The organism is Caulobacter sp. CCNWLW153 (assembly GCF_036889365.1).
GTDB classification, from domain to species: domain Bacteria; phylum Pseudomonadota; class Alphaproteobacteria; order Caulobacterales; family Caulobacteraceae; genus Caulobacter; species Caulobacter radicis.
Genome location: NZ_JBAKFV010000006.1, coordinates 57,672 through 113,579, shown reverse-complemented (window position 1 = coordinate 113,579; position 55,908 = coordinate 57,672). Strand labels below are relative to the sequence as shown.

General features: G+C 67.9%; 52 protein-coding genes and 1 pseudogene (1 of these 53 cut by a window edge). 22 read left to right on the top strand and 31 right to left on the bottom strand.

Going from position 1 to position 55,908, the window contains the following annotated elements; genetic code table 11:
* From V6S85_RS11380 to V6S85_RS11355, 6 genes are all read right to left on the bottom strand, one after another.
* A protein-coding gene (locus V6S85_RS11380) for a GAF domain-containing sensor histidine kinase (RefSeq protein WP_207780751.1) crosses the window boundary here: on the bottom strand, positions 1-568 show its 5' end (the start). The gene continues 605 nt to the left of window position 1, outside the view; the window shows 568 of its 1,173 coding nt (coding positions 1-568); it begins with the start codon at positions 566-568; its stop codon lies off the left edge, out of view.
* Positions 569-1,509: 941 nt separating this feature from the next.
* Complete coding sequence (locus V6S85_RS11375) at positions 1,510-2,439, bottom strand: SDR family NAD(P)-dependent oxidoreductase (RefSeq protein ID WP_207780750.1); 930 nt, start codon at positions 2,437-2,439, stop codon at positions 1,510-1,512.
* 106 nt (positions 2,440-2,545) lie between these two features.
* Positions 2,546-2,992, bottom strand: coding sequence for a carboxymuconolactone decarboxylase family protein (locus tag V6S85_RS11370; RefSeq protein ID WP_116491597.1), 447 nt, complete (start codon positions 2,990-2,992; stop codon positions 2,546-2,548).
* 125 nt (positions 2,993-3,117) lie between these two features.
* The gene (ada, locus tag V6S85_RS11365; RefSeq protein WP_116491598.1) at positions 3,118-4,200 is read right to left on the bottom strand and encodes a bifunctional DNA-binding transcriptional regulator/O6-methylguanine-DNA methyltransferase Ada; all 1,083 of its coding nucleotides are present in this window, start codon (positions 4,198-4,200) and stop codon (positions 3,118-3,120) included.
* Positions 4,200-4,604 (bottom strand): YybH family protein, encoded by a 405-nt coding sequence (locus tag V6S85_RS11360; RefSeq protein ID WP_207780749.1) that lies wholly within the window; start codon positions 4,602-4,604, stop codon positions 4,200-4,202. Before V6S85_RS11360 ends, ada begins: the two co-directional genes overlap by 1 nt.
* A gap of 350 nt (positions 4,605-4,954) precedes the next feature.
* Positions 4,955-5,410, bottom strand: coding sequence for a carboxymuconolactone decarboxylase family protein (locus V6S85_RS11355; RefSeq protein ID WP_116491600.1), 456 nt, complete (start codon positions 5,408-5,410; stop codon positions 4,955-4,957).
* A gap of 154 nt (positions 5,411-5,564) precedes the next feature.
* Here V6S85_RS11355 and V6S85_RS11350 point away from each other — a divergent pair, with 154 nt between their 5' ends.
* The 3 genes and pseudogenes from V6S85_RS11350 to V6S85_RS11340 all read left to right on the top strand — a co-directional run bounded on the left by V6S85_RS11350 (position 5,565) and on the right by V6S85_RS11340 (position 8,408).
* The gene (locus V6S85_RS11350; protein WP_116491601.1) at positions 5,565-6,431 is read left to right on the top strand and encodes a sigma-70 family RNA polymerase sigma factor; all 867 of its coding nucleotides are present in this window, start codon (positions 5,565-5,567) and stop codon (positions 6,429-6,431) included.
* A gap of 121 nt (positions 6,432-6,552) precedes the next feature.
* Positions 6,553-7,913: pseudogene (locus V6S85_RS11345) on the top strand (transposase).
* Between the two features lie 357 nt (positions 7,914-8,270).
* Positions 8,271-8,408: a hypothetical protein gene (locus V6S85_RS11340; RefSeq protein WP_165828891.1), complete on the top strand. Its 138-nt coding sequence runs from the start codon at positions 8,271-8,273 to the stop codon at positions 8,406-8,408.
* Positions 8,409-8,421: 13 nt separating this feature from the next.
* Here the strand turns inward: V6S85_RS11340 and V6S85_RS11335 are convergent, their stop codons facing one another.
* Together V6S85_RS11335 and V6S85_RS11330 are read right to left on the bottom strand one after the other, a co-directional pair.
* The gene (locus tag V6S85_RS11335; protein WP_116491602.1) at positions 8,422-9,270 is read right to left on the bottom strand and encodes an RES family NAD+ phosphorylase; all 849 of its coding nucleotides are present in this window, start codon (positions 9,268-9,270) and stop codon (positions 8,422-8,424) included.
* A gap of 67 nt (positions 9,271-9,337) precedes the next feature.
* Positions 9,338-10,024 carry a hypothetical protein gene (locus V6S85_RS11330; RefSeq protein ID WP_116491603.1) on the bottom strand — a complete coding sequence of 229 codons (687 nt, stop codon included), beginning with the start codon at positions 10,022-10,024 and terminating at the stop codon, positions 9,338-9,340.
* Between the two features lie 234 nt (positions 10,025-10,258).
* Here V6S85_RS11330 and V6S85_RS11325 point away from each other — a divergent pair, with 234 nt between their 5' ends.
* Both V6S85_RS11325 and V6S85_RS11320 read left to right on the top strand, forming a co-directional pair.
* Positions 10,259-11,521, top strand: a complete 1,263-nt coding sequence (locus V6S85_RS11325) for a TIR domain-containing protein (protein ID WP_116491604.1) — start codon at positions 10,259-10,261, stop codon at positions 11,519-11,521.
* 404 nt (positions 11,522-11,925) lie between these two features.
* Positions 11,926-12,423, top strand: coding sequence for a ParB N-terminal domain-containing protein (locus V6S85_RS11320; RefSeq protein ID WP_243410578.1), 498 nt, complete (start codon positions 11,926-11,928; stop codon positions 12,421-12,423).
* A 548-nt stretch (positions 12,424-12,971) separates the two neighbouring features.
* On the opposite strand, the gene V6S85_RS11315 is transcribed toward V6S85_RS11320, so the two are convergent.
* Entirely contained in the window at positions 12,972-15,776 is a 2,805-nt protein-coding gene (locus tag V6S85_RS11315) for a TonB-dependent siderophore receptor (RefSeq protein WP_165828889.1), read from the bottom strand.
* Between the two features lie 355 nt (positions 15,777-16,131).
* Between V6S85_RS11315 and V6S85_RS11310 the strand changes: the two genes are divergently transcribed.
* From V6S85_RS11310 to V6S85_RS11270, 10 genes are all read left to right on the top strand, one after another.
* The gene (locus V6S85_RS11310) at positions 16,132-17,262 is read left to right on the top strand and encodes an ROK family transcriptional regulator (RefSeq protein WP_116491606.1); all 1,131 of its coding nucleotides are present in this window, start codon (positions 16,132-16,134) and stop codon (positions 17,260-17,262) included.
* A 313-nt stretch (positions 17,263-17,575) separates the two neighbouring features.
* Complete coding sequence (locus tag V6S85_RS11305) at positions 17,576-18,544, top strand: ROK family protein (RefSeq protein ID WP_116491607.1); 969 nt, start codon at positions 17,576-17,578, stop codon at positions 18,542-18,544.
* A gap of 2 nt (positions 18,545-18,546) precedes the next feature.
* Entirely contained in the window at positions 18,547-19,914 is a 1,368-nt protein-coding gene (locus tag V6S85_RS11300; RefSeq protein WP_116491608.1) for a sugar porter family MFS transporter, read from the top strand.
* A complete protein-coding gene (locus tag V6S85_RS11295; RefSeq protein WP_116491609.1) occupies positions 19,914-21,434 on the top strand; it encodes a glycoside hydrolase family 32 protein in 1,521 nt (506 codons plus the stop codon). Before V6S85_RS11300 ends, V6S85_RS11295 begins: the two co-directional genes overlap by 1 nt.
* Positions 21,435-21,785 carry a GntR family transcriptional regulator gene (locus V6S85_RS26580; RefSeq protein ID WP_116491610.1) on the top strand — a complete coding sequence of 117 codons (351 nt, stop codon included), beginning with the start codon at positions 21,435-21,437 and terminating at the stop codon, positions 21,783-21,785.
* 144 nt (positions 21,786-21,929) lie between these two features.
* A complete protein-coding gene (locus V6S85_RS11290; RefSeq protein ID WP_116491611.1) occupies positions 21,930-22,268 on the top strand; it encodes an MmcQ/YjbR family DNA-binding protein in 339 nt (112 codons plus the stop codon).
* Positions 22,269-22,614: 346 nt separating this feature from the next.
* Complete coding sequence (locus tag V6S85_RS11285; RefSeq protein WP_116491612.1) at positions 22,615-23,157, top strand: RNA polymerase sigma factor; 543 nt, start codon at positions 22,615-22,617, stop codon at positions 23,155-23,157.
* Positions 23,158-23,166: 9 nt separating this feature from the next.
* Positions 23,167-24,132, top strand: a complete 966-nt coding sequence (locus V6S85_RS11280) for a FecR family protein (protein WP_116491613.1) — start codon at positions 23,167-23,169, stop codon at positions 24,130-24,132.
* A 102-nt stretch (positions 24,133-24,234) separates the two neighbouring features.
* The gene (locus V6S85_RS11275) at positions 24,235-27,195 is read left to right on the top strand and encodes a TonB-dependent receptor (RefSeq protein ID WP_334348995.1); all 2,961 of its coding nucleotides are present in this window, start codon (positions 24,235-24,237) and stop codon (positions 27,193-27,195) included.
* Entirely contained in the window at positions 27,192-29,183 is a 1,992-nt protein-coding gene (locus V6S85_RS11270) for an Atxe2 family lasso peptide isopeptidase (protein ID WP_165828885.1), read from the top strand. Before V6S85_RS11275 ends, V6S85_RS11270 begins: the two co-directional genes overlap by 4 nt.
* A 23-nt stretch (positions 29,184-29,206) precedes the next feature.
* On the opposite strand, the gene V6S85_RS11265 is transcribed toward V6S85_RS11270, so the two are convergent.
* The 7 genes from V6S85_RS11265 to V6S85_RS11235 all read right to left on the bottom strand — a co-directional run bounded on the left by V6S85_RS11265 (position 29,207) and on the right by V6S85_RS11235 (position 34,647).
* Positions 29,207-30,934, bottom strand: coding sequence for an asparagine synthase-related protein (locus tag V6S85_RS11265; protein ID WP_116491615.1), 1,728 nt, complete (start codon positions 30,932-30,934; stop codon positions 29,207-29,209).
* Positions 30,934-31,602: a lasso peptide biosynthesis B2 protein gene (locus tag V6S85_RS11260; protein WP_116491616.1), complete on the bottom strand. Its 669-nt coding sequence runs from the start codon at positions 31,600-31,602 to the stop codon at positions 30,934-30,936. Before V6S85_RS11260 ends, V6S85_RS11265 begins: the two co-directional genes overlap by 1 nt.
* Positions 31,603-31,650: 48 nt before the next feature.
* Positions 31,651-31,785, bottom strand: coding sequence for a hypothetical protein (locus V6S85_RS11255; protein WP_279325494.1), 135 nt, complete (start codon positions 31,783-31,785; stop codon positions 31,651-31,653).
* 80 nt (positions 31,786-31,865) lie between these two features.
* Positions 31,866-32,000, bottom strand: coding sequence for a benenodin family lasso peptide (locus V6S85_RS11250; protein ID WP_116491617.1), 135 nt, complete (start codon positions 31,998-32,000; stop codon positions 31,866-31,868).
* Positions 32,001-32,094: 94 nt separating this feature from the next.
* Complete coding sequence (locus V6S85_RS11245) at positions 32,095-32,730, bottom strand: GntR family transcriptional regulator (RefSeq protein WP_116491618.1); 636 nt, start codon at positions 32,728-32,730, stop codon at positions 32,095-32,097.
* 187 nt (positions 32,731-32,917) lie between these two features.
* Positions 32,918-33,688: a JAB domain-containing protein gene (locus tag V6S85_RS11240; protein ID WP_116491619.1), complete on the bottom strand. Its 771-nt coding sequence runs from the start codon at positions 33,686-33,688 to the stop codon at positions 32,918-32,920.
* A gap of 77 nt (positions 33,689-33,765) precedes the next feature.
* Entirely contained in the window at positions 33,766-34,647 is an 882-nt protein-coding gene (locus tag V6S85_RS11235; RefSeq protein WP_116491620.1) for a DUF7146 domain-containing protein, read from the bottom strand.
* Positions 34,648-34,900: 253 nt separating this feature from the next.
* Between V6S85_RS11235 and V6S85_RS11230 the strand changes: the two genes are divergently transcribed.
* Both V6S85_RS11230 and V6S85_RS11225 read left to right on the top strand, forming a co-directional pair.
* Positions 34,901-35,149, top strand: a complete 249-nt coding sequence (locus V6S85_RS11230; RefSeq protein ID WP_243410577.1) for a helix-turn-helix transcriptional regulator — start codon at positions 34,901-34,903, stop codon at positions 35,147-35,149.
* Entirely contained in the window at positions 35,149-36,483 is a 1,335-nt protein-coding gene (locus tag V6S85_RS11225) for a type II toxin-antitoxin system HipA family toxin (protein ID WP_116491622.1), read from the top strand. Before V6S85_RS11230 ends, V6S85_RS11225 begins: the two co-directional genes overlap by 1 nt.
* 91 nt (positions 36,484-36,574) lie before the next feature.
* Here V6S85_RS11225 and repC read toward each other — a convergent pair whose 3' ends face one another.
* From repC to V6S85_RS11165, 12 genes are all read right to left on the bottom strand, one after another.
* A complete protein-coding gene (gene repC / locus V6S85_RS11220; RefSeq protein ID WP_116491623.1) occupies positions 36,575-37,837 on the bottom strand; it encodes a plasmid replication protein RepC in 1,263 nt (420 codons plus the stop codon).
* 184 nt (positions 37,838-38,021) lie between these two features.
* Positions 38,022-38,258, bottom strand: coding sequence for a transcriptional regulator (locus V6S85_RS11215; protein ID WP_116491645.1), 237 nt, complete (start codon positions 38,256-38,258; stop codon positions 38,022-38,024).
* Positions 38,259-38,385: 127 nt separating this feature from the next.
* The gene (locus V6S85_RS11210) at positions 38,386-39,603 is read right to left on the bottom strand and encodes a TrbI/VirB10 family protein (RefSeq protein ID WP_334348994.1); all 1,218 of its coding nucleotides are present in this window, start codon (positions 39,601-39,603) and stop codon (positions 38,386-38,388) included.
* Positions 39,600-40,694 (bottom strand): P-type conjugative transfer protein TrbG, encoded by a 1,095-nt coding sequence (gene trbG, locus V6S85_RS11205; protein ID WP_334348993.1) that lies wholly within the window; start codon positions 40,692-40,694, stop codon positions 39,600-39,602. Before trbG ends, V6S85_RS11210 begins: the two co-directional genes overlap by 4 nt.
* Entirely contained in the window at positions 40,691-41,380 is a 690-nt protein-coding gene (trbF, locus tag V6S85_RS11200) for a conjugal transfer protein TrbF (protein ID WP_243410695.1), read from the bottom strand. Before trbF ends, trbG begins: the two co-directional genes overlap by 4 nt.
* A gap of 11 nt (positions 41,381-41,391) precedes the next feature.
* Positions 41,392-42,636, bottom strand: coding sequence for a P-type conjugative transfer protein TrbL (gene trbL / locus V6S85_RS11195; protein ID WP_116570170.1), 1,245 nt, complete (start codon positions 42,634-42,636; stop codon positions 41,392-41,394).
* Between the two features lie 8 nt (positions 42,637-42,644).
* Positions 42,645-42,908 carry a hypothetical protein gene (locus V6S85_RS11190; protein ID WP_133244851.1) on the bottom strand — a complete coding sequence of 88 codons (264 nt, stop codon included), beginning with the start codon at positions 42,906-42,908 and terminating at the stop codon, positions 42,645-42,647.
* Positions 42,905-43,630, bottom strand: coding sequence for a conjugal transfer protein TrbJ (locus V6S85_RS11185; RefSeq protein WP_116570172.1), 726 nt, complete (start codon positions 43,628-43,630; stop codon positions 42,905-42,907). Before V6S85_RS11185 ends, V6S85_RS11190 begins: the two co-directional genes overlap by 4 nt.
* Positions 43,627-43,899, bottom strand: coding sequence for a hypothetical protein (locus V6S85_RS11180; RefSeq protein WP_116491629.1), 273 nt, complete (start codon positions 43,897-43,899; stop codon positions 43,627-43,629). Before V6S85_RS11180 ends, V6S85_RS11185 begins: the two co-directional genes overlap by 4 nt.
* The gene (trbE, locus tag V6S85_RS11175; protein ID WP_116570173.1) at positions 43,889-46,345 is read right to left on the bottom strand and encodes a conjugal transfer protein TrbE; all 2,457 of its coding nucleotides are present in this window, start codon (positions 46,343-46,345) and stop codon (positions 43,889-43,891) included. Before trbE ends, V6S85_RS11180 begins: the two co-directional genes overlap by 11 nt.
* Positions 46,346-46,353: 8 nt before the next feature.
* A complete protein-coding gene (locus tag V6S85_RS11170) occupies positions 46,354-46,614 on the bottom strand; it encodes a VirB3 family type IV secretion system protein (protein WP_116570174.1) in 261 nt (86 codons plus the stop codon).
* A gap of 1 nt (position 46,615) precedes the next feature.
* Positions 46,616-46,963: a TrbC/VirB2 family protein gene (locus V6S85_RS11165; RefSeq protein WP_116491646.1), complete on the bottom strand. Its 348-nt coding sequence runs from the start codon at positions 46,961-46,963 to the stop codon at positions 46,616-46,618.
* A gap of 381 nt (positions 46,964-47,344) precedes the next feature.
* Between V6S85_RS11165 and V6S85_RS11160 the strand changes: the two genes are divergently transcribed.
* Both V6S85_RS11160 and V6S85_RS11155 read left to right on the top strand, forming a co-directional pair.
* Positions 47,345-48,151, top strand: coding sequence for an AraC family transcriptional regulator (locus tag V6S85_RS11160; protein ID WP_116570175.1), 807 nt, complete (start codon positions 47,345-47,347; stop codon positions 48,149-48,151).
* Positions 48,152-48,577: 426 nt separating this feature from the next.
* Positions 48,578-49,510, top strand: coding sequence for a CPBP family intramembrane glutamic endopeptidase (locus tag V6S85_RS11155; RefSeq protein ID WP_116570176.1), 933 nt, complete (start codon positions 48,578-48,580; stop codon positions 49,508-49,510).
* 533 nt (positions 49,511-50,043) lie between these two features.
* On the opposite strand, the gene V6S85_RS11150 is transcribed toward V6S85_RS11155, so the two are convergent.
* A complete protein-coding gene (locus V6S85_RS11150) occupies positions 50,044-50,247 on the bottom strand; it encodes a helix-turn-helix domain-containing protein (RefSeq protein ID WP_116491634.1) in 204 nt (67 codons plus the stop codon).
* Positions 50,248-50,643: 396 nt separating this feature from the next.
* On the opposite strand from V6S85_RS11150, the gene V6S85_RS11145 reads away from it, so the two are divergent.
* Together V6S85_RS11145 and V6S85_RS11140 are read left to right on the top strand one after the other, a co-directional pair.
* Complete coding sequence (locus tag V6S85_RS11145) at positions 50,644-52,167, top strand: replicative DNA helicase (RefSeq protein ID WP_116491635.1); 1,524 nt, start codon at positions 50,644-50,646, stop codon at positions 52,165-52,167.
* 61 nt (positions 52,168-52,228) lie between these two features.
* Entirely contained in the window at positions 52,229-52,531 is a 303-nt protein-coding gene (locus V6S85_RS11140; protein WP_116491636.1) for a hypothetical protein, read from the top strand.
* 28 nt (positions 52,532-52,559) lie between these two features.
* On the opposite strand, the gene V6S85_RS11135 is transcribed toward V6S85_RS11140, so the two are convergent.
* Both V6S85_RS11135 and V6S85_RS11130 read right to left on the bottom strand, forming a co-directional pair.
* Positions 52,560-53,438, bottom strand: coding sequence for an endonuclease/exonuclease/phosphatase family protein (locus tag V6S85_RS11135; RefSeq protein ID WP_116570177.1), 879 nt, complete (start codon positions 53,436-53,438; stop codon positions 52,560-52,562).
* A gap of 543 nt (positions 53,439-53,981) precedes the next feature.
* Positions 53,982-55,004 carry a zinc-binding alcohol dehydrogenase family protein gene (locus V6S85_RS11130; RefSeq protein ID WP_116570178.1) on the bottom strand — a complete coding sequence of 341 codons (1,023 nt, stop codon included), beginning with the start codon at positions 55,002-55,004 and terminating at the stop codon, positions 53,982-53,984.
* A 97-nt stretch (positions 55,005-55,101) separates the two neighbouring features.
* Between V6S85_RS11130 and V6S85_RS11125 the strand changes: the two genes are divergently transcribed.
* Complete coding sequence (locus V6S85_RS11125; RefSeq protein WP_116491638.1) at positions 55,102-55,506, top strand: winged helix-turn-helix transcriptional regulator; 405 nt, start codon at positions 55,102-55,104, stop codon at positions 55,504-55,506.
* Positions 55,507-55,908 lie beyond the last annotated feature (402 nt).

Sequence of the window (55,908 nt, the reverse complement as noted above, 5' to 3'; positions counted from 1 at the left end):
TGGCGGCCAACGGGTTGCGCAGGTCGTGGCCGAGCACGGCGATGAACTGTTCCCGGAGTTCAGAGCCGGCTCGTTCATCTGACAGCGCCGCCTGGCTCACCGCGAGCTGGTGCTGATCCGCTAGCTTCTCACCAATCAATTCCGCGAAGATCTCAAAGGTCTCCTGCGCATCGCGATCCGTCAGCGGGGCCGGCTCCGGATCGATTGCGCACAGGGTCCCAAAGAACTCGCCGCGGCAGAAAATGGGGACGGCAATGTAGCTTTGCAGTCCGTACATCGCAGGTGTGGGATGATTGCTATAGATCGGGTCGGCCGCGACGTGGTCGATCACGACTGATTGGTGATGGTCGCGAACTTCGCTGCAAAGCGTCGTTTCGACCTTCAACTCGCCGCCAACCGGCAAGCCAAAGTTGATGTCGTCAGCCACCGCGCAGGCGACCCAACGATCGGCCGTGACCCGAGCGACGACCGCGTACCCCATCCCGGTTAGGCGACATATGTTCTGCAGGATTCTGGGAACGAGACCGATCGAGGCGATCGCCGCAATATCGTCAGCGATTTCCGTCACGCCCAGGTCCACCTCAAAGAATGGCGCGACGATGCTTGGCCTTTACGTGGAAGGCAAGACGCAACGCAGTCTCCTTGAAGATCGGTTCTGCCGCGACGACGGCGACTTCAAGGTCCACTTGCCGGAGCTGGGCCTAAGTCAGCTCCTGGCGCAGAGCGCTATGAATGAACATCGGTCCGCCACTTGAAGCGTGGCCTTAGCTGCTCCATGTTCATGCTTTGATCCGGAGGTGCGCTGTGGCCAACCGAGAGCAGTCTAGCAAGGCAGCCGCGAGCAAGGCGGCCAAGGTATTGCGGGATCCGCACGCGACCGCGGCCGCGAAAAGTGCTGCAGGCTCCACGCTCACCCAACGCGCGACCCAACTTGAGCAAACGAGCCGTTCAGCCGCGAGCGCAGCTTCTAGTGTCCTGCGTGATCCCAAATCGACAGCGGCGGAAAAGAGCGCGGCGGCTTCGGCGCTCACCCAACGAGCGAACCGGAAGTCCTAAGGATGTGGATGGAAACCGCTTCGCAGGCCCTCCGGTCCGGCAAGGTTCTGGAGCTAAGGTATGACGGTTGGAGCCGCTGTGTGGAGGTTCATGCGGTGGGCTACTCGCGCGACGGAAACCCCTTGATGCGAGTCTGGCAGGTCAGCGGCGGCAGCAACAGCAATGAACCGCGCGGTTGGAAGCTCATGCGGTGTGATGAGGCTTTCACCGCGCATGTGAGCGAGAGCGCATCGCAAGCTCCGAGACCTGGTTATCGACGCGGAGACCGAGCGATGAGCCGGATTGTTTCCGAGCTCTAGAGATTTGGTCAGCCGAGTTCCGCTGCGCTGAACGTCCCGTTTCTGGAGCGACGCCAAGTTCCGCTTCTGGCGCATTGGGGATCTGGCTGTGCAACTCTGCTTGGTCACCGCAATGCTTCAGGGACCTAGTTCGGTCCGCGGCATGTCCTGGCGGCTAATCTCGATGTCGTTCGACTAGCTCGACGGCCATACTCCAGAGCCTCTCGGCGTTGCCTTCGTCTATCGAATAGCACGCCACGCCTTGAGGTGCGTCGGCGGGACGCTGTTGTTGCACGATACCCTCATTGCAATCATCGAAGTAGCGACCGCTAATCTGCGCGACGAGTGGCGACGCCGCGAGAAGGACTGACGTTGCTGCGCCTTGCTGTGGGCTCTTCCGAAGGAGCTCCGGCGTTTTGAGGCCGCCGGTGTGTCGCTGCAGATTGGTCGCGATGGCGCCCGGGTTCAGCGCGTTAGCGCAGATGCCGTCGCTGGCCCATCGCGACGCCATGGCGACGGCGGCCAGGACGCAGGCCGTCTTCGACTGACCGTAAGCCAGTAGAGGGTCGTAAGGGATGAAGAGGAAGTGCGGATCATCCCAGAAGACCGGCGCGAAGAGATTGCCGGTAGAACTCACCCAAACCACACGCGCGCCATCAGCGGCGGCGAGGTGCGCTCGCAAGCCCAATGTCAGGGCGAAATGACCGAGGAAATTGGTCGCGAACTGCATCTCGCAGCCTTCAGGCGTTCGCTCCAGGCTCGGCAGCGCCATGATCCCGGCGTTGTTGACCAGAGCGTGGATCGGGCCGCTCCACGCCTCGACGAAGGCGCCAACGGACCGCAGGTCGGCGAGGTCGAGAGCGCTGACCAGAATGCGGTCATTCCCCGTCTCGCTTCTCAGGCGCACCGCGACAGCCTCCGCCGCGTCGGGATTGCGGGCTGCAATGGTGACCGTCGCGCCCGCCCTGGCAAGGCTGCGGACCGTTTCGGCTCCGATGCCGCCCGCCCCGCCAGTGACGATCATGTTCCTGCCAGACAGATCGATGCCGTCGACAACGTCGTCCGCCGTCGAGGCGAAGCTGAAGGGGGTCTTGAAAGTCGACAAGAGGTTATCCCGCGCGGTGATTGAGGATCGTGGAGGGACAGTTCTGGCTGCCATCGCAGCTTGGCTGCGCGCGCTCTCCACCATCAGAGAGCGCCTCCAGGCCAGTCTAGGCCTGGGCCGCGACCGGAAGGCGGAACGGCGCGCCAAGCCGGTTGAAGGCGTTCATTGCGGCGATGGTAATCGTCAGCTCTACCAGTTCCTTGGGCTCGAACATGGCCGAGACGGCCGCATAGGCCTCGTCCGAGGCGTGGGTCTCGCTCACCCGAGTGACCTCTTCGGCCCACGCCAGCGCCGCGCGCTCGCGCTCCGAGAACAGGTGCGGGACTTCCTCCCACACCGGAAGCAGCATGATCTTGTCCACCGACATCGTCTTTCGCAGGTCCCGGCTGTGAAGGTCGATACAGTGGGCGCAGCCGTTGATCTGCGAGACCCTGAGGAAGACCAGGTGGATCAGCTCTTCGGGCAGGCTGGTGTTCTTGGTGACATAATGATGGACCCCGAAGAGGGCCTTCGCACCCTCGGGGGCGACCTCGTACCAAGTCAGACGCGTCATGGGATTTCCTTGTGGCTGGACGTTCGATGGAAATGACGACGAAGCCGCGCCGGATGTGACATGCCGCGCGCGATTTTCTGCGGCCACGTAGGTTGCGCGCCGGGAGCAGAGAGGTCGGACTGCGATCAGTCGGCGACGGACGCGGACTGGGTTTCGGCGCCCTCGCGAAGCAGCAGCGCCCGTTTCCGATCAAGGCCCCAGGTGTAGCCCCAGTACCCGCCGTCGCTCTTGACCACCCGATGGCAAGGGATGGCCACCGCCAGCGGGTTGCTGGCGCAGGCGCTGGCCACGGCGCCGATGGCGCGGGGCCGACCAACGCGTCGGGCGATCTCGTCATAGGAGATCACCGACCCTGGCGGCACGGCCTGAAGCACTCGCCAGACGCGGCGCTGGAAAGCCGTGCCGCGCACGTCTAGCGGCAAGACCTGCGCGGTCGCGGGCTCCTCCACCAGCCCGACGACCTGGGCGACCAAGGCTTCATAGGCCTCATCACCGCCGATCAGGGTGGCGTGGACAAAGCGCTCCTGTAGATCCTGGAGCAAGGACTCTGCGTCGTCGCCCAGCAGGATGGCCGCGACACCAGCGTCGCTGGACGCCACGACGATCGCGCCGAGTGAGGTTTGCCCCACCGCGAACCTCAACGTCTCCCCCGCGCCGCCGGCCTGGTACTGTGTCGGCGTCATGCCCAGGGACTTGCGGGTCACGGCATAGAAGCGGCCGCTTGACCCGTATCCAGTCTCATAGATCGTCTCGGTGATCCGCCGCCCCAGCGCGAGGCTGCTCCGCATTCGCTGCGCGCGTTTTTCCTGGCCGTACGCCCTGGGGGTAAGGCCGGTCCGGGCGCGGAAGAGACGATGCAGATGACCCTCGCTGACGCCCAGCGCGTGCGCCAGGGCCGAGACGGACGGCACGCCTTCGTCGGCTTCAATCAACCGGCACGCTTCAGCGACCAGCTCGACGTTGCGGGTCGCTGGCGTGCCATCATCGGGCCGGCAACGCCGGCAAGGGCGAAAGCCGGCGGCCTCGGCCTCTTCCTGTTGGTCGAAGAACCGTACGTTCTCCCGCTTGGGTCTTCGCGTGCCGCAGGTCGGACGACAATAGATTCCGGTCGTTGTCACGCCGCGCCAGAAGGCGCCGTCCGCCGTCGGATCACGCGCCGCCATGCGCGCCCATCGGGCGTCATCCGCGTTGTCGGCGGCGGCCGTCATCAAGCGACATCCCGGCGGGCGGCGCCGAACGGATTGTCGATCAGATAGCGCCAGCAGCCGTCGTCGCCCCGGCGGGCGATGTCGGTGGCGGTCGCGACCATGTTCACCTCCGTCCCGTCCCGAGCAACCCCGACATACGACCAATCTAGGATAAGCGAGGCGATGTCGTCGGCCACGAAAAGGTGGCGCTGGGTGATCGACATCTGGAGTCCGAGGCTGAAATATTTCGCCAGTTCGGCGCCGATCGCCTCTCGCCCGATATGAGGCTTGCCCGTCGCATCGACGATCATGCCAGCCGGATCGTAGAAGCCGAGCATGGTGTCGACGTCGAGCGAGTTTAGGTGCTTGAGCAGCGCGGGAACAATGCCTTCTGGCGTGGTCGGCAGGGCGAACTTGGCAGTCATGGGCATTCCGTCTCGAAAGCGCCCGCCATCCGCGAGCGCCCCCTCAGTGCCAAGTTTCAGAACGCCGCGAACTCCGCTTTCTGATCTCAGATTCTGTTAGTGAGTGCTCTGCCTGAGATCGGTCGAACGTCGCCTTCCTGGAAACATGCCAATGTCTGGTGATGGCGCAGCGCCGCCGGCGAGGCGGACCTTTGGATCGGCCGTGGAGGGTGGGACGCGGACGTTCATCGACCTTCACCTTGCAGACGTTCGCGAACTCCGATTTCTGATCTCAGATTTCAAAGAATGGCGAGCCGATAGACGGCACAGCACCCGCACGCCCGCTATGGATGGAGCGGGTGAGTTCTAGCCTAGGGCTTTGCCTTCACCGGCAGCCGGAACGGCGCTCCCAACCGGTTGAATGCGTTCATCGCGGCGATTGTGATCGAAAGGTCGACGAAGTCTTTCGGGTTAAAGGCCGCCGCTGCCGCCGCATAGGCTTCATCGGACGCATGGGTTTCGCTGACGTTGGTGACCTCTTCGGCCCAGGCCAGGGCGGCTCGGTACTGGTCAGAAAAGAGATGAGGCACCTCATGCCAGACCGGGACCAGCACAACCTTGTCGATCGGCATGGTTTTCAGCAGGTCGCGGGTATGCAGGTCGATGCAGTGTGCACATCCATTGATCTGTGACACGCGAAGGAAGACGAGGTGAATCAGCTCTTCAGGCAGGTTGGTGCTGTGCGTCACGTAGTGATGAACGCCAAACAGCGCCTTCGCGCCGTCGGGCGCGACCTCGTGCCAGGTCAGTCGAGTGAGGTTGCTCATTATGTGGCTCCGTCGTTGTGATGCCGATCATCGGCAATCACGGGTCTGACGAGGCGCGCGTCCCGGCTGTGACATGCTGCGAGCAGAAATTTCGCCATGTCACACTGACGGGCGCAATGTCGTCATGACAGCGAACTTGCCAAAGGAGGCCGGCATGTCGCCCGATCAACGGATCGCTGATTTTGAGCCCGAACGGCTACGTCTGAAGCGACTCGCCTACCGTATGCTCGGATCGCTGAGCGAGGCCGATGATGTCGTACAGGACGCATGGATCCGCTGGGCGGGGGTGCAAGAGGGCGTCGACGTCCCCGGCGCCTATCTCACTCGTATCGTGACGCGCCTTTGCCTCGACCGCTTAAAGTCGGCTCGGGCCAGACGTGAAACCTATATCGGCCCGTGGCTCCCCGAGCCGTTGCTGAACTCGGCTGATCCGTATGATGACATCGCCGACGACGTCACGGTCACGCTGATGCTGGCCATGGAGCGGCTTTCGCCGCTCGAGCGGGCTGCATTCCTTCTGCACGATGTCTTCGACGTGCCGCTCACGGAAGTCGCTATGACGCTTGATCGCGACCCTGCCGCCGTTCGCCAGCTTGCTTCGCGAGCGCGTAAGAACGTCAGGAAGGAGCGCGTCCGCTACAGGCTCGATGCCTCCGAGGCCGACAGCATCGCCCGAGCCTTTTTCACCGCCGCCCGCGATGGCGACACCACGGCGCTCGCCAACATGCTGGCGGATGACGTTGAAATCCATGCTGACGGCGGCGGCAAGGTTATGGCGTTCCGCAACATCGTGCGCGGGATCACCAATGTGCTGAAGCTGTTCGCCAACGTCCGGCGCAAGAACCTGCCGCCACAGACGCTAGTGCAAACAGCGGTGATCGACGGGATGCCCGGATATATCAGCCGCTATCCGGACGACTCCCTCGGCACGACCGCGCTTGATGTTGCTGCGGGTCGCATTCGTGCGATCTATGTCGTACGAAATCCCGAGAAACTGCGCCGCCTCGCCGAAGGACACTGACATTAAACGGCGTCATGAGCAGACCTTCCCAACGTCCGCTCAGGGTCGATTGTGTTGAAAAAGGCCGTTGAGGCGGCGCCTGCGGCCTGATTCACTGCTGTTGAAGCAGGAGGTCGCGGTCATGATGGGCGAGCGTCGGATCGAGCAGCCGGCCCTGTTCTACGAGTTCTCGCTCGATGGGCACGTGCCCCAGGATCATCTGCTGCGGGCCATCGATCGGTTCGTCGATCTGGACGGCGTGCGGGGCCATCTCGCGCCCTTTTACAGCGCGATCGGCCGGCCCTCGATCGATCCGGAACTGATGATCCGGATGCTGCTGATCGGCTACTGCATGGGCGTGCGCTCCGAGCGCCGGCTATGCGAGGAGGTCCACCTCAACCTTGCTTATCGCTGGTTCTGCCGTCTGGGCCTGGATGGCGAGGTCCCCGATCACTCCACCTTCTCCAAGAACCGCCACGGTCGTTTCCGCGACAGCGACCTGCTGCGCGAGCTGTTCGAGAGCGTGGTGCGCCGCTGCATGGCCGAGGGCCTGGTCGGCGGCGAGGGCTTCGCCGTCGACGCCAGCATCATCCGCGCCGACGCCAGCCGGCACAGGACCGCCGTCGATGGCGCCGCGGGCTTGCCGGCCGAGGCCGCCGGGCGTGCCGTCGAGGAGTATCTGGCGGTGCTGGACGATGCGGCTTTTGGCGCGGCCACGCCCGTCACCCCCAAGTACATCTCGCTGTCGGATCCGGCCTCACGCTGGACAGCCGCCCAGGCCGGGCCGGCCAGCTTCGCCTATTGCACCAATTACCTCATCGACCTGGATCATGCGGTGATCGTCGATGTCGAGCCCTCGACCGCGGTGCGCCAGGGCGAGCTGGCCGCCTGTCGCACCATGATCGAGCGCGCCAACGATAGGCTAGGCCTCTATCCAGAGCGCCTGGCCGCCGACACCGCCTACGGCACGGCCGAGATGCTCGATTGGCTGGTCCATGATCAGGGCATCGAACCCCACATCCCCGTCTTCGACAAATCCCAGCGCGATGACGGGACCTTCTCGCGCGCCGACTTCAGCTTCGACCACCAAGCCGACGCCTATACCTGTCCGGGCGGCAAACTGCTCCGGTCCAGCCGGCGCGCCTTCAAGGTTCCGCGCAACAACGCTCCGGCCGATGACACCATCCGATATCGCGCCAGCACCCACGACTGCCAGCCGTGCCCGCTCAAAGCGGCCTGCTGCCCCAGCCAGCCCTGTCGAAAAGTGACCCGCTCGATCCACGAGGGCGCGCGCGACATGGCCCGCGATATCGCCAAGACCGACGCCCCTACATCACCTCCCGGCGCGAGCGGAAAAAGGTCGAGATGCTCTTCGCCCACCTCAAGCGCATCGTCGGGCTGGATCGCCTCAGGTTACGAGGCCCCAACGGCGCCAGAGACGAGTTCCTCCTCGCCGCCACCGCCCAAAACCTCCGCAAACTCGCCAAGCTCGCCCAACAGTAGCCTCAGGCCTCACCCGCCTGAGCGACAACGACTTCTCATCACTACCTAACGCCCGCCAGATAAGACGCCTTTTTCAACGGCATCGGTCGTGAGCTGCCTCAGCGGCGAGGCGACGAACGTCGTGTTCCTGGAGGCCTTCCAACGTCAGCTACTGGCGCGATCGCGGCGTGGCGAGGAGCTGCCGCCGATGTCGCAGGGCGCGCTCGGCTAGGGGCGGTCCAGCCGCCTCGGAGCCGGGACTGGGGATCTGCCGCCGCAGGTCCTGCTCACCCACTTGGGCGGCTTCGCGGTCGTGCTGCCGCTGACGCTGGAAAACTGCGGCAGGCTGGGGCGCAGTTCGTGACTCTGGAGGCGGTGATGGCCGATCCCGCCTACGCCGAGTCCGGCGGCGACTTCGCGCTGGAGCGGGAGGCCAAGCGCAAGGGCGTGGATATGACCGCCATGCCGGGCGCGCCGCAGTCGACGGCCGACATCAAGCAGATGTGCCGGCCATGAACTAACCTGTTGATCAGGCGGGCAGGCCCGCCGATGCGTCGTGCGCCCCTTGGAGTTGATCGTCAGACGTCAGCCCATCCCCGACGTAATAGAAGTCGTCGGACGCCTTGAAGTCGGGCTCGATCGCCTTCAGTTCGAAGAGGCCGCACTTGATCAGATCCGCCGCGTTCGGATCGAACAGGGCTATGTTGTAGCCGTCCTTGCCGAAGTTGCTCTTGTAGACGACGCCATCGAAGCCCGCCGACTTGAAGAGTTCGGCCAGGATCTGCGTCGCGGCGTAGTCTGCCTGATCGTCAGAGCGCGTCATCGGCTCAGCGAAAGCCTTGTCGATATGCGTCCACACCGCTTCGGTACGCTCTTCCGACGACGGCTCGCCGTTGCCGATCTCCAGATCGAGGAAGAACGGCGAGGCATCATGGCGGCGCGAACAATCGACTACGCTGAGCGGACGATTGGTCCGGAATTGCCCAACCGAGACTTTCGAGCCGATCCAGGGGCGAACCTCGGCCATGGCCGTGGTCTTGCTCGTCGCCATATAGAGGCAGGGGATGCCGCGCGCATTAGCTCGGCCGTCCGATGCCTTGTCGGGAAGCGGCTTCATCCGCGCGGGAGGATGAGCGCATGGGACTTCGTCATCAATGCAGCTATTGTAGGCACGCCAGTCGTGACCGAGTGCGGCCCGCCAAAAGAGACTGCCCCTCGGAATATCGATTTTGCGAGACTGGCTGGTGACTAGCACCGCCTGCAGGAAGGCCTCGACTTCGGGCGGCCGCACATAGCGAAACTCCCGGGTCACCGAGCGTTCGAAGAGCCAGTAGCTTCTCCACGACGGGAAGGCGTCGTTGGGGATGTCGTTTGTCATCGTGGATCCTGTCAGCGCGGTTCGCCAGCGCCTTCGCTTTTGATGGGCTGAAAAGCACAGCGCCGCGCTAGGCCCGGGCGTCGGAAGCGTTGGATCGCGGGATGGATCTGCGCGCTAACGGCGACCACCAACGGCGCGGTCTGGGCGCTTCCAGCCGGAGCACTGGGAGCAGAGCCGTCTCGATGATGCCGATCTGCTCGGCGATGGTTTTGTCCATCTCGTTTTCGGCCGCGGAGGGATATTCCGACCAGATCGTCTGATCGATCTTGTCGCTGAGGGCTCGATCGCGGCCCTCGGTGTAGCGCACGCTAGCGTCGGCGTAGACCTGAACGGTGTGGAACTGGCGGCTCAGGGTCTCCAGCGCCTTTTCGAGCGCCTCGCTGAATAGCGCGCGCGCCGTAGGCAGGCACTCGTCGAGCGTGACCCTGACCTCGCGCTCGCGATTGAGCCGCTCATGATAGGCCTGGGCGGTGCACAGCCGCCGCGTCTTGGCGGCGTCGAGGGGCGGCTCAAACCGACCGGCTTCGCGCAGCCGTTCTTCGGCGATCTCGAGCTCATAGCCCATCATTGCCGGACTGCGCACGCGGGCCAGGGCGCGTCGCGCGTTGTAGGCGGCGGTGAGGAAGCGCTCGGCCTGCTCGATACGGCGTTCGGAGATCTTCTGGCGACGCCACTTCTCGAAGGTGTTGGCGCCGATGACCGCGGCGAGCATCACCGTCAGCGCTCCGGTGATCGCCCCGATACCCTGCAGCATGGTCCCGGTCGCCTGCCAGTCTATGGTGCTCGCGTAATTTGGATCTGACACGAGATATTGCCCCCCCCCGAAGCGTCGCTATCAAACCTGCCACGAGTTGTGGGCGCTTGGTCAAGTCGAGCCTTGACGCCGTGGAGGCAAAGGGAGGCTCTTAAGTCGTCTGACTGTCTGAGTGACCGCCCTGGTTGTTTTATTCAGGTTTTGTTCTCGCTCGGTACGGGTTAAGCTCGACCTATGGCCAAGATTCAGCACTACAGCGGAGGCCGAAAGGTGTCGGCTTCGTCGTTCTGGAAGAACATCGAAAAGAAGGGTCTCGACTTGGCGATGAGCCATATCGAGGCGCGCGCTCATGGCGCGGCCGGCTCGATCGTCGATCCGGAAACCGGAAAGCACGCCGCGGTTTTTGTCCGCCGTGTCGGCGAAAAGGTAGTCGCCCGCACTGAAGGTTCCCCCGCCTTCGCGCGCGAACTCGAACGCAGGCTCGGGGTGGGCAAAGGAGTGATTACCTCGATGCAAGCGACCCCTTCGCCCGAAACGCCGGTCGTCTATCTGGCTCACGCGTCCGAAGACCATGAACGGCTGGCCAAGCCGTTGGCCGAGCGCCTGATGGCGGCAGGGATCGAGGTCTGGCTCGATGCCTGGGAGATCAAGACCGGCGACAGCCTCAAGCGAAGGATGGAGGAGGGGCTGGAGGCCTGCACCCACTTCCTTGTGCTGCTGACGCCATACTCGGTGGGCAAGCCTTGGGTGGAAACCGAGATCGACGCGGGCTTCATGAAGGCCGTGCAGTCCAAGGCCCGCTTCCTGGGCCTTAGGATCGGCGCCCGGATTTCCGACCTGTCGATCTTCCTGCAGACGACGCGGTGCCCCGAGGTGGACCTGGAGAAGGACGCCGAGATCGAAGCCCTCATTGCAGACCTCTATGGGGTGACCAAGAAGCCGCCGCGAGGGACCGCGCCGTCCTATGTCCGCAAGGCGCCGTCGACACCGAGCACCTGGTCCAAAAGCGCCGCAGCGGTCGCCGAGTTCCTGGTGCGCAACAGCCAGACGGGCAGGCCGTCCGATCCACAGGTCAAGGCTGCAGCGATCGCCGAGGCCACGGGCTTGTCGATCGAGGACATCCGTATCGGGGCCCTCGATCTCGAAGAGGCCGGGCTCATCGAGCGTTCCAAACAGTTGAACGGTGAGCGGTCGTTCTGGCCGCGCCAAGGCCTGTTCGTCGAGTTCGACAACGCCTTCATGGACTTCGACAATCGGGCTGATGCGCTGAGCTTCGCCCGCCGGCTGATCAGCGAAGGCGTTGACGGCGTGCGCCTCGCCGAGGCGATCCCGGAATGGTTTCCCGACTGGACGGTCCGGCAGGCCAACAGCGCGCTGAACTATCTCGAAGAGGCCAAGCTGGTTGACGCTTACCACACGCTGGGTCAGCCGCCCTACACGGCGCGCGAGGTCCACGTCACCGATCGTACCCGGCGCTTTGTTCGGGATCACGACTAGACTGGGATGCTCCGGCCCGCCTTTCGGCGGGCCTCCCGCGCCTTCGGCTTAAGGAGAACGGCCGGCGGTCACGCTCGGTCCCGAGCCTTTCAGCTCTCCTACGGGCGCGTCGCCTTCGGGCAGGCTTTGGCCTGCCGCCGGCCGCTCGACGCGGACGTTCCGACACGCGCTTTGCGCGGTCTCCTTGCCGGCTTCATTCGTCATGGGCGCTCGCCTGCGAGCGCGCAGGCTTAGGGTTGCCGCCCTCGGGGCGCTTCGGATCGGCTTCCGCCCAGCTTCGGCCGGTGTCCTGCAGACGGGTCCCTGCGAAGCCGGCGCCTCCGCTTGCACCCCCGCTCTCGCGGGGGGCGCCCGGGTCGAGCGCGCTTTTTGCGCTCGAACCCCGACAGCCCAAGGAGGCTTCAATGTCCACCTCTGAGACCCCCGCGACCGCCGCCGCTTGCGGCAAGGCCGCAGGCCCAGCCCACATCGTCGTTCAGTACGGCGAGGTCCGCGACACTCCCCTCAACCGCCTCAAGGCCTCGCCCAAGAACGTCCGGCGCGTCGGCCACAGCGCCGAAGTGATCGAGTCCCGCGCCGCCAGGATCACCCACAAGGGCGTTCTGCAGCCCCTGGTCGTCGAGCCCGAGGTCAAGAACGGCCAGGAAACTGGCTACTACCTCGTCAGCGCCGGTAAAGGCCGCCGCCAGGCCTTACGCCTGCCGGCCAAGCGCAAGGCCCTGGCCAAGGGCGCGGCCGTGCGCTGCGTGGTCAGTTTAGCCGCGAGTACGCGCGTCAATTCGGACTGCGGCCTCGAAGGACGCCGCGAGGTGGAGAGCCGGTTAGGCCGAAGATACGTCCAGTTTCTGGAGGCTCCGGAAGGACCGCTATTGGCGCCAACCGGTCTGGTAGACTCCCCGTAGGTGTCGACAGAGAGGTCAAGGCCGCGCTTGCCGTCGGCCTGGTTCAAGAAGGATTTGGGCGTGGCCTCGCGCGCCGGGCGCTCGCGGTCGGAAGGGTAGCTCTCCAGGGGCACCCACGTCGCGGCATCGACGAACCGCGATCCTTCCAACTGCAGCGGCTGTTCCCGCCAGGTCGTATTATAGTTTCGGTCCGAAGAGCGCGACCCTGCGCGTCCGGCGCGATTTCCGCAGGCCAACGGCTGTGGAGACCGGGCAAGCCCGCGTCGTCGAAGGACAGGGTCACCGCGTCTTAGGCATGGACTGACAGGCTCGGCGCGCAAAGCAGCAGGGAGGCCAGCAGGATCGCGCAGCGGCGCATGGTGTTTTCCTCGGGACGTGACGCAAAAGGGCCCGGTCGCCGAGGCGACCGGGCCCAAGTTGTGGGCGACAAGAACGGAGCGACGGGGCGTGCGTCGAGCTCGACGTCCGGCCGGTCCGCAGGAGGGCGGCGAGCGCCCAGTCCCAGGGGATATCGGCCCGGGCGCCGAAGCGACCCGGGCCAACGCCCCCTAGAAACGGTAGGTCAGGCTGGCGCGATAGGTGCGGCCAAACAGCGGGCGGGCAACGCCGCGGTTGCGCGCGCCGTCCGGCGACAGCAGGTCCGAGAAGATCGGATCGCCCTCGGTGAACGACAGCTGGTTGGTCAGGTTGGCCACGTTGACCTGCGCCATCAGGTTGGGCGTCACCGCCCAGGCCGCCCCGGCGTTGATGATGTAGTAGGCCGGGTACTGCGTGACGTTGAAGTCCGTCGATTCCGAGAAGCGCGAGGAGTAGTAGTAGAACTGGCCAAACACCGAGACCGGAACGCCGGTCAGGGGCCTGAAGTCGAAGGATGGGGTGAAGTTGACCATCACCGTCGGCAGGCGACGAGGTCGGCGACCGTCTTCGCCGATCTCGACATATTCGTAGCCCGTCAGGACGTTGGCGGCGTTGCGCACTTCGCGGGTGATCTTGTAGTTGGCGTCGGTGATCTTCGGATCCTGGACGGTGACCGTGCCCTTCAGCTCGAGCCCGTCCACCGGGCGCCAGGCCAGTTCGACTTCAGCGCCTATGTTCTGGACGCCGCGCTGGTAGACCTCGCCCACCTCGGGGCAGGTGTTGATCTGCGGCACCGCGCCGGTGACCGCGCACTGCGGCGACTGGAAGTCGCGGTAGACGTTGACGAAGTCGCGCGGGGTGAAGTCGTTGTAGTAGACCGCCGCTGAGGCGTCGAACTTGGGCTTGTAGTACCGCACGCCCGTTTCCAGCTGCCAGATCCGTTCGATCTGGTTGCGCTTGATGGTCTCGCCGCCGACTTGCTGGGTGGTGTCGACGCGGAACTCGTTCAGGTCCTCAAGGCTCGGCAGGCGGAACGAGCGCGACACCAGGCCATAGACGGCGATGGGGTCGGAGATCGAATAGTTGGCCCCGACCGACCAGCCCACGGCGCTGAAGCGCTTGTTGAGGTAGCGCGGCGCGCCGGGCACCGACAGCTCGTTGTCGGCGGTGGTGTCCTGGTTTGAGCCGACGACCACGCTGGCCGGCGTCGCGTCGAAGATCAGGTTGCGATCGCGGCGGACCAGGTCGGTCTTCTGGGTCTGCCAGCGGACCCCTAGGTCCAGCTTCAGGCGGCTGTCCAGCGTCTCCCAGTGGTCCTGCAGGTAGCCCGCATAGCCGCGCGAGCTGGAGTCGGTCACGAAGCCGAAGAAGCCGGGCAGGATCGCCCCACCGCTCGTCAGGCTCGGACCGACGATCGCGCCGTTGGCGTCCAGACCGCGCAGATCGACCAGACGCGAAGGCTCGCCCATCGTCGAGACCAGGAGGCTGGCCTGGAAGTTGGCGTCATAGCTGTAATCGCTGGCGTAGACGCCGGCGGTGAGCTTGTGCTCGCCCCAGAGGTTGAAGGTCTTCTGCGCCTGCAGGTCCATCGAGGCGCTGTCGGCCTTGATGTTGGCGATGAAGGGCAGCAGGAAGTTCAGATAGGCGTCCGGCGCCACGGCCTGGCCGTTGTCCAGGTAGTAGCCCTGGACGCGCGCCACCTTGGCGTAGTTGGCGATGAAGTCCTCGCGGCTAATGCCGGCGAAGGCGCCGCAAGGATTGCTCGTCGGGACGTTGAAGAAGCCCCGGAGCTTGGCGTTGTTGAGGTTGCAGCTGAGCGCCGCGCCATGGGCCGGCGAGATGACGTCGTTCTGCAGGCGCACGTTCAGGAAGTCCCGGGCGAAGGCGGTGTCATTGCCCGTGAACATGGTGTTGAAGTCGTTGGTCCCGCTCGTGTAGCGAAGCCCGGCCTTGAAGGTCCAGCCATCGCCCATCTCGCGCGAGAACTTCAGGGTGAAGACGTTGAACTTGGGGTGGATGCCGTCGGCCAGGTCGATGTCGCGCGAGCCGTATTCGCCCATCTGGGTGAAGTGGCGGTTGAACGGCGAGGCCACCGTGCCATGGGCGAAATTGATGCCCAGCGGTTCGATGGTGTCCTGGTCGATCTTGGTGGGATTGTCGGCCGTGCCCGGGCCCGACAGGCGCGGCACAGAGATCGGCAGGTTCTGGTAGAAGGCGGTGTGGTCGTTGAGAAACAGGGCGTGCGCCTGGATCTGGGTGGCCCCGTCGTCGCTGGTGTAGACGATGTTGCCGCGGATCTGGCCGCCGTGGTCGCCGGTGTAGCCGTTGTCGCGGATGCCGTCGGCGACGCGATAGAAGCCGCCCAGCGCGAAGGTCAGGTTCTTGTTGATCGGGCCCGAGACGAAGGCTTCGTTGCGCACGAAGCCGTAGTCGGCCACTTCGAGCCGATAGCCGCCCTCGAACGCCTGGCCGCCGGTCTTGGTGACATAGTTCACCGTCGCGCCCAGGCCGTTGGAATAGAGGATGCCGCCCGGACCGCCCTTCACGACCTCGACCCGATCGGTCATCAGGTCGGTGCGGATGAAGACGTCGTTGTTCATGAACTGGACTTCGGGCTCTTCGTAGACCGGAAGTCCGTCGATCAGCTGCGGAGCATAGCGAAAGCCGCCGGTGACCGGCAGGCCGCGGACGGTGACGTTGTTGCTGGCCTCGCCGGCGCTGCTGCCCTCGGTGTAGAGCCCGGGGATGTTGGCCAGCAGGTCGGCCGTGCTGATCGGCGCCAGGCGCTGGATTTCCTCGGTGGTCAGGGTGTTGATCGAGAAGGTGGCGTCCTTCTTGCGCGTGCCGGCCGTCACCCCCGTGACGACGACTTCCTCGACCTGAACCGTGTCCTGGTCAGCGGGCTTGGGCGGTGCGGCCGCCTGGGCCAGCGCGCCCGTCGCGGTGAACAGGACGGCCGCCGACACGGACGTGCAGAATGCTTTTTTCAGAGACACTGGTTTCCTCCCGAGGACGCCTTTTCGGCGCGTTTTTCCAGCCGGCATGACGACGGTATGCGACTAAAGCTACTGAAGTGATTTAGTCTGTCAACTGTCCTTGCGAAAAGCTTCGCAATGTTGCGGCGCGGCGACGATCCGGCCCGGGTGACATCCGGCGCACCCCGCGCGCGGGGTGATCAAGACGCTCGGCGGCCATGTTCTCCCCAAGATCCAGGGGCGCCCGAGCGCGGCATGGGCGTCGAAGAAGCCCGTCAATGGGGGCGAGGCCGGGTCGGCGGAATGACAAGCGCGCTGGCGACTCGGAGGCGGGTGCGTATCATGGCCGTCCAAAAAACCGGGGGCGTCACCTTCCATGGGCCGCGGCAGCAACTCCAACGGCGTTCGTCGCTACAACGAACGACTGGTGCTCTCGACCATCCGCCGGCTCGATGGAGCGTCCAAGGCCGACCTTGCCAAGATCACCGGCCTCTCGCCGCAAGCGGCCCTGCGGATCGTCGAGGACCTGGAGGCCGACGGGCTCTTGATGGTCGCGGGCCGGCGCACCGGCGGCATGGGCCAACCCTCGACGATCTACAAGATCAACGGCGAGAACGGCTACACCATCGGCGTGGAAGTCGGTCGCAACCGCCTCACCTGCGTCCTGCTCAACTTCAACGGCGTGGTGCTGGCCACCCAGACCCGGCCCATGGCCTTTCCCGAGCGTGCGGCGGTCATCGCGGAAATCGCGGAGTTCGCGCGCGTCCAGCTGGCGGCGCTCGGCCCAGAGCAACGCGAGGCCTTTCTCGGCGTCGGCATCGCCATGCCGTGGTTCATCGGCGCCTGGCGCGAGGAGATCGGGGTCACGCCCGACCAGGCCCGCGAATGGGGCGCCGACGTCGAGGAGGCCTTCCGCTCGGGTCTGGATTGCCCGGTGTTCTTCGAGAACGACGGCAACTCCGCGGCCCTGGCCGAACTGCTCTGCGGCGTCGGCCTGGGGGTCGAGAACTATCTCTATTTCCATGTCGGCACTTTCGTCGGCGGGGGGCTGGTGCTGGGCGGCCAGATCCATCAAGGCCGGCACGGCAACGCCGCGGCCCTGGCCTCCATGCCGATCCCCGACGAGGGCGGGCAGGACTTCCTGCTCCACCGCGCCTCGCTCTACAGCCTGGAAGCAGCGCTCGGCCAAGGAAACGACGAGGCGGTTCGCGCCGCCTGGCTGGATGCCTGCGCCCAAGGGATCGCCTTCGTGATCCTGGGCGCCAACAGCCTGCTCGACCTCGATGCGGTCGTGCTGAGCGGCGCGATGGACGAGACCACGCTCCAGGCGCTGGCCCGGCGGGTCGAGGCGCGAATGGCCGCCACCGCGCCGAAGGACTTCTTCAAGCCCAACATGCTGGTGGGGCAGATCCGCGACACCGCGCCGGCGGTGGGGGCGGGCCTCTTGCCGCTCTACGCCAGCTACACGCCAAACCTCGGCTCGCTGCTGAAGGGCGACGCCGCCTAGCCAAGCTTTTCGCTTTCTCCCGTTGACAGACTAAATCACATCAATAGATTTAGTCGCGTACCGCCGTCCTGCGGCCAGCAACGAGCGCGTCGTCAAGGCGCCCGAGAGGAAACGAATGTCTTTGCGATCGCGCCTTGGCGCGTCTCCAACCTGTGCGCTCCCCGCCCTAGCCGCGCCGCTCCCTGGCGTCCTCCCCGACCAGGCATTCCGCGCGCGCCCGATCTCGCGGCGGCCTTAAGCGCCGCCGCCCCGGCCGATCCTGCCGGTCCGGGGCGGCGTCCTTTTCACAGATCCCATCCAAGAGTTTAAACCCATGGCGGAACCCAAATTGCTCGGCGGCGTCGAGGCGGGCGGCACGAAGTTTCTGTGCGGCGTGGCCAACGAGGACGGCGTCGTTCTCGACCAGGTCCGCATCCCGACCACCACGCCTGCCGCCACTCTGAGCGCGGCGAGCGCCTTCTTCGCCAAGGCTCAGGCCCGGCACGGCGCGCTCGCTGCGCTGTCGATCGGAAGCTTCGGACCTCTGTCCCTCAGGGCGACGGCTCCCGATTACGGTTCGATCACCTCGACACCGAAGGTCGGATGGAGCCAGATCGATCTGCTGGGCCATTTCGCCCAGACCCTGGACGTTCCCATGGCGCTGGACACCGACGTCAATTGCGCGGCCGTGGGCGAGCTGCTGTTCGGCAGCGGCCGGGGCCTGGACACGTTCTGCTACGTGACGGTCGGGACGGGCATCGGGGTCGGGCTGCTGGTCGGCGGCGTGCCGCACGGCGGCGCCAATCACCCTGAGGCGGGCCACATCCGGTTGCCGCGCGCACTGGGCGATCAGGCCTTCGATGGCATCTGTCCGTTCCACGGCGACTGCCTGGAGGGCCTGGCCAGCGGTCCGGCGATCCGCGCCCGTTGGGGGATGCCGGCGGAGGAGCTGCCGCCTGAACACCCGGCCTGGGGGGTCATCGCCGAGTACATCGCCGGTCTTTGCGCCAGCCTGACCTACATCGTACGTCCCGACCGGATCATCATCGGCGGAGGCGTCATGCAGCCGATCGACATGCACGCGCGCGTCCGCACCGCTTTGCACAAGCAGCTGGGCGGCTACGACTCCAGCATCGCGGAACTGGACATGGACGCCTACGTCGCTGCGCCCACAGCCGGCGACTCCGCAGGCCTCACCGGCGCTCTGGCCATCGCTCACCGCCTCGTCACCCGCCAATGGCCCATGCATTGGGCGATCGGCGCGCAACAGAATTCTGTCTCCACCCTTTCGAAGGTCTCCTGATCATGACGACCACCGATACGGCGCTAGCGCCGCCCGCCAAGTCCGGGGTCACGCTGGCGATGATCCTATCGGCCCTGGGCGCGGCCCTCGGCGGCCTGCTCTTCGGGTTCGACACCGCCGTGATCTCCGGGACCACCTCGGCCTTGCAGGAACGCTTCTCCCTGAGCGAAGGCTATCTGGGCTTCACGGTCGCCTCGGCGCTGATCGGAACCGTGATCGGCTCGCTGATCGCTGGCTGGCCATCCGACCGCTTCGGGCGTCGCCCCATGCTCCTGGCCGTGGCCGTCTGCTACGTCGTCTCCTCGCTCGGAACAGGCCTGGCGCTGGACTGGCACAGCCTGGTGGCGTTCCGCTTCCTGGGCGGTCTGGCCATCGGCGCGGCCTCTGTCGTCACCCCGATCTACATCGCCGAGGTCGCGCCGACCCATGTTCGGGGGCGACTGGTGGCGCTCAACCAGCTCAACATCGTGCTGGGCATCCTGCTGGCCTTCCTGTCCAACTACGTGATCGCCAGCCTCGCGCCGCCCGACGTCGCCTGGCGCTGGATGTTCGGCATCGTGGCGGTCCCGTCGGTGCTTTTCCTGGTGGTCACCTTCCTGCTGCCCGACAGCCCGCGCTGGCTGGTGGTCAACGGCCGCGACGGTGAGGCCCGGGGCGTCATGACCCGGCTTGGCTTCATCGATCCCGAGGCCGAGGTCGCCCACATGCGCGTCGCCGCGGAGCGCGACGTTGCGGCGGCGAAGCCCAGCCTCTTCCAATCGGCCTATTCAGTGCCGGTGACCTGCGCCATCGCCATCGCCATGTTCAACCAGCTCTCGGGCATCAACGCGCTGCTCTATTACGCGCCGCGGATCTTCGAACTGGGCGGCGCTGGCGCCGACAGCGCCCTGCTGCAGTCGGTAGCCGTGGGCGGCACCAACCTGGTGTTCACCCTGCTGGCCTTCTTCCTGATCGATCGCTATGGGCGCAAGCCGCTGCTGTACTTTGGCTCGATCGCCACCGCCGCGGCGCTGATCCTGGTCGGCCTGCAGCTGGAAAGCGCCCACCCGAATGGCGCTCTTGTCCTGGCGGGCCTGCTGGGCTTTATCGCCGCCTTCGCTATCTCGCAGGGCGCGGTGATCTGGGTGTTCATCTCCGAGGTCTTCCCCAGCGCCGTGCGCGGCAAAGGCCAGGCGCTGGGCAGCACCACCCACTGGGTGATGGCCGCGGCGATCACCTGGGCCTTCCCGGTCTTCGCCGCCCACGTCGGTGGATGGGTGTTCGCCTTCTTCGGCGCGATGATGCTGCTGCAGTTCCTGTGGGTCTGGAAGGTGATGCCCGAGACCAACGGCATCGCGCTCGAGGACATGGATTTCCGGAGGGTCCACTGATGCGTCGCCTGCTAGCCCTGGGCGCGGCCGCCCTGATCGGCGCTGGAGCGTCGCTCCCCATCGCGCCCGCTGCTTTGGCCGAGGAGGCCCGTCCGGCCTACCACTTCGCGCCGGCTCGCAACTGGATGAACGACCCCAACGGGCTCGTCTATTTCGAAGGCGAGTACCACCTGTTCTACCAGTACAATCCCTACGGGGATCGCTGGGGCCACATGAGCTGGGGCCACGCCGTCAGCCGCGACCTGGTGACTTGGGAAGAGCTGCCGGTGGCCTTGCCAGAAACCGATGTCATGGCCTTTTCGGGCAGCGCGGTGATCGACTGGAACAACACCAGCGGCTTTGGCAAGAACGGTCGCCCGCCGATGGTGGCGGCCTACACCGGCTATGACCCCAAGACCAAGAACCAGTCGCAGTTCGTCGCCTACAGCAACGACAAGGGGCGCACCTGGACCGTCCACGGCAAGGTGCTCGACATCGGTTCGACGGAGTTTCGTGATCCCAAGGTCTTCTGGCACGCGGCTTCCAAGCAATGGGTGATGCTGGTCGTCATGGCGGTCGAAAACCGCTTGGCCATCTACACCTCGGGCGACTTGAAGACCTGGGCCCACGCCAGCGACTTTGGCCCGGCCGGCGGCCGGGGCAAGAACTGGGAGTGCCCCGATCTCTTCGAGCTGCCGGTCGAAGGCGGCAAGCCCGGCGAAAAGCGCTGGGTGCTCGGCATCAATCTGGGCGACAGCGGCGTCGGCGGCGGCTCGGGCGGCCAATATTTCGTCGGCGACTTCGACGGCGCCCGTTTCACGCCCGATCCAAGCTGGGGGCGCGAGCCCCAATGGATGGACTATGGCGCGGATTTCTATGCCGCCGTCTCCTGGAACGACCTTCCCAAGGACGATCCGCGCCGCATCTGGATCGGGTGGGCCAACGATTGGCGCTACGCCAACGCCATCCCGACCTATCCGTCGCGGGGCCTGATGTCCCTGCCGCGCGTCGTCAGCCTCAAGAAGACGCCGCAAGGCTATCGCATCGCCCAGGCGCCGGTCAGGGAAGTCGAGGCGCTTCGCTCGGGCCATCGATCGGCCAGTGCGCTTGCCCTCGGCGAGAGTGCGACCTTGCTGCCGATCGAAGGCGGCGCCGTCGAGCTGGACCTGGAGCTGGAGACGGGGAGCGCCGAACAGGTCCAGATCGCCTTCACCGACGACAAGGGTTTCCAGACCTTGATCGGCGTGACGCCCAAGACCAACGAGGTGTTCATCGACCGCACGCGGTCGGGTCCCCATTTCCACGACGCCTTCGCCGATCGCCACACCGCGCCGGTCGACCTTACGTCCGGACGCGTGCGCCTACGGGCGTTCGTCGACCAGTCGATCATCGAGCTCTATGTCAACGATGGACAGACCACCATCACCGACCGGTTCTTCCCGGGTGGCGGCGGGCTCAAATGGTCGGCCAGCGCGCGAGGAGGAACCGCGACGATCCGAAAGCTGGACGGCTGGATGCTAACCAAATCGAAGGCGCCTTAAGTGGAAGGCTCACTCTTAGAAAGCCCGGCTGGTTCGGGCTGGACGCAGACCATTGTTAGGCGAGCGCCGGATGTCGGCCAGCTTCGAGTTGCATCGCTCGAATCGGCTAGCGACTTTTGGGCTCTGCCAAGTGAGCCTGGTCCGCTCTATCGGCAACTATACGCTTTGATCCGCTATCGTCTCGCCACGGGCGAGCTGCGGGTTGGCGACAGGCTACCCGATGAACGCCGTCTGGCGCGCCTCTGTGGGGTCTCCCGGTTGACGGTCCGAAGCGCCTTTGCGTTGCTCTGCGCCGATGGATGCATACAGCGACGGACGCGCCTTGGAACGATCATCCGCGCCGTTGTCTGAAGGTCCGGAGTCTGGAGCGGCGCCAATGTCTGCAGATGGCGCAATCCCGTCCTCATGGCCCACGCCCAACAGCGTAAAACCCTTGGGCAGTCGGAAGGCCCGTGGCATCAGCGGGCCTACCACCCCAGCCATGAACGCCGACCCATGACCCCCGACGACTTCCGCCAACTGGCGCTCAGCCAGCTCAACGCCCGCGTCGCCTCCCGCCTGGGGACGATCGAGTTCCTGGTCGGCGACAAGGTGTTCGCCACCCTGGGCGCGCCCGACCCGGCCTTCGCCGTCCTGCGCCTTTCGCCCGAAGACCAGGCGGCGGCCCTGGCCGCGGCGCCCGGCGTGTTCTCGCCTCAGGCAGGCGGGGCCGGCGCTCGCGGCGTGACCTGCGTGCGCCTGGCCCTGGCCGAGGCCGGACACCTCAAGCCGGTCCTGGCCAAAGCCGCCGGCAAGGCGCGCAACAGCCGCAGCGCGTTCAGCCGCATCGGCTAGCCCGCTTGATGCAGGCGGCGCCCTGCGAGGCGACAATCCGGCAGGCGTCCAGGACCTTGCCTTGCCATCTTGCCGAACCCTGTTCTAGACTCGTGCCACGTCGCTGAAAGCGCGGCGTCGAGGCGTGAGAACCTCGCTTGAACCAACCGCTTCGCGTTCGGCTCCGCCCCGGCGCGACCGGTGTGTTGCGCCGGCGGCGCCGTCCATGACGGCCGCTCCACACTCAAGCTTGAGTCTCGGGAATGCGGCTTCGCCGGTTCCGCCGCCTCTCCTTGGAGGCGGACGTGACCGGGCCAGCAGAGACCAGACTTCAAGCCAGAACCCCTCGGCGCGGGAGCCCGCGCCGATGACCCTCAAGACCGTCGATCCGGTCCTGGGCGAGACCCAGACCGACGCCCGCCGCAAGCTCGACGCGCTGTTCCGGCGCCAAGCTCCGGCCCTGCTGCGGTTCCTGTCGCGGCGGACCAATCCCGAGGAGGCCCAGGACCTTGCCCAGGAGGCCTTCCTGCGCCTGACCCATGCGGCAGGCAAGCAGGCCCTGCAGAAGCCGGAGGCCTATCTTGGCCGCATCGCCCGCAACCTGCTGCGCGACCGGGCCAAGAGCGTCTCGGGTCGCCGCGAGCGCAGCCACGCCGTTCTTGAGCCCGAGGCGCATGCGACGAGCGACGGCGATCCCCACCTGGCCCTCGAAGCGCGCCAGCTGCTCGAGCGCCACGAGGCCGCCGTCCTCAAGCTCAAGCCCAAGACCCGCGAGGTCTATCTGCGCCATCGCGTCGACGGCCAGACCTATCCGCAGATCGCCGCCGCCCTGGGCATCGGCGTCAGCGCTGTGGAAAAGCACATGATGAAGGCCATCGCCGCCGTCGACCGCAGCCTCGGCCGGCCCTAGGATCACGCCATGACCTCGGGGGAAGAAGAGCATCTGCGCCGCGAGGCGGCCGCGTGGTTTGCGCGCATGCGCGGACCTGGCGCGGAGACCGCGCGCCCTGACTTCGACGCCTGGCGCGCCGCGCCCGGCCGCCAGGACGCCTATGACCGTTTGGTCCGGCGCTACGAAGAGTCGGCGATCCTGGGTCATTCCAAGCTCTCGGACCTGCGCCTGCGCACTAGCGCCTCGCGTCGGGGCCCGCCGCCCGCGGCGTGGTGGGCGGCCAGCGCCGCCGGCCTCGTTGTGGCCATCGCCCTGGCCACCGTCTCGCCCTGGCCGATCTTTCCCGACGATCAGCCGCCACAGCAGCGGCTCGCCGCTGGAACCGGCCAGATCCGCAGCCTGTCTCCAGCGCCAGGTCTCACCGTGGTGCTCGACGCTGACACCGTGCTGCTGGCGTCCAGCGAGCGCGGCCGCTCGCGCCTGGTCCTCGAACGCGGACGCGCCCGCATCCACGCCCGGGGTCCGGTGGATGTCCAGGCCGGGGCCATGCGCGTCATGGGCCAGGACGCGGCCTTTGATCTCAGCCTCAGCGAGCGGTCGGTCGAGGTCTCCGCCCTCTCCGGGAGCCTGGAGGCGCGGCGCGACCGGCATCCCCTGATCTCGGGCCGCACCCGCCTTCAGCCGGGACAGGCGCTGATCCTCGCCGACGACCGCCTGGGCCCGCCGACCCGCGCCGCCGGGCGCGAGCGCCAGTGGCCCCAGGGCCTGCGCCTCTACCAGGACACCCCGCTCGCCGAAGTTCTCACCGACGCCAATCGCTACGGCGCCCGCAAGATCCGGCTGGCCGATCCCGCGCTGGGGTCCCTGCAGGTCAGCGGCGCCTTGAAGGTCACCGATCCGGACGGCCTGGCCCGGGCCCTGGCCGCGGCCCTGTCGCTGACGGTGACCCAGCTCCCGGGCGGCGACCTGGCGCTGTCGCGCCGCGGGGCGTGATTTCAGCCGGACCGAGAAGTTTTTTGTGAGGGGTCGCCGCGCGGCCTCGTCAGAGCCACCCGGAACGACCGCGACCGTCGCGGTCCGCCGCCCGGGGGCTTCATGCAACACCACACCACCCTTCTACGCCGCGGCCTGATGGCCACGGTCGCCGGTCTCGTCCTGACCGCCGCCGCGCCGGCCCTGGCCGCGCCGCCCCTCCTGCAGGCCGAGCACCAGACCTATGACCTGCCCGCCCAGCCGCTGGGCGAGGCGCTCGGCGCGGCGGCCCGGATCAGCGGCCGCCAAGTGGTGGTCGCCTCGCCGCTGGTGCGGGGCAAGACCGCCCCGGCGCTGTCGGGCCGCTACACCGCCGACCAGGCCTATGCGGCGCTGCTCTCCGGGTCGGGTCTCAAGCTCGTCCGGGTGGGCGCGACGCTGGTGCTCAAGCCCGCCGACGAGACCGCGCCGGGGGAGGTCCGCGCCGGTGACGAACCCGAAAGCCTCGCCGAGGTCGTGGTCACCGGCACCCGCATCCGCGGCGCGGGGCCCGTGGGGGCCAACGTCATCGCCATCAGCCGGCAGGACATCGAGGCCAGCGGCTACGCCACCACCCAGCAGATCGTCCAATCGATACCGCAGAACTACGGCGGCGGCCCCAACGAGGGCACCCTGTACGGAACCGGCCGCAACGGCGCCAGCGCCAATCTGGGCGCGGGCTCGGGCGTCAATCTGCGTGGCCTGGGCGCCAGCTCGACCCTCGTGCTGCTGAACGGCTCGCGCCCGCCGATGGGCGGCCGCACCGGGGTGTTCGCCGACCTTTCGCTCGTGCCCGCCTCGGCGATCTCGCGGATCGAGGTCCTGGCCGACGGCGCCTCGGCCCTCTACGGCTCCGACGCCGTGGCCGGCGTGGTCAACGTGCTGTTCCGCGACGCCTACCAAGGCCTGGAGACGCAAATGCGCCTGGGCGGGGCGCAGGGCGGAGCCGCCGAACGCCAGTTCGGCGCCCTGGCCGGGCGGGCCTGGCCGGGCGGTCGCCTGGTCGCCGCCTACGAGGTCATGCGCCGCGACGCGCTGGCCGCGGCCGAGCGCCCCTACGCGACCTCGGACCTGCGCCCCTTCGGCGGGCCGGACTATCGCTCGGTCTATGCCGCGCCGGGGACCATCGTCGCCGGCGGCCAGACCTTCGCCATCCCCGCCGGCCAGAACGGGGTCGGACTGCGCGCCGGCCAGCTGTTGCGGGGCTTCGTCAACCGCGAGGACGGCCGGCTGGACACCGACATCCTGCCGCGCCAGACCCGCCAAGCCCTCTACGCCAGCGGCGAGCAGGACCTCGGCGCGGTGACCCTGTTTGGGCAACTGCTCGTCGCCGACCGGCGCTTCGCCTTCCGCAGTCCGACGGTGTCCCAGACCGCCACGACCGTGCCGGTCGCAAATCCGTTCTATGTCGATCCGATCGGCACGGGCCAACCGGTGCGGGTCCAGTACAGCTTCGTTGGCGACCTTGGCCCGCAGATCTATTCGGGCCACGTGCGCGCCTACAACGCCACGATCGGGGCCCGCGGCGAGATCGGCGCCTGGTCGCTCTCGGCGCGAGCCGGGTACGGTCTCCAGGAGGAGGCCAGCCTGACCAAGAACTTCCTCAACACCTATCGGCTGGGCCTGGCCCTGGCCGACCCCAATCCGGCGACGGCCTACAATCTGTTCGGCGATCCGGGCTCGACGCCGCAGGCGACCATCGACAAGGTGCGCGGCTTCGCCTTCAACCACGGTGTCTTCGAAGCCTGGTCGGCCGACCTGAGGGCCGACGGACCGCTGCTGACCCTGCCGGCGGGGGGGGTCCGGCTGGCGCTCGGCCTGGAGCACCGGGACGAGCGCTATCGGCTGGACAGCCTCAACGACATTGGCGGCGCCGTTGCGTCGGCCAGCACCCTGGCCCTGCCAGGCCCCCGCAAGATCGATGCGGCCTATGCCGAACTGCGCGCGCCCCTGGTCGGGCCAGAGGCGGAGGTCCCGCTGGTGCGGCGGCTGACCCTGTCCCTGGCCGGCCGTATCGAGCGCTACAGCGACTTTGGGACCACTCGTAACCCGAAGGTCGGGCTGGACTGGTCGCCGGTCGGCGACCTGACGCTGAAAGCGGCCTACGGGACCGCGTTCCGCGCGCCAAGCTTCAATGACCAGCGCCAGGGCATCGGCAGCACGCTTTACCAGCCGGCCGCTCTGGTGGACCCGGCCTCGCCCACGGGCAGCACCGTGGTGCTAGCCCTGATCGGGAACCGGCCGGGGATCGGCCCCGAACGCGCTCGCACCCTGACCACGACCGCCGAATGGACGCCGCAGGCCGTCGCCGGCCTGAAGGTCACCGCCAGCTACTTCCGGGTGCGCTATCGCGACCGCATTTCCAGCATCAACGCCGACATCTTCAACGCTCTGATCAACCGGGCGCGCTACGCCGACCTGCTCACCGAGGCTCCTAGCCCCGAGGTGGTCGCGGCCTACTATGCGAGCCCGTACTTTTCCAATCCGGGCGCGATCCCGGCCGCCAACGTCAAGGTGATCGTCGACGCCCGTGTCCAGAACCTGGCCGTCGTCGACGAGGACGGCGTTGATCTCGACATCGCCTACGGCCGTGCGGTCGGCGCGGGACGTCTGAGCCTTGGGCTGTCGGCGGCCTACATCTTCAGCGTCGAGCAAGCGGTGTCGCGCAACGCCGACCCGGCCGAAACCCGCGGAACGGTCGGCAATCCGCTGCGGCTTCGCGCCAGGATGCGGGCCGGCTGGAGCCAGGGGGGCTGGGACGCCAGCGCCTTCGTCAACTTCGCCGACGGCTACCGCAACCAGACGGTCACGCCCTACGAGAAGGTCGACGCCTGGACGACGCTCGATCTCAACATCGGCTACCGCTTCGCGGCCGACCGGGTCGGCCTCTCGGGCCTGCGCGCGGCGCTGTCGATCGCCAATCTGCTCGACCGCGATCCGCCCTATGTCAATCTACGCACCTCGACCTCCGGCATCGGCTTCGACAGCGACAACGCCAGTCCGATCGGTCGTTCGATCGCGCTGCAGGTCACCAAGTCGTGGTGAGCCTGATCGCCTGGGCGGCCGCCGCGACGATCGCGTCGGCGCCTCCCGCGCCGCCGACGCTGAGCGACCTCGTCGAGGTCGTGGACATCTCGAGCCTGGCCGTTTCCCCCGACGGCCGGTGGGCGGCCTATCGCCAGGAGCAGAGCTCGCTGGCGCGCAACGCCAAGCTCCTCAGCTGGTGGGTGGCCGACCTGCAGGGGTCCGGACCGCCCCGGCGCCTGGCCGAAGGCGGGGAGGCGCTGTGGACGGACGCTGGAACCCTGCCGGCCGAACCGCCCCTGTGGTCGCCAGACAGCCGACGCTTCTATGTGCGGGCCCTGGTCGATGGGGCCGTGCAGGCCTGGTCGGTCGATCTGGCCGACGGCGGGCGCAGGCTCACGAGCGAGGACGGAGACATCGCCGATCTGGCCCTGGTCGAAGGCGGCGCGCGCCTCAGCTTCACCGTCGGCGCCAGCCGCGCCGCCGTCCGCCTTGCCGAGCAGCGGCAGAAAGACGAGGGCGTCCTCATCGACGCCAGCATCGACCCTGCCCAGAACCTCTTCGATGCGGCGCCGGTCAATGGCCGTCCGGCCGCCCAGCGCCTCACCGGCCGCTGGTTTCGACGCCAGGGTCTGCTGGCCGCGGCGCCCCGCATCCGCAAGTCGGTCCCGGCGGCGGGCGGGCCGGTTCGGACGGAGGACGACCCCGTTGCGCTTGCCGGCGACGGCGCGACACGCGGCAAGGCCGCCGCCTCTCCCGACGGGTTCGGCATGGCGCGGCTCGCCGACGGCCGCCTGGATGTTACGCGGCCCTCAGGCGAGGTCGTCGCCTGCCGGGTCGCCGACTGCGCGTCGGTCAAGGCTCTGGCCTGGCGGCCCGGCGCTGACGAACTGGTGCTGACGCTGGGCGACTCCGCCCGCCGCCAGCGGCTGGCCGTCTGGCGGCCCGGCCGCGCCCAGCGGCCCGGGCCGTTGCGCGCTTTGGCGTCGAGCCAGGGGCTGATCGGCGGCGGGGCGGCCGACACGCCCTGCGCCTTGACCGCGACGACGGCGGTTTGCGTGGCGGCCGAGCCGACGACGCCGCCTCGGTTGGTCTCGATCAACCTTGCTGGAAAGCCGCGGACCCGGGTCCTCGCCGCCCCGAACCAGACCCTCGACGGCGCCGCCAAACCCGGGGCGCGCCTCTTCGAATGGCGCGCCGCCGACGGGCGGGCGTTCGCCGGCTGGCTGATGCTGCCGGCTGGGCCGCCCCGGCGCAGTCCCTTGTTCGTGACCTACTACCTCTGCGAGGGCTATCTGCGCGGCGGCTTCGGCGACGAGTTCCCCCTCGGAGCCATGGCGCAGGCCGGGGTGGCCACGCTCTGCATCAACAAGGCCTATCAGTCCGAAGCCAGTCACGATCCCGTCGCCGACTATCGCACCGGCCTGTCGGCGGTCCAGGCCGCCGTGGATCGCCTGGCGACCGAGGGGCTTGTCGACCGCGCAAGGATCGGCATGGGCGGTTTCAGCTTCGGGAGCGAGGTGACGACCTGGACGGCGATGAACAGCAATCTGCTGGCGGCCGCCTCGATCGCCTCCACGCAGATGGAGCCGGCCTATTACTGGCTGAACGGCGCGGCCGGGCGGGACAACCACGCCGTGCTCAAACGGAGCTGGGGGCTGGGCCCGCCCGAAGAGACGCCTGAACGCTGGAAGCTGATCTCGCCGGCCCTCAACGCCGCCAGGATCCGCGCGCCCTTGCTGATGCAACTGCCCGAGCAGGAGTATCGGCTGAGCTTCGAACTTTTCGCGCGGCTCTCCAACTCCGCCACGCCGGTCGACCTCTACGTCTTCCCCGAAGAACCGCACATGAAGACCCAACCCCGCCATCGCCTGGCGGTCTATCAGCGCAACCTCGACTGGTTCCGGTTCTGGCTGCAGGGCCATGTCGATCCCGATCCAACAAGGGCGGGGCAGTATGCGCGCTGGTCGCGGATGGCCCAGCGAAGGGCCGCGGCCGGCGCGCCGTGAAGAGGCGGCCAGATGGCGAAGGCTCAGCGACTCCAGCTTCGCGCCCACAGTTCGGCGTCGACCAGCCGCAGAATGCTCATGAAGCGGGCCTGGGTCATTTCCACCGGCTTGCGCAGGGTGGCGGCGACACCGTCGAGGTCGAGCAGGCTCTCGCGGGCGAGGAGACCCTCGGCGAGCATCGGCCCGATGCGATCGCGGTTGGCCTCATAGGCGGCGGCGACGAAGCTGTTGATGCGTCCCTTGGAGCGGCGGTTGAGGACGTCGGCGGGAAGCAACGCGGCAAAGGCGCGCCGGGCGATCGCCCGGTCGCGTCCACCGGCCACCGATAGCCAGGTGGGGATGGCGAGCGCCAGTTCGAGCACCGGCTGGGCCATGTGCGGCGACACCACGGTGGCGGCCACGCTGCGATCATGGCCATCCATGTGCGCATGAACGCCCAGAACCGCCTGAACGTGACGGCGCTTGCCGGGCGGGAGGCCGGCGAGGCCGTCCTGCCAAGGATGGTGGGGGCTGGCGACCTGCCGCCAAGCCGGGGCCAGGTGCTCGAGATCCGGCGACCTGGGCGGATCCTGGCGACGCAGGCCGATCTTCAGGGCCAAGCGCGCCACGGTCCAGGCGTTCGCGCCCGTCAGGCTGGCGACGTCCATGATCGTCGTCATCACACCTGGGCTAAGCCCTTGCGCCCTGAACCGGTCGACGACGGGCGCGGCGGAAATGAAGTAGCCGAACACGCTGTCGCCGCCCGCGCCATTGAAGAAGGCGGAGGCGCGATGCTGTCGGCCCTGCTGCTGGAAGGCCGCATCCACCGACTGCAGGACGGTCGGGCGCCCCGGTCGGGCCAGGCGGGCCAGAGGCGGCGCAGAAAAGTCGATGTCCCCCGCGTCCAGGACGAGTTCGGTCAACGGCAGACCGGCGGCTCGCGCGACCTGCCGCGCATAGCGCCGCTCGTCGCCCTCTGGCCCGATGGTGGTGACATTGACCGCGAACGCCGCGACGCGTTCCCTCAGCGCCAGGGCCACGATCGAGGAGTCAAGGCCTCCGGACAGCTCGACGATGATCGGACCTTCGGCCGCCGCCAGCGCGGCGACGCTGCCTTCAATTTCCGCGAGCAGCCGTTCGGCCCAGTCGCCGGCCTCCAGGCGCGGCGCCGCCTCGATCACCTGGCTTGGACGCCAGAATGGGCGCGTCGACATCGCACCCTTGGGAGGGGCCGCCAGCGCGTCGCCGGGAAGGATCTCCTCGACGCCGACCAGGCCCGTCGCTGCCGACCGGGCGCCGCCGAAGGCGATATGACGGGCCAGATAGCTCCAGTCGATGCGAGGTGAAACCAAGCCCAAGGCGGCCGCCTGGCCCACATCGGAGAACAGCAGGTCCATCGGCTCGCGACGGATCCGAAAGGCCGGCAGATTGCCTGACGGATCTCGCGCGGCGACCATCCCGCCGGCCGGATCGACCAGAACGGCAAGGTATCGGCCCCAGTACGATCGGCTCAGTGTCTCCAGCACATCAGAGGTATCGCCGAGCCCCGCAGCCGTCCGCACGCGCTCGGGCCGCGCAGCGCGGGTGAAAAGCCGCCCGAACACCACCCCGCGCCCACCGGGCAGAACTAGGATTTCCTCGACCGGCGAGAACGCCGCCCAGGTCGGGCCCTGCGCCGCCAGCGGCAGCGTCGGGCCAAAGCCGCCGGCCTGGATCGCCTGGGTGATGATCGGCGGCGTCTCAGCGCGCCACAAGGCGAAGACGTAGCTCATCACACCACCAGGATCGGCGTCAGCATGGCGGTTCGATGCAGGGACTCATTGAGCGCGCAGTCGCCCGATTGCGCCCAGGCGTGGGCCTCGAAGGGCGGCGTGGCGACGGCCAACACCACGTCGACGTCTATGCCCCTACGAGAGAGAAAATGCGCCATGGCCAGGGAGTCCAGAAGACATATCGGCGTCACTGGAACGAGACTGCGCACAGCCAGGAAGCGACGCGCCAGCGCCTCGGCCTGCGCGCTGCGCCCAGACATGCCGCCAGCGCGACGTCGCCGCCAGCGCCGCCACCCGACGACTCGAGCAAAAGGGCGAAGGCGCAGCAACCAAAAGACGACAAGCACCGCCCAGAAGACCTCGACGACATCCATAGCCGTCGCCCCCGAACGCTCGTGGGCGATTTCAAAGGCGCTGCGCGCGGGCAGCGTCCGCGCGCAGGGCGCCACCGGTTGTCCCCGGCCGTCCCGCACCAGGAGGCCCGCGGCGATCAGCGGCCCGAGGCCGGCCTCGTCGATGGGGCCGACGCCAGCGCCTCGCGCAAGCGCCGACAGGGCGACAGCCTGGGCCTGGCCCAGGCCAAGATAGCGATCGCGATTGAGGTCCAGGACCACGCCCAGGTCCGCGACCAGGCAGTAGGACACGCCCGGCGCCAGTTCGTAAGTCATTGTCAGCCTCGAAAGCGGAGCGGGCCTGTCGCGCCCGCTCCGCGGGGCTCATTCGGGGTCCAGGCCCGTCTTGGGCTGTTCCTGCGAGAACTCGGGCATGGTGTCCGGACCGCCCCGGGTCCGAACGCTCACCGCACCCAGATCCAGCAGCGGATCGGGAACGAGGGTCACGATGGTTTCCATGGCGACCTCCTTTTCACGAAAAGCCCGCCCCAAAGGGCGGACAGCTTGGCGGAACGGCGAGCCGCTCCGCCGGCGTCTGCCTAGTCGGCGTCGATCCCCGCGCGCGGCTGCTCCTCGGAAATCTCCGGGAGGACGTAGGGGCCGCCCTGCGTTTCCCGGCTGACGGCGCCCAGGTCGATCAGGGCGTCTTCGATATGGTCTTCGATCCGTTCCATGACGGTCTCCTTCTCCAGGTCACGCCCACCGTGACAGTTGAACGTTGCGACCACAGGTAGAGAACCCGAAGGAAATAACGCCGGAATTTTCCGATTATTCCGCAGGGCGCCGCGGGTCGCGGTCACTGAGGCCATGGAGGCTGCGGACGATCGCGGGCACCAGCCGCAGGCGGCGGCGGTGATAAGCGACGAGCGCCTGACGCAGCGCCGTGGATGACCCGGCGGCGGCCAGGCCTCGCAGCTCCCGGGTTTCGTCCTGAAACTCGGGGACCAGCTCCAGCTCGGCGCAGCGCGAGCGATGCAGGCGATCGCTGGCGCCGGCCACGGCCCACTCGACCTCGACATTGCCGCTGCGGGCGGCCAGGCGCGCGAACAGGTCCTCAAGGGCTGTGATCGGACCATCGCCCTCGGGAGCGTCAGGCGAGATAGCCGTCTCGCCGCCGGCCGACCTTGCGGCGTTGACCAGAAGAGCGACGTTCCATTGGTAGAGGTCCGACAGGTCCGGCTCCGTCAGACGGGGAACAAGGAAGCCCTCGCCAGGCAGGGCGGTGAGCAGCCGCTCGCCCACTAGGCGATGCAGGGCCGCGCGCACCGGCGTGGCGCTGGCCCCGAACCGCCGCGAAAGCGCGGGGACGTCGATGCGTTCGCCAGGCCGCAGGGCGCTCTCAGACAGCAGGAAGGTCTTGATCGAGAGGTAGACGCGTTCACCGGTGCCGGGCCGATCAATCATCAGGCTTAACTCCCTGGACGCCACGCAACGCAGCGCGCCGAAAGGCGGGCCGCTGTCGCCAGGTCCTGTCGCGCCAGGTCCTTTCGTCCGTGGTCCGCCAAAGGCGGCGTGAGGATGGAAGCATCGATCGCCGATGGCTCCTCCCCGAAATTCCTCCGCGAATTTTGGGGGGTGGATTTTCCAGGACCTAAAGCAGGCCCAGGGTCCGGAAGCTGGCGACCGTTTCGGCGCCGACGATCAGGTGATCATGGACGAGCACGCCCAGGGCCTTGCCGCCGCTGGCGACCGCGCGCGTCATCTCGATGTCGGGCTTCGAAGGCGTGGGGTCGCCCGAAGGATGGTTGTGGGCCAGGACGAGGGCGCTGGCCCCCGTCTCCAGGGCCCGCCGCAGGACCTCACGGACATAGACCGGCGCATGGTCCACGGTGCCCTTGCCCAAGGCTTCGGCCAGGATCAGCTGGTTCTTCCTGTCCAGAAAAGCGGCCCAGATCTCCTCTCGCGGCAGGCCTCGGAGCTTGGCCCGGAAGAAGGCGGCGACCGCCCCGAACGAAGACATTACCGGCCGCGCGCTCAGCGCCGCCAGGCTGACCCGGCCGGCCGCCTCGCGCAGGATCTTGAAGTTGAGGATGGTCGCCTCGCCGACGTGGCGGCGCAGTTCGGCGCGGTCGGCGGCGAGCACGCCGGCCAGGCCGCCGAACCGCTCGACCAGACGCACGGCCAACTCGCAACCTTCGGTCCGTTCGTCCGGGGCCAGATGCAAGTGAAGAATCTCGGCGTCCTGCATGACGTCGACTCCGAAGCGCGCGGCGAAGTCGAGGACCTTCTGGCGCGACGGCGCCCACGCCACCGGGGTTTGGGGCGTGAAGGGGCAGGGCTTGGCCATCGTCTCCAGCACAGTGGCGGTCTCGGCGGTCTCGGGGGCGACGGCGACGGCGGTGAGGGCAGGGGAGGCGGACATGGCGTCCTCCGATCGGACGGCGCCGGACCCTATTGTCCGGATCGCTCACCCGCTTGGCCCTGCCTTTGTCCTTTTGGTCAGAGCTCGGCCTTGGCCGCCTCGTCCCAGTCGCCGAAGCCAGGCGGGGGCAGGGCGATCCGGGTCCTCACGCCGCCATCGCCCAGCGCCTCGGCCAACTGCCGGGCCGAGGCCTCGCCGCCAGGACCCCGATCGGCGGCGATCAGCACCAGGCGCACGTCCGCGGGCGGCCGCCAGCGCCGCAGGTTCGAGGTCGACAGCAGCGCCCAGGCCGGAAGGGCGAACCGATGTCGGGCGGCCAGGGCGGTGAACACCCCTTCGGCCACCAGCAGATCCGGCCCCGCCGCATCAAGGCGCACGGCGCTGCCGGCCGGGATCAGGCCGACGGTCTTGCGCGGCAGGGTCAGGTCGATGGCGCGCCGTCCGCCGGGGGTCAGATAGGTGAGCTCGACGGCGGTGACCGTCCCGTCGGGACCCTTCACGCCGGCCATCAGGGCCGGGCGCGCGGCCCCTGTCGGCCGATAGACCGCGAGCGGCGCGGCCGGATGATGGCGCAGCGCGTCAGGTCCGGGGATGTCGCCCGCGACGCCGCGACCTCGGCAGTGGCGTTCGGACAGCGTGCCTGCGACAGGCCGGCCCTGGTCCCAAAGCCGCAGGGCCGCGTCGCGGCGCGCTGTGCGCCCCCGATCCGAAGCGGTCTCGACCGGCGGCGCCGCCGCGGTCCAGTCTCCGGACGGTCCCAGCAAACCAAGGTTGCGCAGATGATCGCGCACCGCGCGCCAGTCGCCGCCCGCGAAACTATGGACGATGACCCGGCCGTCGCGCTCCAGCAGCGACACCGAGCGATCGCGCCGACTGTGGCCGGGGGCGGGGATGTTGGCGCGGCGACCTCCGTCATAGAGGTCGCCGCCCAAGCGGCGGACGATGGCGCGCAACGACATGGCAGGACTCCTCGGCCGCATCCGGCGGCCCGCCCGTCCAAGCCCTGGCTTGGCCTTTGTCACGGCGGCCCCTCAAGCGCTCCGGCCGGGCGTCCGCGCCCCGGGCCGGTCCGGCGCAGCGACAGGCGCCCGCCGCTTATACGGATAGCCGCATAATCGGTCGTTATACGGTTATCCGTATACCCTTGATTTATACGCGATGCCGTATAATCTTGCACTATACGCAATGGCGTATAAAGGTTGGAGACACGCCGTGGACATCATCGTCCGGAACGAAAGTCAGCTCGCCGCCAGCCTCAAGCGCTATCGCAAGAAGGCCGATCTGACCCAGACCGAACTGGGCCGCGCCGCCCAGCTGCGCCAGGCCACCATCTCCGAGCTCGAAGCCGGCAAGGGCGCCACTCTGGAGACCCTTTTCACGGTTCTGGCCGTGCTCAACCTCGAACTGGTCGTGCGGCCTCGCCGAGCCGTCGACGACGCCGCCTTGGCGGACCTCTTCTGATGGCGCGCCGCCCGCGCCACAGCCCGCTGGCCGTCTACATGAACGGCCGGCGGGTCGGGCTGCTGCGTCGTGAACCCAGCGGGGCCGTCGATTTCACCTATGACGCCGAATGGCTGACGGTAGGCGCCGCCTTGCCCGTTTCGCTGTCCCTGCCGCTGCGCGAGGACCGCTACATCGGCGCGCCGGTGATGGCCGTCTTCGACAACCTGCTGCCCGACAACATCGACATCCGCAGCCGCGTCGCGGCCAAGGTGGGCGCCGAAGGCGCAGATCCCTACAGCCTGCTGTCGGCGCTGGGCCGCGACTGCGTGGGCGCTCTGCAATTTCTCCCCGAGAGCGCGCCGCCGCCGGTTGTCGGCCGGGTGGAGGGCCAGCCCATGACCGAGGCGGACATCGCCAGGATCCTGGCCAATCTGGCCCGCGCGCCCCTGGGTCTGGAGCCCGACGATGATTTTCGCATATCGATCGCCGGCGCGCAGGAAAAGACCGCCTTCCTGCGCCAGGACGGGCAATGGCTGCGGCCATTGGGCGCGACCCCGACCACCCACATCTTCAAGCCGCAGATCGGTCGCCTGCCCAATGGCCTGGACCTCTCCAACAGCGTGGAGAACGAATACCTCTGCCTGACCCTGCTGGCGGCATGGGGCTTGCCCAGCGCCGCCGTCGAGATGGCCAGCTTCGAGGACCGGCGGGTTCTGGTCGTCGAGCGGTTCGACCGCTTCCACGACCGGGATCATCGCCTCCTGCGCCGCCCCCAGGAGGACTTCTGCCAGGCCCTCTCCACGCCGTGGGTGGGCAAGTACGAGGCCGACGGCGGCCCCGGCGTCCTCAAAGGCCTGGACCTGCTGGCCGCGAGCGACACGCCCGCCAACGATCGCCTGGCCTTCCTGAAGGCCCAGGTCGTCTTCTGGCTGCTGGGGGCCACCGACGGCCACGCCAAGAACTTCAGCCTCTTCCTGCAACCGGGCGGCGGCTTTCGGATGACCCCGCTCTATGACGTCCTGTCGGCCGAGCCCAGTCGCGCCGCCCGTCAGATCGAGCCAAAGCAGATGAAGCTGGCCATGGCCGTCGGCGAGCGGCGACATTACCGTATCGGCGACGTCGCCCCGCGTCACTTCGTCCAAAGCGGCGCGGCCGGCGGCCTGGATCCTGAGGCCGTCCGCAAGATGCTGGCCCACCTGGCGCAGGCGGGCCCTGCGGCGCTCGACCGGGTGCTGGCCTCGCTTCCGGCGGACTTTCCGGCCGCCGTCAGCGGCCCGATCGCCCAGGCGGCCCATGCCCGGCTGGCTCAGATCGGCCGATACCTGGATGGCGACGCCGCGACCAAGGCTTGAGCCTCCCGCCGCCGACGCGGCCAATGTCCAGCGATGCGGCGCGAAAAATCGCCGCTCTGGCGCATGAAGCGCCGTCATCAGGACCATTCCCCTAGTCCCTGCGCGAGGAGGGCGCTCTTGGCGGCGCCTTGGCCAAGCGATCCTTGAGCCCATAGAGACTGGGCAGGAGCTTCAGGCCGCCGAACCGCTCCCGTTCGCACATGGCGCGCAGATAGCCGCCGGCCGAGCTGCGGATCTCCCCATCCTTCCAACGGGCCAGCACGGTGGCCAGGGCTATGGCGGCCCTGTTCCTGCCCATGGCCTCGCGCGCTTCGCGCACGGCCGACAGGTTGATCCCCATCAGCAGCGCGGCCCGGCCGACCGCGTCGACCAGGTCCTCCCACTGGGCTGCGGACGGATCGGCCAGGAAGTCGTCCAGCTCGGGCACGGCCTCGAGCACCAGCGACAGCGGGATGACCTCCTGGCTGATCGCCGCCTCCACCATGGCCGGGTCGGCCTCCGCCGCCCGGCGGGCCGATCGCGCCGAGGGCTCGACTACCTCCTTTCGAGGAGAGGAATACGTTGCTCCTGCGGATCTAGGCTGGGTTGTAGGTTCTTTCTGGGCTTCGTCCACGACGCCCCTGGGCTCATTTTGAATGGATTTGCGAGCCTTCACCCAGGCCGCGTCCACCGCCGCCAGCAGCGCCTGGAACGTCTCATGTAGCGCCTCAAGCTCGCCGAGGCTGGGGGTTCGCGGCAGGCGGCCGAGCGCCTGGTCGACCGCCCCGGCCCAGTCGTAGGTCGTAAAGCCCCGATGCACGGCGTCGGCGCAGACGGTGCGGATCTCGCGACGGATCTCCCCGAGCTTGCGCTTGAGATGCCGGCGCTGGGCCTGCTCAAGTCCCCGCGCGGCGGCCAGGTCGGCGAACTCGTCCCAGCGCGCGGCCATGGGCGCCAGGTCAAAGCCGAAGGCCTCGACGATGTGGCCGCGCTCGTCGCGATAGCCCCAGCGCTTGCCGTTGCCGCTGTCCTTCATGTGCACCAGGCCCGCGCGGACCGCCAGGCGGATCAGGCCCTGGACGCAGCTGCGCGAGCGCTGCAGCTCCTCGCAGAGCGCATCGTTGGACGGCCAGGCCAGGGGATGGGTGCGACCCGTCCAGTCCTGCTCGGCGGTGACCCGCACCAGGGCGCGGATCAGGCGCACGAGCCCGTCGCCGTACCCCAGACGGGGCGCGGCGCGCTCGAACCGGTCAAGCAGCATGGCCTTGGAGACGCCCTCCGGCAGGCCCTGGTAGGTTTCGGCGAGCCTTGCGGCCGCCCACTGGGCGTCCGCCAGACGGCGCACGTCTCCTACCCCGTTCGAGACGGTCTGCATTTTCTGCTCCTCCTTGGGGAGGCCGCAGGCGCACAGGTTCCCGTCGCGCGAACGCGCGTTTTTGGATTGCAGCGATGTCGGTGATTCGGTTAGAAAGAGCAGGAACTAGGAGCTCGGTCGGGGTTGGCGCCCCGTCTAGCGAATGACCTGGAGAACCCGGCGCGTTACAGCGAGCCGGGTTTTTCTATGCGCTCACGGCGTGTTTCCTTTCCTCGTCGCCCCCGTCGAAATAGACCTCGAACACGTGTTCGAGGGCGTCCATCCGATTGGCGAAGCCCCGCTCGGCCTTCATCGCGTCAAGCAATTCGATGAAGCGTTTGCCGACCATGCCGTTCAGCTGAGCCTTGCCGGCCGCACGGGCCTCGGCGCGAAGGCGCTTCTGGTATTCAGCCTGGTATGCAAGATCGCGAGCGGTCTTCATGGCCCCGCCGATAAGATCGCGATTCCAGCCGGCCAACTAATAAAGGTGAACGGCGAAACACCCGCGTTAAGCGAATAATGACCCTTGATCTGACTGGGAATCGGGGCGCGATCCATTGCTTGGTAATTCAAGGGGATGACCCGCCTTCCGGCGGCAGGACGAGGTCGCGGTCGATCAGCACCCGGACAAGCTGGCCCGGCGCGATGCGCAAGGTCGGCGCCCGCTGCAGATCGCGCTCGACCAGGCGCTGGCCGGTCTGGCCGGCCGAGGCGGCGACCCCGCCGGCGGCGTCCTGCAGGATGACCCGGTCGCCCCTTCGGCCCGCGCTGTTCTGGGCGGCCGCGCCGCCGATCGAGATCAGGGTCGAAAGCCCGATGGCGCGGGCCAGCACCGGAAGGTGGCGATCGGTCTTGCCCGTAAGGCCGCTCATCCCGGCCGCGTCGAGCCCGACCATGGCGCCCAGATCGACGCTGCGGCCGCTGGGAAAGACCATCTGCGTCCAGACCACCAGCACCCGCTCCTGGCCATAGCCGACCTGGCTGTCATAGCGACCGATCAGGCGCGTCCCCTGCGGGATCAGGACCGTGCGCCCGGTGCGGTGATCGAACACCGGCTCGGTGACCTGGGCGATGACCGGTCCGGGCAGGTCCGAATTGATCCCGGTGACCAGGGCCGCCGAGACCAGGGCCCCGGCCTTGACCTCGAAGGGCGACAGGGGCGGCCGCGGCAGGATCGGGGCCAGCGGCCCGCGCGTCGCCGCCGCGGCGATGAACTGCTCCCTGGCCGACGTCGGAGACGGCGGGGCGGGCGCCCCGTTCGGGCTTGCGGGGGCCAAGGTCGCCGGCGGCGCGGCGGGATCGAGCGCCTCGGCCGATGGCCGCGCCCCCGTCGCGCCGCCGGTCCCATTGAAGAAGGGCGGCGAGGCCCGGGCGGCCAGGCGTTCCTGGCGGGCTTGCTGGACCTCGGGGGAGACCGGCGCGGTCGGCTGCGGCGCCGCGGGCGCCGCGGCGCCTGGCGAGGCCCCCGCACCCGTGGACGCGCCGAGCGGCGCGGGCAGGGCGGCCGGATCGTCGTACCGGGCCGGCAGGCGCGCCTCGATCGGCGTGGGTCCGTCCGCGGCGCGCGCCTCCGCCTGGGGCGCCGGCGCTCGCCGGGCCGGGCCCTGGCCCATGCCCAGGATGAACCCGGAGCCGATCACCAGGACGATGACGCCGGCGACGGCGGCGATCGCCACGGGCCGATAACGCGTGATCGGCCGGCGCGGGGCGACCAGGATCCCTTCGGCCGGTCGCTTGGACGCTGCGCCCGCCGCGGCGGGATGGGAGACCGGCGGCTCGACGCTCATGGACGCGGCCCCTGTCGGGTCAGCCGCACCACAACCGGCTTCTTGTCGCCCAGGCGCAGTTCGGCGCGGTCGATGATCCGGTCCACGACCAGGTAGCGGCCCAGGAGACGCGAGTTGACCAACAGGGCCTGATCGTCGGCGTCGAGCAGGAAGACGGGCGGGGCCTCGCGCACGGCCAGGTCGGGCGGAAACTCGATGTAGGTCTTGGTTCCGTCGTCGAACACCCGCACCGGCGTCCAGGGCGGGGCCCGGCCCTTCAGGGGCGCGACCCGATAGCGAAAGTCCAGGCGCTCGACCGGCACGGCGGCCTGGACGGCCTCCTCCGCCTGCTCGGCCGCGGCGCGGCGCGCGGCGTCGGCGGCCCTGGCCCGGGCCTCTTCCTGCGGATAGGTCCAGGACAGGACGCTGGTATAGGCGCCGCTGTCGGTGGAGACCGCATCGATCAGATAGGTGCGCTGGTCGGTGGTCAGAACGAGGTTGGTGCGCAGGCCGCCCCGCATCGGCTTGACCAGCACGATGACCTGCTGGGCCTGTCCGGTCCCGGCTTCTGTTTCGCCCAGCACCCAGCGCACGGTGTCCCCGGCGGCCTTGGCGATCAGCTTCTCGCCGGGCCGCAGCGCTATGGTGGTAAGGAACCTTGGGCTGGTGTGGATCGCATAGAGCCGGCCCGGCTCGAAGGCGTGATAGAGCGCCGCGTTGACAAAGACGCCGCTGGCGGGCCCGGCGCGCGCTTCGGCGTTGGCCCGCTGCAAGGCAGCCAGCGGCTTGGCCAAGGCCAGGTTCGTCCCGGACCGTCGGCGCGGCCCCCTGGATTGCGTGGGCGCCGCGCCCTGGGTCGCGCCGGTGAGCGAGGCGGCCGGCGTAGGGGCCTTGGCCTGCGCGACGGCGCCGACCCCCGCGCCTTGGGCCCCGGCGCTCTGGGCCTGGCCGTTGGTCGGCGGGACCGGCGGCAGGACCGCGGGTCGGGATCTCTGGGCCTGAGACGGCGGCGGCGCGGACGATTGGGCGGACGACGCCGCCGCCAAGGGCGCGCAGGCCAGGGCGCCCATGAGGGCCAGGGCGCGGCCGGGAAGGGTGATGCGCAGGCTCATAGGTCGCGGCTCCACTGGAAGCTGGTGATTTCCAGGCCCCGGGGGTTGTCGAAAAGCTCGGCCTCGGTCCTGGGCGGCCTTGGCGCGACGCTGAACAGGCCCGTCCAGCGCACCGGCGGACCGGCCACGCCTTGCAGGTAGGTCGTTTCGCGCCATTGCACCTGGAAGGTGGTCGGGCTGCGGGCGAGCACCGAGGCGATTTCGACGGAGACCGCCTCCTGGCCCAGGCGCGCGGCCGGGTCGTGATCCTGGCCGTACTGGACGAGACTGGCGCGCGCGCCCTGATTGGTCATCCGCGTGGCCCGCGACCAGTTCTCCCGCAGGACCACCGGATCGGTGCTCTTGGAGCGCACGCGCTCGACGAAGTCGGATACGAAGCTGGCCTTGACGGCGTCGTCGGGCCTGTAGGCGCGGTCGGCCAGCTCGACCCGGCCCGGACGTCCGTGCCGGTCGATCGGCACGACATAGGTCGCGATCGGCCGTCGCAGCTGTACATAAAGAAAGGCGCTGGTGCTCAGCATCGCCAGCGCCAGGCAGCCGAAGGCCATCAGCCGCCAGTTTTTCGCCTGCACGCGCGCCGAGCCGATGCGGTCGTCCCAGACCTGGGCGGCGCGATGATACGGCGTCTCCTCCGGGGTGGACTGGCCATAGCGGTCCTGCGGGCGCTTGAAGGCGTTGGACATCATCGGCGGCTCCTTCAGGGTGTGCGCCGGCCAGGCGGATCGGGCTCGCCGTCCTGGGGCGCGACAGGCTCGCCGGCCGGCGGCTCGGGCGGCGGATCATCCCAAAGCCCCCCCGCCGAAGCGGCCGACGAGGCGTTGGCCCTGGCCGGTGGCGCGTAGGAGGCGCGCGCGCGGCCTACGACGGCGCTGGTCGAGGCGGCGCGGCGGCCCCCGCCCGAAGCAGCGGCGCCGCCGCCTGACGACCCGCCGGGGGGCGAGCCCCCGGATGATCCTCCCCTGCCGCCGCCTTGGCCGCCGCCCTGGCCCCCGCTGGGCAGCCGCGAGGCCGATCGGGCCGAGGCGGCCGATCCAGCCGCGCCTGCGCCCATGGCCCAGCGTCCGGCCAGGGCCAGCCCGCCCACCGTGGCGGCCAGGCCCACCGCCCCGGCGGCGGCCGAGCCGGCGCTGAGCTGCGGACCGCCGGTGATTTGAGCGGCCGCCAGGGCGGGCGCCTTCAAGGCCAGCATGACGATCAGCAGGGCGGCCAGCAGCAGTCCGCAGGACTCCGCCCAGGTCGGTTCGGCCGAGACCGTGTAGCTGGTGAAGATCTGCTCGCCGATCGAGACCACCAGGGCCAGGGCCATCACCTTGGCGCCCGCCGAGACGACGTAGCCGATGGCCCGCTCGGCCATGAAGGCGGTCTTGGTCAGGATCCCGAACGGCACGGTGACGAAGCCGATCAGGGTGACGATGTAGAACTCGACGATGGTGACGGCGATCTCCACGGCCAGCACCATGAAGGCCAGGACGACGCCGATGGCGACGACCGCTGTAATCAGGATGGCGTCGATATGGGTGAAAAACCCCACGCCCATGCCTTCGCTGGCGAGGCGACCGATGTATTCGAGCAGTTCGAATGCCACCTTCATGCCGTCGATGGCCACCTTCGACGGCTGCATCAAGTCGCCGACGGACAGGGCGCCGCCTCCGGCCTTCAGCCCTAGCGCCGCAAAGCCGTTGATCACCGTCAGGGTCAGCGCCTTCCAGCCCGAGATCAGCCAGGCGAAGAACCCAAAGAGCAGGATCTTGCGCACCAGGGCCGCGGGGACGTTCTCGTGCTCGTCGAGCGCCCAGAGCAGGGCCGAGACGCCCAGGCTGATGGTCATCAGAACTCCGAAGGTCGCCTGGACGTCGCCCTGGATCAGGCCGAACCCCGAGCCGACCTGGGTGGTGTAGCGGTCGAGCAGGTCATCGATGGCGGCGGGCGAGGCGGTGGACATCGTGTCCCTCAGAACTGGTCGCGCGCGGACGCGGGCGCGGGCGCGACTTGCGGCAAGGCTGAAGCTCGCCGCCGCTCGGCCTCGGCGCGCTCCAGCATCGCTTGGAACTCGGCGCGGCAGGCCGCGGTGCGGGCATGGCGGGTCCGCATTTCATCGGCCGTGCAACCGACGGCTCGCGGTGCGGCGGCCGTCTTGGGCCCGCAGGCGGCCAGGACCAGGACGGCGGCGACAAGCATCGAAGGAACGAGGGTCGTGACAGGGCGATGGATCATTGGAAGGCGCGCCTGGAACTGGGAGGCGGCGGGGCGGGGAGCGCTGCGGCGCGCTGGCGGTCGGCCTCGCCCTTTTCGACGAGCGCGCGGCGCTCGGCCTCGTAGGTCTGGGCCTGCCGTCCTTGGGTGATCAGCAGGACCTGCAGCTGGGTGAGCTGGATGGAAAGGGCCGCCAGCAGCTGGTTGGTGGCCTGCACCGCGGCGGTCTGGCCGGCGGCGGCCTGGGAGGCGTCCACCGCCGCCCCGACCGCCCCGGCCGTGATCCCCTGGGCCTGGGCGATCTGGTTCTGGACCTGCAGGGCGTCCTGCAGGGTCTGGCGACTGGCCTGGCTCCAGGCCTTGAGCCTCTCGGCCAGGGCCGCAGGCGTCAGCCCGGCCAGGTCGCCCGGATAGAGCGCGGCGAAGTCGCGGCTGATGTCCGCGGCCGTGTAGCCCAGACCCTGGGCCTGGCGCAGCAGGCCCGTGGCCTGGCCGGCGATGTCGCGAAGCGGGCCGGTGACGTCCAGGCCCAGGGTCTCAAGCATGCGCTGGGAGTTGGCCAGCTGCGCCTGCAGGGTCTGGATCTGCTGCAGGCCCTGGCTGACCTGCTTGAGCATCTGCGCCACCGCGGCGGGATCATAGACGGTGAGCTGGGCGCGGGCCGCAGGCGCAAGGCCCGCCGCCAGCAGCGGCGCCAGTCCCAGAGGCGTCCAGCCCAGAAGACGGCGGCGACTGGGTGTCATGGGATGGTCTCCTCCTGCAACGGTGTGGCGTTCTCGGCCTCAAGGGCCAGGAAGCGCGGCTCCGACGCCGAGCGCACGGCCAGGGCGGCGGCCAGCCAGGCCACGCCGGCCGCCAGCAGCGGCGGGCTGACCAGGACCTGCGCGCCGGCCACGGCCATGAGCGCGCCGGGCGCGAGCAAGACGAGAAAGGCCAGGCGCCGACGGCGCGGGCTGGCCGTCCACGCGGCCGGCAGTCGCCCCCAGGGACCCAGGCGCGGATCAGGCCGCATGGCGGGCCTGCGCCAGGAACTCGGCGACCTCGGGCAGGCCCTTGGCGCGATAGAAGGCCGGCGCAAAGCCTCCCTGGCCGTGCTCGGCCAGGAGCTTTGTCATCAGGTCCTGGTCGCCGGGCGAGGCCGAGCCGACGGCGGCCAGGGCCACGGGCCCCAGGCCCAGCTCGAACAGGCGATCGCCAGCCGGACTTTGATAGTAATATTCGCGCTTGGCGCTGGCTTCGGCGATGATCGACACCTGCTGGGCGTTGAGGCCGAAAGCGGCGTAGGCCTTGGCCAGATCCGGCGTGCGCGCGTCCGGATTGGGCAGGAAGATCCTTGTCGGACAGGCCTCCAGCAGCGCGCCGGCGATCGGCGAGGCCAGGGTCGTTTTCAGGCTGGGGGTGGTGAAGATCACCGCCACGTTCTTCTTGCGCAGGGTCAGCAGCCACTCGCGGATCTTGCCGGCGAAGGCGGTCGACTCCAGCAGGAGCCAGGCCTCGTCGAGAACAAGCAGGGTCGGGCGACCATCAAAGTCGCGGGCCAGCCGGTGGAAGAGACAGGTCAGGACCGGGCCGGCGGCCGCGTGGCTGGCGATCAGCTCGCCCATCTCGAACGTCTGCCAGTCAGCCCTGGCCAGATCCACGTCGGCCGCGTCGAGCAGCCGGCCGTACGGACCGGCCAGGGTGAACGGCGCCAGCGCCGCCTTCAGCGCCCTGTCCTGCAGGGTCGCGGCCAGCAGCGTGAGGGTGCGCTGGGACCGCGGCGCGGCGGCCAGGCTCTGCAAGGCCGTCCAGACCGCTTCGCGCACCGCAGGGTCAAGGGTCATGCCGCTGGAGACCAGCAGATCCTCCACCCACCCCTGCGCCCAGGTCCGCTCGTCGGGGTCGTCGATGTCCGCGAGGGGCTGGAACGCCAGGCCTGCGCCGCCGCCCAGGTCGTGAAAGGCGCCGCCGACCAGCAGGGTGGCGGCCCGGGCGCTGGCGCCCTTGTCGATGAGGCGCACCTGGGCCTGCGGATAGCCCAGCCACTGCAGCGCCATGGTCAGCAGCAGCACCGACTTGCCCGCCCCTGTCGGCCCGCCCACGAAGGCGTGGCCGACGTCGCCCTGGAAGAGGTCGAGGCGAAACGGCGTCGTCGAGCCGGTCAGGGCGTGCATCAGCGGCGGCTGGGGACCTTCAAAACCGCGCTTGGCGCATTCGGCCGACAGGTGGGCGTTGTGGTCGGGGCCGGGCCAGATGGCCGAGACCGGCAGCAGGTCGCAGAGATTGAGCGTGCTGACCAGCGGCCGGCGCTGGTCGGCATAGGCCTGGCCAGGCAGGCTGCCCAGCCAGGCCTCCACGGCGTTGAGGTCCTCGACCTTGGCGACGAAGCCGGCGCGATTGACCACGCTCTCGACCTGCCGCACCTGGGCGGCCAGCACGTCTGGGTCGGGATGGGTCAGGGTGATGGTGGGGGTGACGTAGCCCAGCGCCGCCAGGTCGTCGCCGAGCACGGCCAGGGCCGCGTCGGCGTCTTGGGCCTTCTGGGCCGCGTCGGGATCCTCCAGGACCGACGGCTCCTTGGTGATCGCCTCCTTCAGAAGGGCCAGGATACCCTTGCGCTTGGCGAACCAGCGCTTGCGCAGGGTGGTGACGGCCTTGCGCGCGTCCTCCTTGTCGAGCGGCAGGAAACGGGTGACCCAGCGATAGGCAAGGCCAAGGCCGTTGAGCTGGTCGAGGATCCCCGGCCAGGAGGCGGCCGGATAGGCGCGCACCGACAGGGTGCGCAGGTAGTGACCCCCCAGTCGCGGATAGAGACCGCCCTGCAGGTCGTCGTCGGTTAGGAAGGCGTCGAGATAGGCCGGCGCCGGCGGCGGCGCGATCGGATGGTCTTTGGTCGAGACGCAGGCGTGCAGATAGGCCAGGGTCGCCGCGTCGTCGAGCGGGACCACCATCGGCAGGACGCTGGCGAGGATGTCGCGCAGGCTGGCGACAGCGGCCCGGAACTCGTCCAGCGCCGCCCTGTAGAGGGCCGCTGAGCCCTTGCCGTCGGGCAGGTTCTCCACCAGCAGGCTGCGGGCCGCGCCCACGGCGTCTTCGGGCGGCAGGAAGGTCAGGGTCAGGAAGTAGCGGCTCTCGAAGTGGACGCCCTCGGCCTCGAACTCGGCGCGCCGCTCCTCGTCGATCAGGTGGCTGACCGGATCGGGGTAGGCCGCGGCCGGGTAGGCGCGAGAGGGCCGGCGGACGGCCTCGGCATGCACGCACCAGCGCGAACCCAGGCGCCGCAGGGCGTTGTTGACCTGGGCGCGCGCGGCCACCAGGCCGATGTCGGTGGCGCTGGCCAGATCCGGCCCGCGGAAGGCCAGGGTCTGCTGGAAGGCGCCGTCCTTGTTGAGCACCACGCCCGGCGCGATCAGCAGCGCCCAGGGCAGGTGGTCGAACAGGCGGCTGGACTTTCCGCGGTACTCGCCCAGGAACAACATGGTCCGCCTCAGCCGTCGAGCCAGGCCGGCTGGCGCACGTGCCGGCGAAGAATGTCGAAGACGTACGGATCCTGGCGCGCGAGCGCATAGGCGCCGCCCCAGAGCGCCAGGCCGAGCGGCACGCCGATCAGCGGCGCCTGAAGCCCCAGCGCGAGGATCGCCGTCAGGGTGCCGATCAGCACGGCCAGGCCGCGCGGCGCCCCGCCCAGGGTGACGGGCTCGGCCAGCGAACCGTGGAAGTCGATTTCGAAGCCCTCGACGCGCTCCATCCTAGAACCCCGCCCCGCCGGTGAAGTTGAAGAACGACAGGGCGAAGGAAGAGGCGGTGAAGGCGATCGACAGGCCAAAGATCACGCTGAGACCGCGCCGGACCCAGGAGCCGCCTTCGGAGAACGCCACACCCAGGCCGGTCAGGGCGATGGCGATCACCCCGATGGCCTTGGCCACCGGGCCGGTGATGGAGTCGGCCACCGCGCTGAGTTTGTCGTCCCAGGGCATGGCCGCGCCGCCGCCGCCGGACGCCAGTGCCGGGCCGGCGGCCAGGACCAGCACGGCCGTCAGACCCAGGAAACCTACGAGACGAGGGGAGGGGCCAGACGAGAAGGGGAGCGTAGGCATGGCCGGGTCCTCGTGGTTGACGACCAGACCGTGCACAGCCTGCGTTTGTGTCGCAATTCACCAGAATTCGCTAGCGAGAACCCACGGGACTTGAGCGTAACAGAGCCTCGCGCAGCGCTCAGTGCTCGGCCGCCAAGCAGGTGGCCTGGGCGAGGGCCTCGATTAGAGGACGCCAGCCCGCTGAACGGCCAGCGCCACGCGATTTGGTCAGTCCGCGCCACGCCGTTGAGCACGCAAGATGTTCTCTTTCGGAGCGGTTGCCGTCTCCCGCTCACGACCCAATGCGGACTCTGATCTGCTTGGCCGCTGCGGGCCGTCCGTTTTGCCTTATGATCTTCGCGAACACCCATCGACTCACGTCTGCAGGAGGGGTGGAGTAGCATGTCGTTTGACGAAACTAGCTGGATAGTGCGGGCGCCTGGTGATTTCGAGCGGTTTGAAGCGTCCCTCAACGGGGCAGCCTACGGTCCACACCGGCACGACACATACGCCATCGCCATAACCGTCGCGGGGGTGCAGAGCTTCTCCTACCGCGGATCACGGCGTCATTCGGTGCCCGGTCAGATCGTCGTTCTCCATCCAGATGAGCTTCATGACGGTCACGCCGGGGACGGGCGACACTTCCGGTACCGGAGCGCCAGCGTCGCACCATCCGCACTTCAGGAGGCTCTCGGCGGACGCGCCCTTCCGTTCCTTGCCGAGGGCGTATCTGACGACGCGCGGCTGCACGCGGCCGCCACGGCCCTTATTGGTGATCTCAACCAAGACCTCTGTGGCCTGGAGTATGATCAGGCCATGCTCGACCTCGCGGAGGCGCTGTCAGAGCTTGGGAGTGAACAGACGTATCACCGGCGCGTGGATCTCCAGGCGGTGGCGCTGGCGCGCGCGTTCATAGACGCCCACCCGGACAGCAATGTCCGACTTGATGATCTCGAACGCGTCAGCGGGCAGGATCGCTGGCAGCTCTCGCGCGGATTCCGTGCGCTGCTGGGCGTCAGTCCATATCGCTATCTGATCTTCCGCCGCCTCGACACAGCGCGAGCCATGATGAACGGCAGGACCCCGCTTGCAGAAATCGCCGCTGCCAGCGGATTCTCTGACCAGAGCCACCTGACGCGACACTTTCGGAGCGCCTACGGCCTGACGCCGGCGCAATGGCAACGGCTCAATCGTCCTAGACCTGTATGAGGAGCGCCCTCAGTCTCCATAAGATGAAGAACAAGATCGGCCTGACGCAGAAACTCGCCATGGTCTTCCGACCATTGGGCGCTGCGAACGGTCGCGACGCTCAACGACTATGACATCATGATCGTTAAACTCTTGGGACAGTACGCTTGGCACACGCACGCTGACACGACGAACTTTTCTTTGTTCTACAGGGTGACTTGAAATAGAGCTGCGGGACCGCAGCATCACGCTTGGGCCCGGAGATCTTTTGTCGTCCCGAGGGGCGAGGAATACCGCCCGCACACGAGACGCGAAGTGGAGCTTTTGCTCATCGAGCCTTCTGGCACGCCCAACAGCGGCGTCGCCGAAACCGCCGCCCTGCGTCAATGGGAGTGAACGCACACGATCGTTCTATAACTGGACCGCGACCCGCTTCAGTCTGCGGGTATGAACCTCAGAACCATCTACAGCACATCACCGGCGCGCGGCTGGCTTCCATGGGCGCTTCTCACTCCCGTCATCTGCATCGCCCTTGCGATCGCCACCGAGATTCCGTCCGCGCTTTTTCTTGATCGGTTCGGCTTTGTGGATGCACAAGGCGAATTCGTCGGCGCCCAGGGCCTCACGGCGATGCTGCTTGTATCCTTCATTACTTGGCTGCTCGCCGTTGCCGCATGGATAGCCGTCGTCGAGCGGCGGAATGCCGGCACAATCGGTCTTACGAGAGACGGTGCGGCGCAAGGATTCTATGGCGGCCTGGTTGTTGGTGTAGTCATGCCGTCGGCAATGATAGCCTGTATCTGGTTGGCTGGCGCCTACGAACCTGGCGCACTGTTTCCGGCCGCTCAGTTCTCTGGCGCAATCATCGCAATGGCTGGCCTCTTCGTAGGCTTCCTCGTTCAAGCCAGCATCGAAGAAATCATTTTCCGTGGATGGCTCACCTCAGTCATCACACGCCGCACGAACCTCATCGTTGCCGTCTTGTTATCGTCGCTTACCTTTACGCTGATGCATTTCTCCCGGGATCAGCCCTGGCTCGTCACCGGCAATACTCTGCTTTTTGCTCTCTTCGCGAGCGCGTGGTCAATCTCATCCAACAACATTTGGGGTGTGATGGGGTGGCACGTGGGATGGAACTGGATAATAGCCACCGGCTTCGACGTGCCGGTCACCGGCCTAGACGCGGGCGTGCCCGCGCTCATCGTCTCGCTGGCCCCAGCCGGAACGGACTTTCTCACCGGTGGCGCGGATGGCCCGGAGGGAAGCATCTTCTGCACGCTGTTCTTTGTCTGCGGCATCATCTTCTTTATGTGGCGCATCGCACGAAAACGCAGAGACGTCGGACCGGATCACAACAAACCTGCGGGCGCGCAGACTTGACGATGCGGCCAAGCGCATCTCCACGACGTATCGCACCGTCTCCATCGCGAGATGATCGATCCAGGTCGTCGTAGGGCTTGCGTGTAACACCATACTTGCTTGATAAAATGTGCTCCGTTATCAAGCAGTTATAGTGTTATTGGGCTTTTGGCTGTCGCTAGTTCGGTTTCAGAGACGCGCGTCGATAGCTGCATTGCAGGGTCGAGGCGTTGCGCAAGGCCCGCAACGCGCTGATGCATAAGGGCAGGGCCCAGGGCTTGACCCTCGTCAGTGGACTGGTCCCGCGTTCGTATTTCTGGATCTGCTGGAAGCTGATCCCCGGCGCCCGACCAAGCTTGGCCGGGGATTGTCCGATGGCCTTGCGACGCCGGCGCGCCTGGACGCAGACATGTCGATCGCACCGCCGGTTCGAGCTGTCATCTTCCTGGCTCAAGGTCCGCTCCGCCTGACCGCCGCCAAGGGCCGACCAGCCCTTTGACGAGCCCGGCGGCTGGGACCTCAGAAAAAGGAGCGGCGAAGGCGAGACGGCCGGCTCAGATCTCGCCAAGACTGACGGCCAGGGCCACGGCGTGGGCGCGATTACGCGCGCCAAGCCGCCGGTAGGCCTCGGAAAAGTAGCTGTTCACCGTATGCTCGGAGATGCCGAGCTTGTGGGCGATCTGGATGGCGGTCCTTCCCTTTTGGGCTTCGGACAAGCAATCACGCTGACGCGGCGTAAGACGGTAACGACGGGACAAACTGTTACTCCGGCGGCTCGAACCAACCGGTCTGCTCAGCTCAGAGACGGCACTCCAAACAAAACCGTTCTCACGCGGCGTTGCACGCCAGCCTCCACCCAGAAGCGGACGCGGCTCAACTCATGATGGAGTTCGTACTATCATCGGCATTAGCAGACCGGAAGGTCCAATGTCGGATTTGTGACAGGCGACTGTCGATCCAATCGGCGTTTCCGATCCATCCGCTGATCCATTCCCGGCCTCGAGCACTAGGATGGGCCATTCACTCCGCCACGGCCGTCGGCCCCCGTGGGTTGATCGCCATGCGCGTGCCGCCGCCTCAGGCGCGGATGACGCCATCAGCCGAATCCATCCACAGTTCCGGCCACCTCGACTTGAAGCGTCATGAGGTTGTCGATGAGTGCTGCTGCGCGTACCGTCGTCTTCGAAGCCAGCGTCGATGCCGGTCCAGGACCGACCATCAACACGGCGCCGCACAACCTGGAAGCCGAACAGGCGCTGCTGGGCGTGCTGCTGTATGACAACGCCGCTTACGAGCGCCTGACCGACAGCCTGCAGGGACGCCACTTCTACGAGCCCTTCCACCAGCGGCTGTTCCAGTCGATCGAGACGCACATCCGCAAGGGCCAGCTGGCCGAGCCGATCCTGCTGGCCGACGAGTTCAAGCGCGATCCGGCGTTCGAGGAACTGGGCGGCATCCGTTACCTGGCCGACCTCGTCGACCGCGCCCCGCCGGCCGCCAATGTCGGCGACTATGCCCGGGCGGTGTTCGACCTGGCCCTGCGCCGCGATCTGATCCGCATCGGCGGCGAGATCGCCGCAGCCGCCCACGGGCACGGCGACGAGAAGCGCCCGGCCCGCGACCAGATCGAAGCGGCCGAACAGCAGCTCTACACCCTGGCCGAAAGTGGCGCGGCCAGTTCCGGCTTCGTCAGCTTCGGCGACGCCCTGCGCGGCGCCGTCGAGATGACCGCCGAGGCCTTCCAGCGCGACGGCGGCATGTCGGGCCTGGCGTCCGACCTGATCGACCTCGACCAGAAGATCGGCGGTCTGCACCCGTCGGACTTGATCGTGCTGGCCGGTCGTCCGTCTATGGGCAAGACCGCGCTTGCGACCAACATCGCCTTCAACGTCGCCAAGAAGTACGCCTGGGAGCCCCAGCCCGACGGCAGCCGCAAGACCGTCAGCGGCGGCGTGGTGGCCTTCTACTCGCTGGAAATGAGCGCCGAGCAGCTGGCCCTGCGTATGCTGGCCGACGCCTCGGGCGTGTCGGGCGACAAGCTCCGCAAGGGCGAGATCGACGCCTCGGAATTCGGACGCGTGCGCGACGCGGCCATGGAGCTGCAGGAAGCCCCGCTCTATATCGACGCCACCGGCGGCATCTCGATCGCCAAGCTGACCGCCCGGGCCCGTCGCCTGAAGCGCCAGGTGGGCCTCGATTTGATCGTGGTCGACTACCTGCAGCTGGTGACCGGCTCGGATCTCGGCTCCAACGCCAGCCGCGTGCAGGAAGTCTCGCAGATCACCATGGGCCTGAAAGCCCTGGCCAAGGAACTGGCCTGCCCGGTCATCGCCCTGTCGCAGCTCAGCCGCAAGACCGAGGAGCGAGAGGACAAACGGCCACAGCTCTCCGACCTTCGGGAGTCCGGCTCGATCGAGCAGGACGCCGACATGGTGTGGTTCGTCTATCGCGAGGAATACTATCTTGGCCGGGCCGAGCCGCGCGAAGGCACGCCCGAGCACCTGACCTGGCGCGAGCGCATGGACCAGGTCGAGGGGCTGGCCGAGGTGATCATCGCCAAGCAGCGTCACGGCCCCATCGGCACGGTGCGCCTGTCGTTCAACAGCGACACCACCCGCTTTGGAAATCTGGCCCGCGACCACGCCTTCGCCCAAGCGCGGGATCATCTGGACGACTAGACTGGCCATTGACCATGCGCCTGAATCCGGACCACCGTCGCAGGGCGCGAAAGGCCGACCGATGAGCGATGCGTCCAGCTTCCTGCCGACCAGCTTCACCCCTGTCGAGGAGGAGATGTTCGGCAAGGCCTATTGCAAGACCTGCGACCTCAAGCAATTCGACGACGCGCGCGCCTGGGCCCACCAGCATGTCCGTGAAACAGGCCACGCCGTCGAGCTGCACTTTGGCTACGATGTCCGCGACGAGCACTGGCTCGCCCGACTGCCCTACGATCGCCTGGCTGAAATCGACCAGTTGGTCGCAGATCCCAAGGCCGCGCGCGCCATGGCCGCCAAGCTGCTGAAAGACGGCAAGGGCGCCTGATCCGCCGCGGGGCCGTGGCGCAGTCGCCCTAGCGCAGCAGCGCCACGACGGGGCAATGGTCCGACGGGCGGCCGTCAGCAGCGGCGTAGACCTGCTCCTCAAACCCGACCAGGCCGCGCGTGGCGCGGGCGTCGAGCACGATGTGGTCGATGAACTCCTTGTAGCGCGGATCGCATTTGGGCGTGGCCGCGCCTTCGGCGAGCGACAGGTCGGCATTGGCCGGCTGGCCATCGTCCAGCTCGGCCCACAGCACGTCATCGGCGCGCGCCAGCCGGCGGTTGAAGTCGCCCAGCACGGCGAAGCGGATCGGCTCGGCGGCGCGCGCGTCGATCCAGCGCTCCAGGACCGGGATCTGCTGCTGAAGGGTCGCGCAGGCCCCGCCATTAAGCCCGTTGAAGCAGCCCGACTTCAAATGCACGGCCAGCAGGCGCAACGGCGCGTGGCCGGGTGCGCGCACGGTGATGTCGACGCCCGCGCGCAGGTTGGGATTGCCGAGCGCCAAGTCGGAGACGTCCGGCGCGCGATCGAAGCTCACGCCCTTGCGGATGGCGAAGCCCACGGCTTGGCGGGTAAGCCTGCGCCCTTCCTGGCCGCCACAGGGGAAGTGCTCGCCGGCGGGCCCCTCCTCTATGACCAGCTGGTACTTGGCCGGATCGAAAACGCGGGCGGCGGCCTTGACCGATTCCACCTCCTCGAAGGCGATGACGTCGGCCTTCAGCTGCTCGGCGTAACGAGCCATCACCGCGTAGTCGGCGTCGGTGCGGGCCTTGCAGCCTTGGGACCCGTCTTCGGAAAGGTGCTCCATGTTCCAGGCGGCCACGCCCAGCGGGGCCTGTCCGGTTCGCGGCGTCGTCACGCACGCGGTAAGCGCCAACGCGACGGCCAGGGCGGCGAGCGGCTTGAACATCCAGCGATCCTCTCGATTGGATCGGCCTTAGAACGCATGAGTTATAAAATAACAATATGCTTGCGGCTCGAGGTTGGACGCGGGCCGTCGGCTGCGCAGGATTTCCCGGGCCTGGCGGCCCAACCCGCCCGCCCCGCAACTTTCCTGGGGCGCATGGCGCCGCCAGACATGAAATCTCACAGATTCGGCGGCGCGATGGGCCCGTCGCCGGCTGAAAGCGGTTCGGCGAAGGGACCGGCCCGCGCCATCCGCCTTAGCCGCCGCCGATCCAGGACGCTCCAAAGCCCAGCGATGTTCCGCGCAGGCGCGGGGCCGCCGGCGCTTCCCCCTCAACGCTTTCTGTGGAGATTTTCCCTGACGGCGTGTGCGCCGTCCGAGGCGGAGGGAGCGGGGGCGCCCCCGATGCCTACGTACAAGCTGGCATTGGCCAAGATCCCACAGAACGCCAAGACGGGCCGCCCCCTTCCTGATCGTCGCGGAAGCCGGCGCCCGCAGCGCATGGGTCTCGCAGCGCACGGCTCCTGCGGCTTGTCTCATCGCCGGTTAGCTTGGGCCAAAATCTTCCAGGACCACCTTGCCCTTCGCGCGGCCGCTCTCGATCAGCGCATGCGCCGCCTTAAGGTTGGCCGCATTGATGGGCGACAGGGTCTGGGTCAAGGTCGTGCGAATGCGGCCGGCGTCGACAAGCCCCGAGACCTCGTTCAGCAACCGCCCCTGCTCAGCCATGTCGGCGGTTTCGAAGATCGAGCGGGTGAACATCAATTCCCAGTGGATCGAGACGGCCTTGCGCTTGAAGCCCACGACGTCCAGCAGGGCCGGATCGTCGATCAGGCCAAAGCGGCCCTGAGGCGCGATGAGCGCCTGGATCTCATCCAGATGCTTGTCGGTATGGGTGGTGGAAAAGACGAAGGCGGGCGCACCGATCCCCAGGGCCTGGATCTGCCCGGCCAGAGGCTTCGCATGATCGAGCACGTGGTAGGCGCCAAGACTTTTGACCCATTCTTGGGTGTCAGCTCGCGACGCCGTGGCGATCACCACCAGGTCGGTCAGGGCGCGGATCAGCTGAATCGCGATTGAACCCACGCCGCCCGCGCCGCCGATGATCAGCACGGCATTGGCCGCGCCAGGGACGGGTCGGCGGATGTCGATCCGGTCAAACAGCATTTCCCAGGCCGTGATCGCGGTGAGGGGCAGGGCGGCGGCCTCGGCGTTGCTGAGCGTCTTGGGCTTTCGCCCGACGATCCGCGCATCCACAAGGTGGAACTGGCTGTTGGCCCCCTGCCGCGTGATCGACCCGGCGTAGAACACCTCGTCGCCGACGGCGAAGTCCTCGACCTGCGGCCCGACTTCGACGACCTTGCCCACGGCGTCCCAGCCCAGGACCTTCCAGTCTCCGGTTGTCGGCCCCGCGCTGGCGCGGACCTTGGTGTCGACCGGATTGACCGACACGGCCGCCACCTCGACCAGCAGGTCATGGCCGGTGGCGACCGGCCGATCGAGCACGATATCCTCGAGCGCGTCGGGCCGATCAAGGGCGCCGGGGATCCTGTAACCGATAGCCTTCATGGCGGTGCTCCGTGTTGCGGCGCCCGATAGGTGCAGCTACTCTCAGAAACCTGCAATACTGACAACGACCGCACATAGTATCAAAAAGGATACTGTCATGGCCAAGGTGCGCCATTCCCGCTTCGACTGCACGCCAGGGTGTTCGGTCGAGGCGGCCATCGGGCTTATCGACGGCAAGTGGAAGGCCATCATCCTCTGGCACCTGCTGGCCGGAACGCTGCGCTTCAATGAAATCCGGCGGCAGGTTCAAAACTGCACGCCGCGGATGCTGACCAACCAGCTGCGGGAGCTGGAGGACGACGGGCTGATCACGCGCAAGGTCTATGCGCAGGTGCCGCCGAAGGTCGAGTATTCGCTATCGGAGCTTGGCCTGAGCATGGCCCCCATCCTTCGCGCCCTGAAGGCATGGGGCGACGCCAATATCGGCCTCTATGGGAAGCCTCTTGGCCACGATCCGCGTGAACCCCAACCGGGTGGATCAGCCCAGCGCGGCTCCTTGTAGCCCTCAAAGCGCCGGGGGCTCGTCCCCCGTGATCGCTGTGTCCCCAGAGGTCGGCGAAACAATTTCGGTGCATCCTGGGGCGTAGCCGCCTTGACGGTTGCTTGGTGCGCCGCATCGAGATGGGCCGCGCCCTTGTCCGTGACCAAAACCTTCGGCTGGCGGCAAGGGCGTGGGTCCGCTCTTGGGCGATGACGTCGACCACCCGCGCTGTCCCGCTAAGGCAAAGCCGCTCCAGATCTCGCTCGTAGCGAAATCCGCGCGGCTGTCTGCCTGGATCGCGTCGCTCGGTTCGCCCAGGCGAGCGGGGACAAGACCTGGCGGAACAGTACGAACTGGGGCGGTGCAGTCACCAGACCAATCCCAGACCGAACGAAGCCATCGCACTCTATGGCGAGGGCTCGG

What these genes read in the sequence shown, in the direction of transcription:
- trbF (WP_243410695.1), bottom strand. Translation starts at nt 41,380, where the DNA reads ATGATGTCCAACGCCTTCAAGCGCCCGCAGGACCGCTATGGCCAGTCC.
- V6S85_RS11190 (WP_133244851.1), bottom strand. Translation starts at nt 42,908, where the DNA reads ATGATCCATCGCCCTGTCACGACCCTCGTTCCTTCGATGCTTGTCGCC.
- V6S85_RS11265 (WP_116491615.1), bottom strand. Translation starts at nt 30,934, where the DNA reads ATGAGCTACGTCTTCGCCTTGTGGCGCGCTGAGACGCCGCCGATCATC.
- V6S85_RS11320 (WP_243410578.1), top strand. Translation starts at nt 11,926, where the DNA reads ATGTCCACCTCTGAGACCCCCGCGACCGCCGCCGCTTGCGGCAAGGCC.
- V6S85_RS11135 (WP_116570177.1), bottom strand. Translation starts at nt 53,438, where the DNA reads ATGTTCAAGCCGCTCGCCGCCCTGGCCGTCGCGTTGGCGCTTACCGCG.
- V6S85_RS11330 (WP_116491603.1), bottom strand. Translation starts at nt 10,024, where the DNA reads ATGCTGCAGGGTATCGGGGCGATCACCGGAGCGCTGACGGTGATGCTC.
- V6S85_RS11360 (WP_207780749.1), bottom strand. Translation starts at nt 4,604, where the DNA reads ATGACTGCCAAGTTCGCCCTGCCGACCACGCCAGAAGGCATTGTTCCC.
- V6S85_RS11145 (WP_116491635.1), top strand. Translation starts at nt 50,644, where the DNA reads ATGAGTGCTGCTGCGCGTACCGTCGTCTTCGAAGCCAGCGTCGATGCC.
- V6S85_RS11295 (WP_116491609.1), top strand. Translation starts at nt 19,914, where the DNA reads ATGCGTCGCCTGCTAGCCCTGGGCGCGGCCGCCCTGATCGGCGCTGGA.
- V6S85_RS11305 (WP_116491607.1), top strand. Translation starts at nt 17,576, where the DNA reads ATGGCGGAACCCAAATTGCTCGGCGGCGTCGAGGCGGGCGGCACGAAG.
- V6S85_RS11260 (WP_116491616.1), bottom strand. Translation starts at nt 31,602, where the DNA reads ATGACTTACGAACTGGCGCCGGGCGTGTCCTACTGCCTGGTCGCGGAC.
- V6S85_RS11355 (WP_116491600.1), bottom strand. Translation starts at nt 5,410, where the DNA reads ATGAGCAACCTCACTCGACTGACCTGGCACGAGGTCGCGCCCGACGGC.
- V6S85_RS11340 (WP_165828891.1), top strand. Translation starts at nt 8,271, where the DNA reads ATGGCCGATCCCGCCTACGCCGAGTCCGGCGGCGACTTCGCGCTGGAG.
- V6S85_RS11210 (WP_334348994.1), bottom strand. Translation starts at nt 39,603, where the DNA reads ATGAGCGTCGAGCCGCCGGTCTCCCATCCCGCCGCGGCGGGCGCAGCG.
- V6S85_RS11170 (WP_116570174.1), bottom strand. Translation starts at nt 46,614, where the DNA reads ATGGAGCGCGTCGAGGGCTTCGAAATCGACTTCCACGGTTCGCTGGCC.
- V6S85_RS11370 (WP_116491597.1), bottom strand. Translation starts at nt 2,992, where the DNA reads ATGACGCGTCTGACTTGGTACGAGGTCGCCCCCGAGGGTGCGAAGGCC.
- V6S85_RS11185 (WP_116570172.1), bottom strand. Translation starts at nt 43,630, where the DNA reads ATGACACCCAGTCGCCGCCGTCTTCTGGGCTGGACGCCTCTGGGACTG.
- V6S85_RS11310 (WP_116491606.1), top strand. Translation starts at nt 16,132, where the DNA reads ATGGGCCGCGGCAGCAACTCCAACGGCGTTCGTCGCTACAACGAACGA.
- V6S85_RS11255 (WP_279325494.1), bottom strand. Translation starts at nt 31,785, where the DNA reads ATGGAAACCATCGTGACCCTCGTTCCCGATCCGCTGCTGGATCTGGGT.
- V6S85_RS11350 (WP_116491601.1), top strand. Translation starts at nt 5,565, where the DNA reads ATGTCGCCCGATCAACGGATCGCTGATTTTGAGCCCGAACGGCTACGT.
- V6S85_RS11165 (WP_116491646.1), bottom strand. Translation starts at nt 46,963, where the DNA reads ATGCCTACGCTCCCCTTCTCGTCTGGCCCCTCCCCTCGTCTCGTAGGT.
- trbG (WP_334348993.1), bottom strand. Translation starts at nt 40,694, where the DNA reads ATGAGCCTGCGCATCACCCTTCCCGGCCGCGCCCTGGCCCTCATGGGC.
- trbL (WP_116570170.1), bottom strand. Translation starts at nt 42,636, where the DNA reads ATGTCCACCGCCTCGCCCGCCGCCATCGATGACCTGCTCGACCGCTAC.
- V6S85_RS11235 (WP_116491620.1), bottom strand. Translation starts at nt 34,647, where the DNA reads ATGTCGTTGCGCGCCATCGTCCGCCGCTTGGGCGGCGACCTCTATGAC.
- repC (WP_116491623.1), bottom strand. Translation starts at nt 37,837, where the DNA reads ATGCAGACCGTCTCGAACGGGGTAGGAGACGTGCGCCGTCTGGCGGAC.
- V6S85_RS11285 (WP_116491612.1), top strand. Translation starts at nt 22,615, where the DNA reads ATGACCCTCAAGACCGTCGATCCGGTCCTGGGCGAGACCCAGACCGAC.
- V6S85_RS11215 (WP_116491645.1), bottom strand. Translation starts at nt 38,258, where the DNA reads ATGAAGACCGCTCGCGATCTTGCATACCAGGCTGAATACCAGAAGCGC.
- trbE (WP_116570173.1), bottom strand. Translation starts at nt 46,345, where the DNA reads ATGTTGTTCCTGGGCGAGTACCGCGGAAAGTCCAGCCGCCTGTTCGAC.
- V6S85_RS11180 (WP_116491629.1), bottom strand. Translation starts at nt 43,899, where the DNA reads ATGCGGCCTGATCCGCGCCTGGGTCCCTGGGGGCGACTGCCGGCCGCG.
- V6S85_RS11290 (WP_116491611.1), top strand. Translation starts at nt 21,930, where the DNA reads ATGACCCCCGACGACTTCCGCCAACTGGCGCTCAGCCAGCTCAACGCC.
- V6S85_RS11130 (WP_116570178.1), bottom strand. Translation starts at nt 55,004, where the DNA reads ATGAAGGCTATCGGTTACAGGATCCCCGGCGCCCTTGATCGGCCCGAC.
- V6S85_RS11335 (WP_116491602.1), bottom strand. Translation starts at nt 9,270, where the DNA reads ATGACAAACGACATCCCCAACGACGCCTTCCCGTCGTGGAGAAGCTAC.
- V6S85_RS11300 (WP_116491608.1), top strand. Translation starts at nt 18,547, where the DNA reads ATGACGACCACCGATACGGCGCTAGCGCCGCCCGCCAAGTCCGGGGTC.
- V6S85_RS11160 (WP_116570175.1), top strand. Translation starts at nt 47,345, where the DNA reads ATGTCGTTTGACGAAACTAGCTGGATAGTGCGGGCGCCTGGTGATTTC.
- V6S85_RS11140 (WP_116491636.1), top strand. Translation starts at nt 52,229, where the DNA reads ATGAGCGATGCGTCCAGCTTCCTGCCGACCAGCTTCACCCCTGTCGAG.
- V6S85_RS11155 (WP_116570176.1), top strand. Translation starts at nt 48,578, where the DNA reads ATGAACCTCAGAACCATCTACAGCACATCACCGGCGCGCGGCTGGCTT.
- V6S85_RS11125 (WP_116491638.1), top strand. Translation starts at nt 55,102, where the DNA reads ATGGCCAAGGTGCGCCATTCCCGCTTCGACTGCACGCCAGGGTGTTCG.
- ada (WP_116491598.1), bottom strand. Translation starts at nt 4,200, where the DNA reads ATGACGGCCGCCGCCGACAACGCGGATGACGCCCGATGGGCGCGCATG.
- V6S85_RS11280 (WP_116491613.1), top strand. Translation starts at nt 23,167, where the DNA reads ATGACCTCGGGGGAAGAAGAGCATCTGCGCCGCGAGGCGGCCGCGTGG.
- V6S85_RS11325 (WP_116491604.1), top strand. Translation starts at nt 10,259, where the DNA reads ATGGCCAAGATTCAGCACTACAGCGGAGGCCGAAAGGTGTCGGCTTCG.
- V6S85_RS11275 (WP_334348995.1), top strand. Translation starts at nt 24,235, where the DNA reads ATGCAACACCACACCACCCTTCTACGCCGCGGCCTGATGGCCACGGTC.
- V6S85_RS11240 (WP_116491619.1), bottom strand. Translation starts at nt 33,688, where the DNA reads ATGTCCGCCTCCCCTGCCCTCACCGCCGTCGCCGTCGCCCCCGAGACC.
- V6S85_RS11245 (WP_116491618.1), bottom strand. Translation starts at nt 32,730, where the DNA reads ATGATTGATCGGCCCGGCACCGGTGAACGCGTCTACCTCTCGATCAAG.
- V6S85_RS11225 (WP_116491622.1), top strand. Translation starts at nt 35,149, where the DNA reads ATGGCGCGCCGCCCGCGCCACAGCCCGCTGGCCGTCTACATGAACGGC.
- V6S85_RS11250 (WP_116491617.1), bottom strand. Translation starts at nt 32,000, where the DNA reads ATGGAACGGATCGAAGACCATATCGAAGACGCCCTGATCGACCTGGGC.